The sequence below is a fragment of the Streptomyces sp. NPDC007901 genome (assembly GCF_042959465.1).
Classification (GTDB): Bacteria; Actinomycetota; Actinomycetes; order Streptomycetales; family Streptomycetaceae; genus Streptomyces.
In genome coordinates this window covers 811,199-868,517 of record NZ_JBIBKW010000003.1, presented here as the reverse complement: position 1 = coordinate 868,517, position 57,319 = coordinate 811,199, and the positions used below count along the sequence as shown (strand labels likewise).

General features: G+C 71.8%; 46 protein-coding genes, 1 tRNA gene and 3 pseudogenes (2 of these 50 cut by a window edge). 17 read left to right on the top strand and 33 right to left on the bottom strand.

Annotated elements, in window-relative coordinates:
* Together ACFZDK_RS14195 and ACFZDK_RS14190 are read right to left on the bottom strand one after the other, a co-directional pair.
* Positions 1–1,866, bottom strand: the 5' portion of a protein-coding gene (locus ACFZDK_RS14195) for a BTAD domain-containing putative transcriptional regulator (RefSeq protein WP_390972532.1). The gene continues 1,275 nt to the left of window position 1, outside the view; 1,866 of the gene's 3,141 nt are visible here — the first part of the coding sequence; the start codon lies at positions 1,864–1,866; its stop codon lies beyond the left edge, outside the window.
* A gap of 403 nt (positions 1,867–2,269) precedes the next feature.
* Complete coding sequence (locus ACFZDK_RS14190) at positions 2,270–3,163, bottom strand: glycosyltransferase (RefSeq protein ID WP_390972356.1); 894 nt, start codon at positions 3,161–3,163, stop codon at positions 2,270–2,272.
* Between the two features lie 294 nt (positions 3,164–3,457).
* Here ACFZDK_RS14190 and ACFZDK_RS14185 point away from each other — a divergent pair, with 294 nt between their 5' ends.
* The gene (locus ACFZDK_RS14185; RefSeq protein WP_390972354.1) at positions 3,458–3,874 is read left to right on the top strand and encodes a hypothetical protein; all 417 of its coding nucleotides are present in this window, start codon (positions 3,458–3,460) and stop codon (positions 3,872–3,874) included.
* On the opposite strand, the gene ACFZDK_RS14180 is transcribed toward ACFZDK_RS14185, so the two are convergent.
* Both ACFZDK_RS14180 and ACFZDK_RS14175 read right to left on the bottom strand, forming a co-directional pair.
* Positions 3,858–4,868, bottom strand: coding sequence for a LuxR C-terminal-related transcriptional regulator (locus ACFZDK_RS14180; RefSeq protein ID WP_390972352.1), 1,011 nt, complete (start codon positions 4,866–4,868; stop codon positions 3,858–3,860). The two genes, ACFZDK_RS14185 and ACFZDK_RS14180, sit on opposite strands and share 17 nt — an antisense overlap.
* A gap of 65 nt (positions 4,869–4,933) precedes the next feature.
* Positions 4,934–5,308, bottom strand: a pseudogene (locus ACFZDK_RS14175) (ABC transporter substrate-binding protein); the annotation flags it as partial.
* 94 nt (positions 5,309–5,402) lie between these two features.
* Between ACFZDK_RS14175 and ACFZDK_RS14170 the strand changes: the two are divergent.
* A pseudogene (locus tag ACFZDK_RS14170) lies at positions 5,403–5,945 on the top strand (integrase); the annotation flags it as partial.
* Positions 5,946–5,987: 42 nt separating this feature from the next.
* Here the strand turns inward: ACFZDK_RS14170 and ACFZDK_RS14165 are convergent.
* From ACFZDK_RS14165 to bldG, 11 genes are all read right to left on the bottom strand, one after another.
* Positions 5,988–6,064: transfer RNA gene (locus ACFZDK_RS14165), tRNA-Thr, on the bottom strand.
* Positions 6,065–6,170: 106 nt separating this feature from the next.
* Positions 6,171–7,721, bottom strand: coding sequence for an alpha/beta fold hydrolase (locus ACFZDK_RS14160; RefSeq protein WP_390972351.1), 1,551 nt, complete (start codon positions 7,719–7,721; stop codon positions 6,171–6,173).
* 179 nt (positions 7,722–7,900) lie between these two features.
* Positions 7,901–9,106 (bottom strand): DNA polymerase III subunit delta', encoded by a 1,206-nt coding sequence (locus ACFZDK_RS14155; protein ID WP_390972349.1) that lies wholly within the window; start codon positions 9,104–9,106, stop codon positions 7,901–7,903.
* A 244-nt stretch (positions 9,107–9,350) separates the two neighbouring features.
* Positions 9,351–12,629, bottom strand: a complete 3,279-nt coding sequence (gene tmk / locus ACFZDK_RS14150) for a dTMP kinase (protein WP_390972347.1) — start codon at positions 12,627–12,629, stop codon at positions 9,351–9,353.
* Between the two features lie 159 nt (positions 12,630–12,788).
* Positions 12,789–15,617 carry a type I DNA topoisomerase gene (topA, locus tag ACFZDK_RS14145; RefSeq protein ID WP_390972345.1) on the bottom strand — a complete coding sequence of 943 codons (2,829 nt, stop codon included), beginning with the start codon at positions 15,615–15,617 and terminating at the stop codon, positions 12,789–12,791.
* A gap of 255 nt (positions 15,618–15,872) precedes the next feature.
* A complete protein-coding gene (locus ACFZDK_RS14140) occupies positions 15,873–16,070 on the bottom strand; it encodes a hypothetical protein (RefSeq protein ID WP_390972344.1) in 198 nt (65 codons plus the stop codon).
* A gap of 250 nt (positions 16,071–16,320) precedes the next feature.
* The gene (locus ACFZDK_RS14135) at positions 16,321–17,850 is read right to left on the bottom strand and encodes a methyltransferase (protein WP_390972343.1); all 1,530 of its coding nucleotides are present in this window, start codon (positions 17,848–17,850) and stop codon (positions 16,321–16,323) included.
* Positions 17,851–17,903: 53 nt separating this feature from the next.
* Positions 17,904–18,518, bottom strand: coding sequence for a small secreted protein (locus ACFZDK_RS14130; RefSeq protein ID WP_390972341.1), 615 nt, complete (start codon positions 18,516–18,518; stop codon positions 17,904–17,906).
* 270 nt (positions 18,519–18,788) lie between these two features.
* A complete protein-coding gene (locus ACFZDK_RS14125; protein WP_390972340.1) occupies positions 18,789–21,194 on the bottom strand; it encodes a sodium-translocating pyrophosphatase in 2,406 nt (801 codons plus the stop codon).
* Between the two features lie 356 nt (positions 21,195–21,550).
* Complete coding sequence (locus ACFZDK_RS14120) at positions 21,551–21,985, bottom strand: ATP-binding protein (RefSeq protein WP_390972339.1); 435 nt, start codon at positions 21,983–21,985, stop codon at positions 21,551–21,553.
* A gap of 226 nt (positions 21,986–22,211) precedes the next feature.
* Positions 22,212–22,553 carry an anti-sigma factor antagonist BldG gene (gene bldG, locus ACFZDK_RS14115; RefSeq protein WP_010986038.1) on the bottom strand — a complete coding sequence of 114 codons (342 nt, stop codon included), beginning with the start codon at positions 22,551–22,553 and terminating at the stop codon, positions 22,212–22,214.
* Between the two features lie 82 nt (positions 22,554–22,635).
* Here bldG and ACFZDK_RS14110 point away from each other — a divergent pair, with 82 nt between their 5' ends.
* Positions 22,636–25,086, top strand: a complete 2,451-nt coding sequence (locus tag ACFZDK_RS14110) for a DEAD/DEAH box helicase (protein ID WP_390972337.1) — start codon at positions 22,636–22,638, stop codon at positions 25,084–25,086.
* Positions 25,087–25,147: 61 nt separating this feature from the next.
* Here the strand turns inward: ACFZDK_RS14110 and ACFZDK_RS14105 are convergent, their stop codons facing one another.
* From ACFZDK_RS14105 to ssd, 7 genes are all read right to left on the bottom strand, one after another.
* Positions 25,148–25,528 carry an Rv3654c family TadE-like protein gene (locus ACFZDK_RS14105; protein WP_390972335.1) on the bottom strand — a complete coding sequence of 127 codons (381 nt, stop codon included), beginning with the start codon at positions 25,526–25,528 and terminating at the stop codon, positions 25,148–25,150.
* Positions 25,525–25,839, bottom strand: coding sequence for a TadE family type IV pilus minor pilin (locus tag ACFZDK_RS14100; RefSeq protein WP_390972334.1), 315 nt, complete (start codon positions 25,837–25,839; stop codon positions 25,525–25,527). Before ACFZDK_RS14100 ends, ACFZDK_RS14105 begins: the two co-directional genes overlap by 4 nt.
* 28 nt (positions 25,840–25,867) lie before the next feature.
* Positions 25,868–26,056, bottom strand: coding sequence for a DUF4244 domain-containing protein (locus ACFZDK_RS14095; RefSeq protein ID WP_390972333.1), 189 nt, complete (start codon positions 26,054–26,056; stop codon positions 25,868–25,870).
* A gap of 59 nt (positions 26,057–26,115) precedes the next feature.
* Positions 26,116–26,919, bottom strand: coding sequence for a type II secretion system F family protein (locus ACFZDK_RS14090; RefSeq protein ID WP_390972331.1), 804 nt, complete (start codon positions 26,917–26,919; stop codon positions 26,116–26,118).
* Entirely contained in the window at positions 26,916–27,782 is an 867-nt protein-coding gene (locus ACFZDK_RS14085) for a type II secretion system F family protein (RefSeq protein WP_390972329.1), read from the bottom strand. The genes ACFZDK_RS14090 and ACFZDK_RS14085 overlap by 4 nt, the downstream gene beginning before the upstream one ends.
* Before the next feature lie 90 nt (positions 27,783–27,872).
* The gene (locus ACFZDK_RS14080) at positions 27,873–29,054 is read right to left on the bottom strand and encodes a TadA family conjugal transfer-associated ATPase (RefSeq protein ID WP_390972327.1); all 1,182 of its coding nucleotides are present in this window, start codon (positions 29,052–29,054) and stop codon (positions 27,873–27,875) included.
* Positions 29,051–30,148 carry a septum site-determining protein Ssd gene (gene ssd / locus ACFZDK_RS14075; RefSeq protein ID WP_390972326.1) on the bottom strand — a complete coding sequence of 366 codons (1,098 nt, stop codon included), beginning with the start codon at positions 30,146–30,148 and terminating at the stop codon, positions 29,051–29,053. The genes ACFZDK_RS14080 and ssd overlap by 4 nt, the downstream gene beginning before the upstream one ends.
* A 583-nt stretch (positions 30,149–30,731) precedes the next feature.
* Here ssd and ACFZDK_RS14070 point away from each other — a divergent pair.
* A complete protein-coding gene (locus tag ACFZDK_RS14070; protein WP_390972324.1) occupies positions 30,732–31,556 on the top strand; it encodes an HAD-IB family hydrolase in 825 nt (274 codons plus the stop codon).
* A 383-nt stretch (positions 31,557–31,939) separates the two neighbouring features.
* Here ACFZDK_RS14070 and ACFZDK_RS14065 read toward each other — a convergent pair whose 3' ends face one another.
* Positions 31,940–32,764 carry an oxidoreductase gene (locus ACFZDK_RS14065; protein ID WP_390972323.1) on the bottom strand — a complete coding sequence of 275 codons (825 nt, stop codon included), beginning with the start codon at positions 32,762–32,764 and terminating at the stop codon, positions 31,940–31,942.
* Between the two features lie 100 nt (positions 32,765–32,864).
* On the opposite strand from ACFZDK_RS14065, the gene ACFZDK_RS14060 reads away from it, so the two are divergent.
* Entirely contained in the window at positions 32,865–33,845 is a 981-nt protein-coding gene (locus ACFZDK_RS14060) for an ATP-binding protein (RefSeq protein WP_390972321.1), read from the top strand.
* Between the two features lie 22 nt (positions 33,846–33,867).
* Here the strand turns inward: ACFZDK_RS14060 and ACFZDK_RS14055 are convergent, their stop codons facing one another.
* Positions 33,868–35,133, bottom strand: a complete 1,266-nt coding sequence (locus ACFZDK_RS14055; protein WP_390972320.1) for a hypothetical protein — start codon at positions 35,131–35,133, stop codon at positions 33,868–33,870.
* 336 nt (positions 35,134–35,469) lie between these two features.
* Between ACFZDK_RS14055 and ACFZDK_RS14050 the strand changes: the two genes are divergently transcribed.
* From ACFZDK_RS14050 to ACFZDK_RS14025, 6 genes and pseudogenes are all read left to right on the top strand, one after another.
* Positions 35,470–37,893, top strand: coding sequence for a SulP family inorganic anion transporter (locus ACFZDK_RS14050; RefSeq protein WP_390972319.1), 2,424 nt, complete (start codon positions 35,470–35,472; stop codon positions 37,891–37,893).
* Between the two features lie 131 nt (positions 37,894–38,024).
* On the top strand, positions 38,025–39,983 hold the full coding sequence (gene acs / locus ACFZDK_RS14045) for an acetate--CoA ligase (RefSeq protein WP_390972317.1): 1,959 nt from the start codon (positions 38,025–38,027) through the stop codon (positions 39,981–39,983).
* A gap of 202 nt (positions 39,984–40,185) precedes the next feature.
* A pseudogene (gene nhaA, locus ACFZDK_RS14040) lies at positions 40,186–41,648 on the top strand (Na+/H+ antiporter NhaA).
* Between the two features lie 51 nt (positions 41,649–41,699).
* Complete coding sequence (locus tag ACFZDK_RS14035) at positions 41,700–42,185, top strand: phage holin family protein (protein WP_355712542.1); 486 nt, start codon at positions 41,700–41,702, stop codon at positions 42,183–42,185.
* Positions 42,182–43,102, top strand: a complete 921-nt coding sequence (locus ACFZDK_RS14030; protein ID WP_390972315.1) for an alpha/beta fold hydrolase — start codon at positions 42,182–42,184, stop codon at positions 43,100–43,102. The genes ACFZDK_RS14035 and ACFZDK_RS14030 overlap by 4 nt, the downstream gene beginning before the upstream one ends.
* Before the next feature lie 127 nt (positions 43,103–43,229).
* Positions 43,230–43,409, top strand: coding sequence for a hypothetical protein (locus tag ACFZDK_RS14025; RefSeq protein WP_355712546.1), 180 nt, complete (start codon positions 43,230–43,232; stop codon positions 43,407–43,409).
* 36 nt (positions 43,410–43,445) lie between these two features.
* On the opposite strand, the gene ACFZDK_RS14020 is transcribed toward ACFZDK_RS14025, so the two are convergent.
* From ACFZDK_RS14020 to nth, 3 genes are all read right to left on the bottom strand, one after another.
* Positions 43,446–44,645, bottom strand: coding sequence for a MarP family serine protease (locus ACFZDK_RS14020; protein ID WP_390972530.1), 1,200 nt, complete (start codon positions 44,643–44,645; stop codon positions 43,446–43,448).
* Positions 44,646–44,658: 13 nt separating this feature from the next.
* Positions 44,659–45,366: an NUDIX domain-containing protein gene (locus ACFZDK_RS14015; protein WP_390972313.1), complete on the bottom strand. Its 708-nt coding sequence runs from the start codon at positions 45,364–45,366 to the stop codon at positions 44,659–44,661.
* A gap of 82 nt (positions 45,367–45,448) precedes the next feature.
* Positions 45,449–46,399, bottom strand: a complete 951-nt coding sequence (gene nth / locus ACFZDK_RS14010) for an endonuclease III (RefSeq protein ID WP_390972311.1) — start codon at positions 46,397–46,399, stop codon at positions 45,449–45,451.
* Positions 46,400–46,674: 275 nt separating this feature from the next.
* Between nth and ACFZDK_RS14005 the strand changes: the two genes are divergently transcribed.
* Positions 46,675–47,349, top strand: coding sequence for a Crp/Fnr family transcriptional regulator (locus ACFZDK_RS14005; RefSeq protein ID WP_018547939.1), 675 nt, complete (start codon positions 46,675–46,677; stop codon positions 47,347–47,349).
* 93 nt (positions 47,350–47,442) lie between these two features.
* Positions 47,443–48,273 (top strand): nucleotidyltransferase, encoded by an 831-nt coding sequence (locus tag ACFZDK_RS14000; protein ID WP_390972309.1) that lies wholly within the window; start codon positions 47,443–47,445, stop codon positions 48,271–48,273.
* Here ACFZDK_RS14000 and ACFZDK_RS13995 read toward each other — a convergent pair.
* From ACFZDK_RS13995 to ACFZDK_RS13980, 4 genes are all read right to left on the bottom strand, one after another.
* Positions 48,270–49,100 (bottom strand): MBL fold metallo-hydrolase, encoded by an 831-nt coding sequence (locus ACFZDK_RS13995; RefSeq protein ID WP_390972308.1) that lies wholly within the window; start codon positions 49,098–49,100, stop codon positions 48,270–48,272. The genes ACFZDK_RS14000 and ACFZDK_RS13995 overlap by 4 nt on opposite strands.
* Positions 49,097–49,975, bottom strand: coding sequence for an NUDIX hydrolase (locus ACFZDK_RS13990; RefSeq protein ID WP_390972306.1), 879 nt, complete (start codon positions 49,973–49,975; stop codon positions 49,097–49,099). Before ACFZDK_RS13990 ends, ACFZDK_RS13995 begins: the two co-directional genes overlap by 4 nt.
* 86 nt (positions 49,976–50,061) lie before the next feature.
* The gene (locus ACFZDK_RS13985; protein ID WP_390972305.1) at positions 50,062–50,526 is read right to left on the bottom strand and encodes an Atu1372/SO_1960 family protein; all 465 of its coding nucleotides are present in this window, start codon (positions 50,524–50,526) and stop codon (positions 50,062–50,064) included.
* Positions 50,526–50,681: a DUF4177 domain-containing protein gene (locus ACFZDK_RS13980; RefSeq protein ID WP_355712560.1), complete on the bottom strand. Its 156-nt coding sequence runs from the start codon at positions 50,679–50,681 to the stop codon at positions 50,526–50,528. The genes ACFZDK_RS13985 and ACFZDK_RS13980 overlap by 1 nt, the downstream gene beginning before the upstream one ends.
* A gap of 107 nt (positions 50,682–50,788) precedes the next feature.
* Here ACFZDK_RS13980 and ACFZDK_RS13975 point away from each other — a divergent pair, with 107 nt between their 5' ends.
* Positions 50,789–51,766, top strand: a complete 978-nt coding sequence (locus ACFZDK_RS13975) for an ArsA-related P-loop ATPase (protein ID WP_390972303.1) — start codon at positions 50,789–50,791, stop codon at positions 51,764–51,766.
* Positions 51,763–53,190 carry an ArsA-related P-loop ATPase gene (locus tag ACFZDK_RS13970; protein ID WP_390972301.1) on the top strand — a complete coding sequence of 476 codons (1,428 nt, stop codon included), beginning with the start codon at positions 51,763–51,765 and terminating at the stop codon, positions 53,188–53,190. Before ACFZDK_RS13975 ends, ACFZDK_RS13970 begins: the two co-directional genes overlap by 4 nt.
* A 29-nt stretch (positions 53,191–53,219) precedes the next feature.
* Here ACFZDK_RS13970 and wblA read toward each other — a convergent pair whose 3' ends face one another.
* Positions 53,220–53,558, bottom strand: coding sequence for a transcriptional regulator WblA (gene wblA, locus ACFZDK_RS13965; protein WP_063777071.1), 339 nt, complete (start codon positions 53,556–53,558; stop codon positions 53,220–53,222).
* Positions 53,559–54,096: 538 nt separating this feature from the next.
* Between wblA and ACFZDK_RS13960 the strand changes: the two genes are divergently transcribed.
* The gene (locus tag ACFZDK_RS13960; RefSeq protein ID WP_390972300.1) at positions 54,097–56,382 is read left to right on the top strand and encodes a transglycosylase domain-containing protein; all 2,286 of its coding nucleotides are present in this window, start codon (positions 54,097–54,099) and stop codon (positions 56,380–56,382) included.
* A 115-nt stretch (positions 56,383–56,497) separates the two neighbouring features.
* On the opposite strand, the gene ACFZDK_RS13955 is transcribed toward ACFZDK_RS13960, so the two are convergent.
* Complete coding sequence (locus tag ACFZDK_RS13955; RefSeq protein WP_390972299.1) at positions 56,498–56,965, bottom strand: GatB/YqeY domain-containing protein; 468 nt, start codon at positions 56,963–56,965, stop codon at positions 56,498–56,500.
* A gap of 139 nt (positions 56,966–57,104) precedes the next feature.
* Here ACFZDK_RS13955 and ACFZDK_RS13950 point away from each other — a divergent pair, with 139 nt between their 5' ends.
* Positions 57,105–57,319, top strand: partial view of a metallophosphoesterase gene (locus ACFZDK_RS13950; RefSeq protein WP_355712574.1) — the 5' portion only. Its footprint extends 712 nt past the window's final position; 215 of the gene's 927 nt are visible here — the first part of the coding sequence; it begins with the start codon at positions 57,105–57,107; the stop codon falls past the right edge of the window.

The window sequence follows — 57,319 nt, the reverse complement described above, 5'->3', positions numbered from 1 at the left end:
CGGGTCCGTGCCGGCGAGCCGGGCGATCAGCGGGGCACCGTAGGTGGGCAGTTCCAGGGCGCCGAGGTGGCGCAGGGCGTCGGCGGCGTCGCGGTCGGGTGCGCGGCCGGCGGCGGCGAGGGCGTCATGGGCGACGGCGAGGGAGCGCCGGACGCTCAGGTCGTCGTATTCGAGGTGGTGCAGCCTGCCCTCGGTGGCGGCCAGTTGCCCGGCCAGCATCTCGGGAGTGAGGGCGCGGCGGGCGGCCAGCCGGGCGGCGACCACGCGCAGGGCGAGCGGAAGCCGGCCGGTGAGGCCGACGAGCGGGTGACCGGCGTCGATCCCCTCCCGTCCGCTGACCGCGCGCAGCAGCGCCGCGCTGTCCTCGCCGGTCAGCGGCCCGAGCGGCAGGCGGCGGGCGCCGTCGAGGGCGGTGAGCGGGGACCGGCTGGTGACGATCACCGCGCAGCCGGGGCCGCCCGGGAGCAGCGGCCGTACCTGGGCGGCGGACGCGGCGTCGTCGAGCAGCAGCAGGGTGCGGGTCGGGGCGAGCAGCGAGCGCAGCAACGCGGCAGCGGCGTCCGGGTGTTCGGGGATGTGCCGGGGGTCGGCGCCGAGGTCCCGCAGCAGCGCGGCGAGCGCCTGGGCGGGGGCGAGCGGAGGCACGCCGGGGGTGGCGCCGTGCAGGTTGACGTAGAGCTGCCCGTCGGGGAAACGTTCACGCAGCTGATGGGCGACCTGCAGGGCGAGCGCGCTCTTGCCGACCCCGGCCATACCGCTGACGACGGCCACGGCGGGGACGGGGGCGGCGGCAGCAGCCGGGGTGAGGGCGCGGCTCAGTTCCTCACGGACGGCGGCGCGGCCGGTGAAGTGGGCCGGCGGTGGCGGGAGTTGGGCGGGGCGGGGGGTGGGGGACCCGCCGCGCGTAGAACCGGGGCCGACGGGCCGGTCCGCGGCCGGGGTGGACTCCGCGGGGACATCGGCGCCTTCGACTTCCGGCCGACGCCCGGTCGAAGCGCCCCGAAGGGGTGCGGGGAACTGCGCGCCCAGCCCCGACGCACCCGCACCCGCCCCGCCCTCCGCACGCACCGCTTCGTCCGACGCTCCCTCCCCCATCGCGTCGCCCACCGCGCCGCTCCCCCGCAGCACCTCCACATGGGCCTCGCGCACCGCCGCCCCCGGCTCGATGCCCAGCTCCTCCCGCAGCCGGTCGCGCAGATCGCGGTGGACCGCGAGGGCCTCGGCCTGCCGACCCGTGCGGTGCAGGGCGAGCATCAGCTGGCGGTGGTAGGCCTCACGGAACGGGTACTCCGCGACGAGCGCCGCCAACTCCGGTACGACACCGCCCGGTCGGGGCCCGCCGAGGGCGAGCTCCGCGTCGTAGCGCCACTCCAGCAGGGACAGCCGGGCCTCCTCCAGGCGCTGGACGAAGGCGAGGCCGCCGAAGTCGGCGGGCAGGCCGCCGAGCGGAACACCGCGCCAGAGCGCGAGCGCCCCGGCGCAGGCGCGCAGCACCGGCGCCCACTCCCGTCGCCCGTGCGCCGCGCGTGCCTCCGTCACCCGGGCGTCGAAGACGTCGACGTCCAGCTCGCCGTCGTCGACGCGCAGCAGGTACCCGGGCGGGACGGCCCGCAGCCGCTCCGGGTCGTCGAGGAGCCGGCGCAGCCGGGTGACGTGGTTGTGCAGCGAGGCCTGCGCGGACACCGGGGGTGCGCCGCCCCACAGCGCGTCCTTGAGCGAGTCGACGGAGACCACCCGCCCGGCCTCCAGGAGCAGCGCGGCCAGCAGCGCGCGCACCTTGGGGCTGCCGATGGGCCGGGCCTCGCCCCCGGCGGGATACAGCACCGGAGGTCCCAGCAGTCCGAACCGCAGCTCGTACCGCCGCATCGCTCCGCCCATCGCCTTCCCGCACGGCGGGGGTGCCCGCCGGTCCCTGGTTCCTGGCGGGATCCCATCCGTCGGGGACGAGTTCCCGCCATCTTCTCTGTGCCGGTCGGAGCCGGAATCCGCTGGGTTTCCGGCCTGCCCCCCGAGCCGTACGGCGGCTTCACGCCAACCGGTCGGCGGCCTCCGGGGGAACCACTGGCCACATGTTAGCGATCCGTTGGCGAGCCTTGATGTGATCTTCGCATCGGACCAGGCCCGACGGCGCGCGCATCAGTCGCGTAACTCGGGGGAGTGTCGCCGCAGGCCTGGATCCGGGGACGCGAGAGGGTTCCGGTCGGCGGAGGTGAACGACCGGAACCCTCGTCCCGTTTCCGGAACCGTCCCTCAGATCCGGAACCGTCCCTCAGATGACGGGCGGACGCCCGAGCCGGGTGAGCCGCCACACCGTGCGCCAGCGCATGGGCCGGCGCTCGCCGGCCGGTTCGCGCATCCCCTCCACGAAGCCCCCGAACCAGGCGCGCAGCCCGCCCGTCGACCGGGTGCGCAGCAGGGTGATGAGTGTCCACACGGCCAGATGGACCGGGATCAGCGGCAGCGGCAGCCGGCGGCGGGTCAGCCAGACCCGGTTGCGGGCGGTCACCCGGAAGTAGACGGCGTGCCGTGCGGGCGAGGTCCGGGGGTGCCGCAGGAGCAGCTCGGGCGCGTAGAGGATCTTCCAGCCGGCGTCGGCGGCCCGCCAGGCGAGGTCGGTCTCCTCGTGCGCGAAGAAGAACTCGGCCGGCCAGTCGCCGGTCTCGGCGAGCATGGACATGCGCAGGGCGTGGCCGCCGCCGAGGAACCCGGTGACGTAACCCCCGCGCATCGGGTCGGCGTTGCCGACGCGCGGCACGTGCCGCTGCTGGGTCTCGCCGTGCTCGTCCGCGATGCGGAAGCCGACGATGCCGAGGCGCGGGTCGGCGGCGAACAGGGCGCGGACCTGGCGGAGCACCTCGACGTCGACGAGTACCCCGTCGTCGTCCAGTTCGACGACGACGTCCACGTCGCCGTGCTCGCGCAGCGCGGCGAGGGCGACATTGCGGCCGCCGGGGCAGCCGAGGTTGTCCTCGACCTCGACGGTGGTGACCTCGCCGGGCAGATCGAGACGGCCGGCGAACTCGGGCAGCCGGCAGCCGTTGCCGACGATCACGATGCGGGCGGGGGCGAGGTCCTGCTTCGCGACGGACCTGAGCAGGGCGTCGACTTCGTCGGGCCGGTTCCCCATGGTCACCACGGCGACCGCGATCCTCGGCTGCGCCATGCCCCTCACCCCATCCCGGCCGGTGGCGGTGCCACGCCCTGACCGCGCGACACTCACGGTTAACCAAGATGTTGCCTCAAAGGGGGTCGTAGTCCTGGCTTCGGTTTAGTTTGCGGCCCTTTTACAGCGATTTTCCCTGCGGGGGACGAACTCCGGACCTGATCGCGCGTTGACGCCCGCCCGCACCCCGGGGTTTTCCCCTGGGCGCTCTCTGAGGTCCGGGCCGCACGCCGTCCCTAGTGTCCGGAACGTCCGGCGGGGACCACCGGCCGCCAACGGGAGGGACACCTCGTCATGGGACCGAACGACGCGCAGATCGTCCGCATCTTCAGCCGCGAGGAGAAGGGCAGGATCGCCGACGTCACGCTGGATCCCGGCAGCGACGCCGTGGTCGTGCTGGAGGCGGAGGCGGGCTTCATCCTGTTCGACGGGCACGGGGACTACCTCGTGACCCTCGTCGTCAGGGACCTCAGCGACGGCACTCTCATCCCCGCGACCGTGCCGGGGGTGGCCACGCCCCACAAGGTGGCGGGCCGTTTCGCCGACGCGACCTGGTCCGACCTCGCGGCCTCGTTCAAGTTCGTGGTCACCGGGACCGAACTGGCCAAGCGCAAGGGCCACCTGATCCAGGCGTACGGCTCCGTGGTCTACGGCCACCAGCACCCCGGCGCCACCCTCGCCGAGAGCCCCCTGTTCATGATCCAGCCCTGAAGTGGGCGACAAGACCGACGCGAGAACTGATGCCCAGCTTCGCGTAGGCGTGGCTGAGGTGGTACTCGACGGTCTTGACGCTCAGGATCAGCTCGCGCGCGATCCGGCGGTTGGTCAGCCCGGTCGCCGCGAGCTGAGCCACGGCGTGCTCCTGGGGGGTGAGGCCGTCCGGCGTCCGCACCTCGCCCTCGCCGCCGGGGCGGACACCGCAGGCGACGAGCTCCCGGTCGCAGGCCTTCACGAAGGGCACGGCACCCAGCTCCACCAGCACCGCCCGGGCCACGGCCAGGTGCTCCCGGGCGGCAGCCCGCCGTCCGGCCCGGCGCAGCCAGGCGCCGAAGTCGCTCTCCGCGCGGGCCCGGTGGAAGGGCAGCCCGGCCCGGCCGGCATGCTCGACGGCCGTCTCGTACGCCTCCTCCGCGGCCTTCGCCTCGTGCCGGGCGGCGTGCAGATTGCCGCGCACCCGGCCGGCCGCCGCCAGGTCGGAGGACCGCCGGCGCTCGAACGCCGCGTTCTCGTACGGCTCCAGCACGGCCTCGGCCTCCTCCAGGCGGCCCTCGGTGACGAGCGCGTCGGCCAGCAGGTCGCGCCAGGCGAGCACGCCCGGCTGGTTCACCGAGTGGTCGCGGTCGCAGGCGAGCAGCGGCCGTAACGCGGCGACGACCTCGGCGGGCCGGCCGCGCACCGTCGCCACGGCGGCCCGGGCCCGCGCCGCGTAACAGTGCGCCGCGTCCGTGGGATCGGTACGGTCCGGGACGGCGGCCGCGCTGTCCGCGTGCGCCGCGGCCCGGTCGTACTCGCCCCGGGCGGCGAGTACGAAGGCCGCCGCGGAGTGCGGGAACGACGTCAGCCAGATCTGATGTCCGTCGGCGGCGATCGAGGCCGCGCACTCCAGGTGGGTGACCGCCTCGTCCCACCGCCCCAGCCGCAGCTCGGCCTCCCCGACCAGGCACAGCGCGAACGCCCGCAGCGGCACCGGCCCCTGCCGCAGCACCTCGGCCGCCGCCTCGAACTCCTCGTGCGCCAGGGGCGGCGCAGGAGCAGCCCGCGCAGGGCGGACCGGTCGTCGTCACCGAGCCGGCTGAGCCCCTGGGCGGCGAACCGGACGGCGTCGTACGCCTCGGCCGCCCAGGGACCGGGTGCCTGTCCGTGGCGGGCCCGGAACGCCGCGGCGAACGCCTTGGTACGGGGGTCCACGCTCGCGTCGGTGTAGCCCGCACCGATCCGCCGGTCCTCGCCGACGGCGAGAAAGGACGCGCCGAGGACGTGCTCCCCCGCGATACGGGCGCCCTCATGGCCCGCGTCCCGCAGCGCGCGGGCACAGGCGGCGGCGCGCTCGGGCAGCACCCCGCCGAACAGGACGGCGTCCCGGGGCCGGGCGGCGATACGGCGGGCGGCCGCGGTGAAGTCCGCGTCGGCTGCGACCTCCTCCACCGCGGTCTCGCTGTCGAGCTTGCTGCGGACCGCGGCGAAATGGACCGTGGTCAGGCTCTCCGCCTCGGTGGCCAGGTCGTGCACGACCACCGTGCGGGCGGGTCTGCGCGGATGCCCGAAGCCGTGCGTAAAGGGCTGCGCGAAGCACGCCAGCGTCTGCCCCGCCCGGAAAGACGGCGGACTGGTCTTCACCCGCCCCAAGACGAAGAAGAGCCAGAACCCCGTCCCCATCCCTCCCCCGTTCATCCGGTACCTGGTCCAGCACAAAGCCCAGCAAGACGAGATGCGGGCGGCGGCCGGGGAGCTGTGGGAGGAACACCGCCTCGTCTTCTCACGGCCCGACGGACGCCCCCTCGACCCGCACCAGGACTGGGAGGAGTTCAAGGACCTGCTCGAGGAAGCCGGGATCGATGACCGGCGCCTGTACGACGGCAGCCGGCACACCCGGATCAGCCAGACCCGCCGCTACGTCAAGGGCCGATCGCACCCGTCGAAGGACGCGATGCGCCGCATGGGGGAGCACCTCATGCCCCGCCCGGCCGGCGCGGATCCCGCGCCGGAACCCCCAACTGAGACCAGGACTGAGACCGTCGGCAGCCGCGCGGCACGTGCTCAGCGCCGCCGTCGCATCCGCTGAACGCGAAAACCCAGCTCAGACACCGTCTGAGCTGGGTTTCGATGGAGCCGCCTTCGGGATTCGAACCCGAGACCTACGCATTACGAGTGCGTTGCTCTGGCCATCTGAGCTAAGGCGGCGCGTCGTCCGCACTATGGTGCGATCAGCGACGTCGGTAAGTCTACACAGTTTCCGGGGGTGCTCCGTACACGCCCCGGAGCGGTGGCTCCGGGGCGGGCCGCAGGGCTATGAGCAGCGCTTTCCGTCTGCCGGCGGGGTGCCCTTGAGGAGGTAGGTGTCGATCGCCGAGTCGATGCAGGCGCTGCCCCGGCCGTACGCGGTGTGGCCGTCACCGACGTAGGTGAGGAGGCGGGCCGAGGAGAGCTGGCCGGCGAGGGACTGGGCCCAGCGGTAGGGGGTCGCCGGGTCGCGGGTGGTGCCGACCACGACGATCGGGGCAGCGCCCTTCGCCTCGATGCGGTGCGGTGTCCCCGTCGCCCGCACCGGCCAGTACGTGCAGTTCAGCGAGGCCCACGCCAGGTTGGGGCCGAACACCGGGGACGCCTTCTCGAACTCGGGCAGGGCGTTCTCGACCTGCCCGGGACCGTTGAAGGCGGGCGGCAGGTCCAGGCAGTTCACGGCGGCGTTGGCGAACATCAGGTTGGAGTAGCGCCCGTCCGGGTCGCGTTCGTAGTAGCTGTCGGAGAGGGCGAGCAGGCCCGCGCCGTCGTTCTCCTTCGTCGCCGCGTGCAGCGCGTCGCGCAGCTGCTCCCACTCCGCCTGGTCGTACATCGCCGCGATCACGCCGGTCGTGGCGAGGGACTCGGTGAGTTTGCGGCCGTCCGGGTCGCCGGTCGGGATGGGGTGCGCGTCGAGCTTCTTGAAGAAGGTGCCGAGGTTGTCGGCGATCTGCGTCGGGGTGCTTCCCTTGTCGCCGAGCGGGCAGTCGGTGCGTTTCGCGCAGTCCTCGGCGAAGGACTGGAACGCCGTCTCGAAGCCCGCGGTCTGCTGCAGGTTCAGCTCACGCGCGCTGAGGGAGGGGTCCAGCGCGCCGTCGAGGACCATACGGCCGACCCGGTCCGGGAACAGGCCCGCGTAGGTCGCGCCGAGGAACGTGCCGTACGACGCCCCCACGTAGTTCAGCTTCGGGTCGCCGAGCACCGCCCGCAGGATGTCCATGTCCCGCGCCGAGTCGGCGGTGGAGACATGGCGCAGCAACCGCGCCGAGTGCGTCCCGCAGGCCTCCGCGAACTTCTTGTACTGGGCGACCAGCTGGTCCGTCTCCCGCTGGTCGTCGGGGGTCATGTCGGTCTCGGTGAACGTGTCCATCCGCGGTCCGTCGAGGCACTCGACGGGCTCGCTGCGGGCGACCCCGCGCGGGTCCACCGCGACCATGTCGTAGCGCGCCCGCACCTCGGCGGGGTAGCCGATGCCGGCGTACTGCTGGAGGTAGTCCACCGCGGAGCCGCCCGGGCCACCCGGGTTGACCAGCAACGAACCGAGCGGCTTGGCCTTGCCGGTGGCCTTCTTGCGGGCGACCGCGAGCCGGACGTCACCCGCGCCCGGCTTCGCGTAGTCCAGCGGCGCCTTCATCGTCGCGCACTGGAAGCCGGGGACACCGCAGCTGCGCCAGGCGAGCTTCTGGTCGTAGTACGGGGCCAGGGTGGACGGCGTCGAGCGGGGCAGCGCGGCCAGCTGGGCGACGCCGGCGGAGGCCGACGCCGACGTCGACCCGCTGTCCGGGGAGGAGCACGCCGAGCCGAGCAGGGCGGCGGCCGAGAGCAGGGCGGCCGCCATGGTCCGAGTACGGGTCCGGCCCCGGGTCTGGGGCCGATTCCCGGCCTGGGTCCGATTCCGGGCCTGGCGGGGGATTCGCCTGATGTGCATCAATCGAGCGTAACGCTGAGAGATGATCTACGAGCCGTGCGTGAGGTCTGTGGCTCGTACGGGTGACCCCGGTCAACCGAAGCCCGACCTCAGCCCGCTCTGAGCGCCATCGTCATCGCCTCCACCGCCAGCAGCGGCGCCACATTGCGGTCGAGGGCGTCCCGGCAGGCGGCGATGGCCTCGATGCGACGCAGCGTGGACTCGGGCGAGCCGGCCCGGGCCAGCCGTTCCAGGGCGTCCTCGGCGTCGCCGTTGGCGATCGCGACCCTGGAGCCCAGCTGGAGGGCGAGGACATCGCGGTAGAAGCCGGTCAGGTCGGTGAGGGCGACGTCGAGGCTGTCCCGCTGGGTCCTGGTCCGGCGGCGCTTCTGCATGTCCTCCAGGTCCTTCATCACGCCCGCCGTGCCCCGCGGCAGCCGCCCGCCCTGGGCCGCGCCGAGCGCCGCCTTCAGCTCCTCCGTCTCCTTGCCGTCCATCTCCTCGGCGAGCTGCTTGGCGTCCTCCGCCGCCGCGTCCACCAGCTCCTGGGCCGCCTTCAGACAGGCCCCGACCTCGTCCAGCCGCAGCGGCAGCTTCAGTACGGCGGCCCGGCGCTCGCGGGCGGCCGGGTCGGTGGCCAGCCGGCGGGCCCGGTCGACGTGCCCCTGGGTGGCGCGGGCGGCCGCCTCGGCCACCTGGGGCTCGATGCCCTCCCGCCGGACGAGCATGTCGGCGACCGCCGCCACCGAGGGCGTGCTCAGGTTCAGGTGGCGGCAGCGGGAGCGGATCGTGGGCAGCACGTCCTCCAGCGAGGGGGCGCAGAGCAGCCAGACCGTGCGGGGGGCGGGCTCCTCGACGGCCTTGAGGACGGCGTTGGCCGACTTCTCGTTCAGCCGCTCGGCGTCCTCGACGAGGATGATCTGCCAGCGGCCGGTCGCCGGGGACGTGTACGACTTGCGGACCGTGTCGCGCATGTCCTTGACCAGGATCTCGGCGCCGACGGCGGCGACGGTCGTGACATCCGCGTGGGTACCGATCAGTGCCGTGTGGCAGCCGTCGCAGAAGCCGCAGCCGGGGACCCCGCCGAGGGCCCGGTCGGGGCTCACGCACTGGAGGGCGGCGGCGAAGGCCCGCGCCGTCTGGTTGCGGCCGGCGCCGGGCGGGCCGGTGAACAGCCAGGCATGGGTCATCTTCGACGACTCCGGCGGCGGCTGGTCGGCCGCGGCGGCGGTGACCAGGGCGTCGGCGTCCCGGGCGGCGGCGACGAGCGCCTCGCTCACCCGCTCCTGCCCGACGAGGTCGTCCCATACGGTCATGGGGTCACGCCGCCTTTCCGTCCAAGGTCCGATGTCCGAAGGTCCGGAGGTCCGATGTCCGAAGGTCCCGGTCCGGATCCGGACCTTGGATCCGGACCCGGACCTTGGATCTGGATCCGGTCCCGGTCCGGCTTCCATTGTGCGGGCGTCCACTGACAACGCGGTCCACGCCCGTCGCAACCGCGCGGGGGCGGCACCGGCCGGAACCCCGGCCCGCACCGCCCCCGCGCCCCGTGCGGAAACCTCAGCCGCGCCGCCCGCGGCCCCGGCGGCCCCGGCCGTCGTCGTGCTCCTGCTCGTCGTACGTCCCCAGCAGTTCGTCCGCCAGCGACGGCAGGTCGTCCAGCGGGGTCTCCTCGGCCCAGTCGGAGCGGCGGCGCCGGCGCGGGGCCGAGCCCTCGGCCTCGACCTGCGGCAGCTCGCGGGTACGGCCCTCGGAGCCGTCGGGGTTCCCACCGTCCTGCCCGTCCCGCTCGTCCCGGAAGAAGCCGGTCGGCATCCGGTCCGCCGGAGTGCCGGTGGAGGCGGTGGGCGGGGTGGAGTCGTCGCGCACGGAAGGCAGTACGGCGGTCTCGTCGGCGGCACCGGACGGCACCGGCGGCAGTACGGCCGTCTCGTCGGCCGCGCCCACGGCGGGCAGCACCGCGGTCTCGTCGGCCGCCCCCGCCGGCGGCACCGGCGGCTGCGGCAGCTGCGCCGTCACCTCGGACTCGGACTCCGGCTCGGGCTGCTGGGCCGCGGGGGCGCGTTCGTCGCGTACCGGACGCAGCACCGTCGTCTCGTCGGTCGCGCGCGTCCGTGCCGCGGGAGGCTCGTCGTCGGGCCGCACCACCGGCGTCGGCATGGTCGTGGCTTCCGGGGTGACACCGGGCGCCGTCGGCTGGGGTGCGGCCGACTCCCGGGCGGCCGTGTCGGCCGCGGCCGCCGCCTCCGAGGCCGCACGCCGTGCCTGCTCGGCCTTGAGCAGGGCCTCCTCGGCCTTGCGCTGCTTCTCCAGGCGCCGTTCCTCGGCCTCGGCGCGCAGCCGGGCCTCCTCCTCGGCATGCTTGCGGCGCTGCTCCTCCTCGGCCTTGCGGCGGGCCTCGGCCTCCGCGCGGGCCTTCTCCTCGGCGAGCAGCCGGGCCTGTTCCTCCTCGGCCCGCCTACGCGCCTCCTCGGCCCGCTGCCGGGCCTCCTCCGCCTGCCGTTCGGCCTCGCGGCGCTGCGCCTCCTCCAGCTCGCGGCGCTTGCGCTCCTCCTCCTCGGCGCGCAGCTTGGCGAGCTGCTCCTGGCGCTCCCGCTCCAGGCGCTCCTCCTCGGCCTTGCGCGCGGCCTCTTCCTCGGCCTTGCGGCGGGCCTCCTCCTCGGCCTTCTTGCGGGCCTCCTCGGCGGCCTTGATCTCGGCCTCGGACAGCGGCAGCACGGTGTCGAGGCGGGCCCGGATGACCGTGGTCACCGCCTCGGGCTCCTGGCCGGCGTCCACCACCAGGTAGCGGCCGGGGTCGGCGGCGGCCAGCGTCAGGAATCCGGCCCGCACGCGCGCGTGGAACTCGGCGGGCTCGGACTCCAGCCGGTCGGGGGCCTCGGTGAACCGCTCCCGGGCGGTCTCCGGCACCACGTCCAGCAGGACGGTCAGATGCGGGACCAGCCCGTCGGTGGCCCAGCGGTTGATGCGGGCGACCTCGGTCGGGGACAGGTCGCGGCCCGCGCCCTGGTAGGCGACGGAGGAGTCGATGTAGCGGTCGGAGATGACGATCGCGCCGCGCTCGAGGGCGGGCCGTACGACGGTGTCCACGTGCTCCGCGCGGTCGGCGGCGTACAGCAGCGCCTCCGCGCGGTGCGACAGACCGGCGGACGAGACGTCCAGGAGGATCGAGCGCAGCCGCTTGCCGACCGGGGTGGCGCCCGGCTCGCGGGTGAGCACGACCTCGTGGCCCTTGGCGCGGATCCACTCGGCGAGGGCCTCGGCCTGGGTGGACTTGCCGGCGCCGTCGCCGCCCTCCAGGGCGATGAAGAAACCGTTGCCCGCGGGGGCCTGGGCGGGGTCGTCGCCGCCGAGCAGCGCGTCCCGCAGGTCGTGGCGGAGCGGTACGCCCGCGCGGTCGTCGAGCTTGGCCAGCACCAGCACGGCCACCGGCAGCAGCAGCGCGCCGACCAGCATCAGCGTGAACGCGGCCCCGCCGTGCGCGAACACGAACTTGCCGTTCTCCAGCCGGTGCGGGCCGATGAGCGCGGCTACCAGGGGGGCGACGAGCGCGCCGAGCGCTATGGCGACCCGGACCACCGCGTGCAGGTGCTCGGTGGTGCGCGCCCGGCGGAAGTCCTCGGTCTCCTGGTCGAGCAGGGTGTGCCCGGTGTTGGCGGCCACGCCCGCGCCGATGCCGGCCAGCGTGACGATCAGCAGCACGGTGGTGACGTCCGGGACCAGACCGGCGGCCAGCAGCGCGATGCCGGTGAAGGCGATGGCCAGCGACAGCAGCCGGCGGCGCGAGAGCGTCGGCAGCAGCGCGGGCGCCGTCCGGATGCCGACGGCGACGCCGCCGGTCAGGGCGAGCACCAGCAGGCCGTACAGGACCGGGCCGCCGCCCAGGTCCCGCGCGTGCAGCACGGAGACGGCGACGGCGGCGGAGACCGCCCCGGCGACGGCGGCACAGGCCAGCACCAGCAGCGGGATGACGCCGGTGCGGCCGGTGTCGGTGCCCGTGCCGGTCCTGGGGCGGCGCAGGCCCTCCAGCGGCGACCGCGCGCGGGGAGTGCGGGTGCCGGGCACCTCCAGGTAGACCAGCACCGAGAGGGACCCGGCGAACAGGCCCGCCGCCACGTACGCCGCCAGGGCCGCCTGATGCTGGGCGAACCACGCGAGGCCCGTGCCCAGCAGGTTGTTGACCAGCGACGCGGCGACCAGCGCGGCGGCCGCGAGCGGGATCGCCAGGAACGTCGTCCGCAGCGAGAGGCGGCGCAGCGCGTCCAGGTGGTCGGGCAGCGGTCGTACCGTCGCACCCTCCGGGGGCGGGGCGGGCAGCAGCGCGGGGGCCGCGCTCTCCCGGCAGACCGTCCAGAGGCGCTCGGCGATGCCGACGACGAAGGCCGTCGCCAGGAGGATCGCCGGGGCGTTCTGCGGGGTCCAGTCGATCCACAGGGGTGCGACGAGCAGCAGGAGGGCGCGCAGGCCGTCGGCGCCGACCATGGTCCAGCGGCGGTCGAGCGGTCCGTCCTGCGCGGTGAGCGCGGTCAGCGGGCCCAGCAGGACCGCGCCGAAGAGCAGGGTGGCCAGAATGCGCACCCCGAAGACGATCGCCACCGCGAACGCCAGGCCGCGGTAGCCGCCGCCGAAGGAGCCCTGGGCGACGGCCGCCTGGAGCGTGAGCACGACCAGCACGAGAAGTGCCAGTGCGTCGCCGACACCGCTGACCAGCTGGGCGCTCCACAAGCGCCTCAGTTCGGGTCGGCGCAGCAGCGCGCGGACGGCGCGCTCGCGGGAATCCGCTACCAGCGCGTCGTCGGGTTCTGTCCGGGGGGCCGTTGGCTGCTCGGCTCGCGTCATGCTTTCAGCCTATCGGCAGCCGCCGACAGCCCGCCGCGAGCGTCCACAGGTACACACACCCCGACACCAAGTTGATGCCGGGGCGTGCGCAATGCGAAGCCGATGTGAGGACCTGAGGGTGGCTCAGGCGCCCTGGAGCGGGCGGCCCGGAGCGGCGGCTCAGTCCTCCGCGGTCGTCTGGGAAGCCGCCGTCTTCTTCGCGGCCGTCTTCTTCGCGGCCGTCGTCGTCTTCTTGGCGACGGTCTTCTTGGCCGCGGTCTTCTTCGCCGGTGCGGCCTTCTTGGCGGTCGCCGTCTTCTTGGCGGGCGCCTTCTTCGCCGTCTTCTTGGCGGGGCCCTTCGCCCGCTTCTCGGCAAGCAGCTCGTAGCCGCGCTCGGGAGTGATCGTCTCGACGCTGTCGCCGGAGCGCAGGGTCGCGTTGGTCTCCCCGTCGGTGACGTACGCCCCGAAGCGGCCGTCCTTCACCACGACCGGCTTCTCGCTGACCGGGTCGGTGCCCAGCTCCTTCAGCGGCGGCTTGGCGGCGGCCCGGCCCCGCTGCTTGGGCTGCGCGTAGATCGCCAGCGCCTCTTCGAGGGTGATCGTGAAGAGCTGGTCCTCGGAGGTGAGCGAACGCGAGTCCGTGCCCTTCTTCAGGTACGGCCCGTAGCGCCCGTTCTGCGCGGTGATCTCCTGCCCCTCGGCATCGGCGCCGACGACGCGCGGCAGCGACATCAGCTGGAGCGCGTCCGCCAGGGTGACGGTGTCCAGGGACATGGACTTGAAGAGCGAGGCCGTGCGCGGCTTGACCGCGTTCTTGCCGGTCTTCGGGGTGCCCTCGGGGAGCACCTCGGTGACGTACGGGCCGTAGCGGCCGTCCCGGGCGATGATCTGGTGGCCCGTCGCGGGGTCGGCGCCCAGCTCGAAGTCGCCGCTCGGCTTGGCGAGCAGCTCCTCCGCGAGCTCGACGGACAGCTCGTCGGGTGCCAGGTCCTCCGGCACGTCCGCGCGCTGGTGGCCCTCGGAGTCCTTCTCGCCGCGCTCGACGTACGGCCCGTAGCGGCCGACGCGGAGCACGATGTCGTTGCCCACCGGGAACGACGACACCTCGCGGGCGTCGATCGCGCCCAGGTCGGTCACCAGTTCCTTGAGGCCGCCGAGGTGGTCCCCGTCGCCGTTGCCGGCGTCGGCCGCGCCACCGGTGCCCTCGCTGCCTTCACCGAAGTAGAAGCGCTTCAGCCACGGCACGGCCTTGGCCTGGCCGGCGGCGATGCGGTCGAGGTCGTCCTCCATGCGGGCGGTGAAGTCGTAGTCGACCAGCCGGCCGAAGTGCTTCTCCAGGAGGTTGACCACGGCGAAGGACAGGAAGGAGGGCACCAGGGCCGTCCCCTTCTTGAACACGTAGCCGCGGTCGAGGATCGTGCCGATGATCGACGCGTATGTCGACGGGCGGCCGATCTCGCGCTCTTCCAGCTCCTTGACCAGCGAGGCCTCGGTGTAGCGGGCCGGCGGCTTGGTGGAGTGGCCGTCGACCGTGATCTCCTCGGCGGACAGCGCGTCGCCCTCGGCGACCTGGGGCAGCCGGCGCTCGCGGTCGTCCAGCTCGGCGTTCGGGTCGTCGGCGCCCTCGACGTAGGCCTTGAGGAAGCCGTGGAAGGTGATCGTCTTGCCGGAGGCGCTGAACTCGACGTCCCGGCCGTCGGCGGCGGTGCCGGCGATCTTCACGGTGACGCTGTTGCCGGTCGCGTCCTTCATCTGGGAGGCGACGGTCCGCTTCCAGATCAGCTCGTAGAGCTTGAACTGGTCGCCGGTCAGCCCGGTCTCCGCCGGGGTGCGGAAACGATCACCCGACGGGCGGATCGCCTCGTGCGCCTCCTGGGCGTTCTTGACCTTCGCGGCGTACGTACGCGGCTGGGGCGGCAGGTAGTCGGCGCCGTACAGCTGCGTGACCTGGGCGCGGGCGGCCGCGATCGCGGTGTCGCTCAGCGTCGTGGAGTCCGTACGCATGTAGGTGATGTAGCCGTTCTCGTACAGCTTCTGGGCCACCTGCATGGTGGCCTTCGCGCCGAAGCCGAGCTTGCGGCTCGCCTCCTGCTGCAGCGTCGTCGTACGGAACGGGGCGTACGGCGAGCGGCGGTACGGCTTGGACTCGACCGAGCGGACAGCGAACCGCGTGTTCTCCAGGGCGGCGGCCAGGGCGCGGGCGTTCGCCTCGTCGAGGTGGAGGGTGTTCGCGCTCTTGAGCTGCCCCAGGGAGTCGAAGTCACGCCCCTGGGCGACGCGCCTGCCGTCGACGGCCTGCAGCCGGGCGACCAGGGACGACGGGTCCGACGAGTCGCCCGCGCGGCCGGTCGCGAAGGTGCCGGTCAGGTCCCAGTAGTCGGCGGTGCGGAACGCGATGCGCTCGCGTTCCCGCTCGACCACGAGCCGGGTCGCGACGGACTGGACACGGCCGGCCGACAGGCGCGGCATGACCTTCTTCCACAGGACCGGCGAGACCTCGTAGCCGTAGAGGCGGTCGAGGATGCGGCGGGTCTCCTGGGCGTCGACGAGCTTCTGGTTGAGCTGGCGCGGGTTGGCGACGGCGGCCTGGATCGCGGACTTGGTGATCTCGTGGAAGACCATCCGCTTGACCGGGACCTTGGGCTTGAGCACCTCCTGGAGGTGCCAGGCGATGGCCTCGCCCTCGCGGTCCTCATCGGTGGCGAGGTAGAGCTCGTCGGAGTCCTTCAGCAGGTCCTTGAGCTTCTTGACCTGGGCCCGCTTGTCCGCGTTGACCACATAGATCGGTTCGAAGTCGTGCTCGACGTCCACGCCGAGGCGCCGGACCTCGCCGGTGTACTTCTCGGGCACCTCCGCGGCGCCGTTGGGAAGGTCGCGGATGTGCCCGACGCTCGCTTCGACGACGTATCCGGGGCCCAGATAGCCCTTGATCGTCTTCGCCTTGGCAGGCGACTCGACGATGACGAGTCGGCGGCCGCCCTGTGCGGTCTCGCTGGTCGGGGACAACTTCGCTCTTCTCTCCGGTCGACGCTGGGGCCTCCCCAGGCCTTGCTCCCGGGGTCGTGGCACGGGCAGGGATGCCCGCTCACTTGGTGACGCTGCGGAGTGTGACGGTACATCCCGCCCCCGTGTCAAACGGGAAAAGCTCACAACGGCCACTCGAACGGTAACCCGACTCCCGCCATTCCTGCCGCCCGGAGTCCCCGGTCACTCTTCCGGCCCTGCCCGGAGCGTGATGCTCCGATTACCGGAACCGCACCCTCACAGGCGGGTCAGGCAGTACGCCCCAAGGCCCAGCGAGATCACCGCGGCAAGGCTCGTGAGGGTCGCCGATGCGATCTGACTCACACCCTGGGCGACGGGTTCGCCACGCCGGACCCGAATGCCGGTCCACACCAGCAGTGCAGCTCCGAACAGGGCGAACACCGCCCCCGCGAAGATCGCCGGTCCGTTCTCCATGGGCCGTGCGCCCCTTCCCTGCCGTCCGTGACTGCCCAGCGCCGGGAGACTGGCACGCACGGGCGGCGGCAGGACGGCGGGCGGGCGAACTCGAGGTGAACGAGCCACCCCAAGATGCTCGAACATTCGATCGACGGACTACGGGGCGAACCTCCCGGCCACATTTTTCCGGCCTTTTTCTTCTTCCGGCGTGTCCCACGGGCCCCCGGACCCTTCCCGGCCCCCTCCTGAACCCCTCCCGGACGCCCCGTCAGCCCGCCGGCTCCAGGAACCCCTGTTCCACCAGCAGCCGGATCTGCGCGGGCGTGCGGTCGCGCAGCGACACCGGGTCCTCGCCCATCAGCTGGGCGATGGCGTCGAGAATCCGCCCCGCGCTCAGCGAGCCGTCGCACACCCCGGCGAACCCGGCGCCCACCGTGTCCACCTTGGTCGCGCGGCGCATCCCGCGGTGCTGACGCAGCACCACGTGCTCCGGGTCCTCGGCGCCAGGCAGTCCGACCTGCTCCTGGACCACCTCGACGGCGAGCCGGAAGTGTCCTTCGAGGAGATCCGCGTCGTCGTGGTCACGGAGGTAGTCGAGCCGGTCGAAGTGCGCGCGGATCGTCTCACCGAGCGGCTGTTCGATCGGATGCGGCCACTCCTCGGCGGTGACCGACGGCACGGCGGCTCCCGTCTTGCGCAGCGTGATCCAGCCGAACCCCACCCCCTTCACCTTGCGCGCCTCGAACTCGTCGAGCCACGCGTCGTACCGCGCCTGGTACTCGGCCGGGTCCCCGCGGTGGTCGCCGGAGTCCCTGAGCCACAGCTCGGCGTACTGGTTGACGTCCTGCACCTCGCGCTGCACGATCCACGCGTCGCAGCCGCGCGGCACCCACGACCTGACGCTGTCCTGCCAGTCCTCCCCCGCGACGTGCTGCCAGTTGGCGAGGAACTGCGCGAACCCGCCCTCGTTCAGCCGTTCCCCGGCCTGTTGAACGAGCGAGCGGCACAGATCGTCCCCGCTCATCCCGCCGTCCCGGTAGGTGAGTCGGGCACCGGGAGAGATCACGAACGGCGGGTTGGAGACGATCAGGTCGTACGTCTCCCCGTCCTTCACCGGCTCGAAGAGCGAGCCCTCGCGCAGGTCGGCGGCCGGGGCTCCGGAGAGCGCCAGCGTGAGCGCCGTGATGTGCAGCGCGCGCGGGTTGAGATCGGTCGCCGTCACGCGTGTGGCGTGCTGGGCGGCGTGCAGCGCCTGGATCCCGGAGCCGGTGCCGAGGTCGAGGGCGGCCGAAACAGGCGTGCGGACGGTGATGCCGGCGAGCGTGGTGGACGCGCCGCCGACCCCGAGCACGACACCCTCGTGGCGCTGCCCGATGCCCCCGGCGCCGCCCACGGCGCATCCGAGGTCGGACACGATGAACCAGTCCTCGCCGTCGGGCCCGCCGTACGGCCGTACGTCCACGGTGGCCGCGACCTCGTCGCCGCCGACGCGGGTCAGCCAGCCGCTGTCCACCAGGTCGGCCACGGGCAGCACGTCGGCCACGCGCGCGTGCGGCACGGGCTGCTGCAGCAGGAAGAGCCGGACGAGCGTCTCCAGCGGTGTGTCCCCGCGGGTCGCCCGGAGCGCGGGCACCGTCTCGCTGCGGGCCAGCGCCGCGTACGCGGGGGCGCCGAGCAGTTCGAGCAGCCCGTCGGCGGTGAAGGAGGCGCCCAGCAGGGCGGTGCGCAGCCGGGCGGCGACGTCGGGGCGGTCGGAGGCGGGCAAGATGGCGAGGCCGGAGTCAGTCACGCCCTCCATTGTGGCCCGCGGCCGCCTTCGGACGCGGGCTCGGCCCACCGCCGCCGGGGCCGTCAGCTCGTGGTCGAGGAGGCCGACGCCGTCGCGGAGACCTTCTTGCAGCTGGCCTGCTCGGCGATCGCGTCCTTGACCTCGCCCTGCTCCAGGGCCTGCAGCGCCGCGGTGCCGCTCTTGTTCTGCGTCTCCAGGTCCGCCATCTGGGAGGCGACGTCGTGCAGACCGGTGGCGAACTTCGCCTGGTCCTTGGTGTCCAGCGCGTCGACCTTCTTCTTCAGGCCGGCGTAGGACGCGGAGAGGCTGTTGAGGTTCTTGACGACGTCCTGCTGGCGCTTGGCGCCGTCGTCGACCCCGGGGGGCGCGCCGGCGCCGTTGATGGCGGTGGCGAGCGCCTTGTAGCCGTCGGACATGTCCTGGAAGGCCTGGGAGTCGGTCTTCTGGATGGTCGCGGGCGAACTCGTGGTGTCCGAGGCCGTCTGCGCGATCGCCTCGTTGGCCGACTTGATCTTCGCGTCCTGCGCCGGCACCGCGTCGCACACGGTCTTGGCCCAGGCGATCAGCTTGGGGTCGGTGCCCTTGTTTTCGCTGCACCCGGACAGCGCCACTATCAGTACCGCACCGCCGGACAGTGCGGCCGCGAGCTTCTTGTTCACCGGATCGGTCCCTTCCATGGCTCTCGGCACCCGGAATCTACACGGCGGACGGACAGGACCCTCATGGAGAGCACCCGAAAAGTATGCTTTCAGGTCGATTCGCACCGGAGAGAGAAGGCTCACGACGAGACGACGCGCACACCCGGAGCGGGAGTGCACGACGGCGTACGAGATCCAGGTGAGCTCCCCGGAGCGCGAAACGGGCGGACGGCGTGTCAACACACGCCGTCCGCCCGCTCGTTGACCGGTCCCTCTCGCGAGAGCCCCGGGTGGGCGCCGTAAGACCGCCTACGAAACCACCGCGGGATCGGCCGACTTGGCCACGCGTTCGGCACTCTCGTCGTCGTCGACGGCGATGCCGCGCCGCTTGGATACGTACACCGCGCCGACGATCACGATCAGCGCGAGGACCGCGATCGTGATCCGGACACCGATGCTCTTGTCACTGCCGTACGAGAACTTGATCACGGCGGGTGCGATGAGCAGCGACACCAGGTTCATGACCTTGAGCAGCGGGTTGATCGCGGGACCCGCGGTGTCCTTGAAGGGGTCGCCGACCGTGTCGCCGATGACCGTGGCCGCGTGGGCCTCGCTGCCCTTGCCGCCGTGGTGGCCGTCCTCGACGAGCTTCTTGGCGTTGTCCCAGGCGCCACCGGAGTTGGCGAGGAACACCGCCATCAGGGTGCCCGCGCCGATCGCGCCCGCGAGATACGAGCCGAGCGCGCCGACGCCGAGCGTGAACCCGACGAAGATGGGCGCCATCACGGCGAGCAGTCCCGGCGTGGCCAGCTCGCGCAGGGCGTCCTTGGTGCAGATGTCGACGACCTTGCCGTACTCGGGCTGCTCCGTGTAGTCCATGATCCCGGGGTGCTCGCGGAACTGCCGCCGCACCTCGTAGACCACCGAACCCGCCGAACGCGACACGGCGTTGATGGCGAGTCCGGAGAAGAGGAAGACGACCGCCGCGCCGGCGATGAGCCCGACGAGGTTGTTCGGCTGCGAGATGTCCATCGACAGGGTCAACGGCGCACCCGTACCGGTCAGCTTCACGCCCACGTCGTGCACGTTCGTGGTGATCGCGTCCCGGTACGACCCGAAGAGCGCCGACGCCGCGAGGACGGCGGTGGCGATCGCGATGCCCTTGGTGATGGCCTTGGTGGTGTTGCCGACGGCGTCCAGGTTGGTGAGCACCTGTGCGCCCGCGCCCTGGACGTCGCCGGACATCTCGGCGATGCCCTGGGCGTTGTCGGAGACCGGACCGAAGGTGTCCATCGCGACGATCACACCGACCGTGGTGAGCAGGCCGGTGCCGGCCAGCGCCACCGCGAACAGCGCCAGCATGATCGACGTGCCGCCCAGCAGGAACGCCCCGTAGACGCTCAGGCCGATCAACAGGGCGGTGTAGACGGCCGATTCGAGGCCGAGCGAGATGCCGGCGAGGACCACGGTGGCCGGGCCGGTCAGCGAGGTCTTGCCGATGTCCATGACCGGACGCCGGTTGGTCTCGGTGAAGTAGCCGGTCAGCTGCTGGATGACGGCCGCCAGCAGGATGCCGATGGCGACCGCGACGAGCGCGAGGATCCGCGGGTCGCCGTCCTTGCTCCGGATGGCCGCGTCGGTGATGCCGTCGAGGTCGGCGTACTTCCCGGGCAGGTAGACGAAGACCGCGATCGCGACCAGCACCAGCGAGATCACCGCGGAGATGAAGAAGCCGCGGTTGATGGCGGTCATGCCGCTGCGGTCGCTGCGGCGCGGGGCGACCGCGAAGATGCCGATCATCGCGGTGATCACGCCGATCGCCGGGACAAGCAGCGGGAAGGCGAGTCCGGAGTCGCCGAAGGCCACCTTGCCGAGGATCAGCGCGGCGACCAGGGTCACGGCGTACGACTCGAAGAGGTCGGCCGCCATGCCCGCGCAGTCGCCGACGTTGTCGCCCACGTTGTCGGCGATGGTCGCGGCATTGCGCGGGTCGTCCTCCGGAATGCCCTGCTCGACCTTGCCGACCAGGTCGGCGCCGACGTCGGCGGCCTTGGTGAAGATGCCGCCGCCGACACGCATGAACATCGCGATGAGGGCGGCCCCGAGACCGAAGCCTTCGAGCACCTTCGGCGCGTCGGCCGCGTACACCAGCACCACACAGGAGGCGCCGAGCAGGCCGAGCCCCACCGTGAACATGCCGACGACGCCGCCCGTACGGAAAGCGATCTTCATCGCTTTGTGCGAGACGGCGGTGAGATCCTTTTCCGGTTCGCCTTCCGCCGGAGTGGCTTCGCGAGCCGCCGCGGCGACCCGCACATTGCTGCGTACGGCGAGCCACATGCCGATATAACCGGTGGTCGCCGAGAAGGCCGCGCCGATCAGGAAGAAGATCGATCGGCCGGCGCGCTGATTCCAGTCGTCCGCGGGCAGCATCAGGAGCAGGAAGAACACCACGACGGCGAATGCGCCGAGAGTGCGCAACTGCCGGCCCAGATAGGCGTTCGCGCCTTCCTGGACCGCCGCCGCGATCTTCTTCATGCTGTCGGTGCCCTCGCCCGCCGCGAGCACCTGGCGCACCAGGATCCAGGCGACCACGAGCGCGGCCAGCGCCACGACGGCGATCACCGCCACCAGGACCCGGTTGCCGTCGGTCAGGACCGCGGCCGCGAGAGTTGTGGGGTGGCCCAACTGTTGAGGGGTAGAAAGCCCCGCCATTCGTCCTCCTTGACGCTTGGGCTGAGCTCAAGATAGTGGACGGATTCTAGGTACCCCGGAGTGATCTCAACAGGGGACGGTAAACGGAATTGGCCTTCTCGTGCTCTTCAGCAAATGATCGGGGCCATGCCACCGAACCCGAAAGTGGTAACGCCCCAAAAGCATTGACGATCACCATTGGCGCAATCGACGCTTGATCAAATTATCGGGCGATCGACCGGGGCCATTGATCGTGAATTCTTTCACGAATTCGGCGACCGGATGACATCCGGCGGAAAATAACAAGAAGGGCCCTGCTCAGCAGGGCCCTTCTGTCTTGATCAGGTGTCTGGATCGGAGTCTTGATCCAGCGACGCTCAGGCGAGCGTGACCCCTTGCGGGGTGGTCGGCCAGGTCATGCGGATCAACCCGCCGTGCTCCCCGGCGGTGACCTCCACGTCGTCGACGAGGCCGCTGATGACCGCGAGGCCCATCTCGTCCTCCTCGGCCTCCACGTCCGCGTCCGCCGCGCCGCCGGGTGCCCGGTCGCCCGGAGCGAAGCGGGGTGCTTCGTCGCCGACCTCGATGGAGAACTGTTTCTCCTCCTCGATCAGCGCCACCCGCACCGGCTCGGTGATGCCGGCGCTCTGGTGCAGACCCACGGCACGGGAGCAGGCCTCGCCGACGGCCAGCCGGACCTCGTCCAGGACGGCCTCGTCCACCCCGGCCCTGCGAGCCACCGCCGCCGCCACCAGTCGGGCGGTGCGGACGTGCTCGGGCAGCGCGCTGAAGCGGAGTTCAACGGTGGCCATACGTCCCCCTCGGAACTACGGGCGTGCGATGGGGGGCCGGGCCGCCGAAGAACCCGGACCCCCGATGAATTGCGTCCGCCACGGGCACTGCGTCCCGTGGACGGCTGCCGGCACGGGCACGCGGGCCCGAGCGGGCGGGGGCGGCACGGGCGTACGGGCCCGTGCCGAGAGCCGGCCGGACGGCGCGGACCGATCGGCGGTCCGGGTGACGTCGGCCGGCCCCGGGTCAGTCGGTGGCCGCCACCGCTTCCTCGACCGAGGTGTGGATCGGGAACACCTTGGTGAGGCCGGTGATACGGAAGATCTTCAGAATGCGCTCCTGGTTGCACACCAGGCGCAGCGAACCCTCATGGGCACGCACCCGCTTCAGGCCGCCGACCAGCACGCCGAGCCCGGTGGAGTCGAGGAAGTCCACGCCCTCCATGTCGACGACGAGGTGGAAATTCCCGTCGTTCACCAGCTCCACCAGCTGTTCGCGCAACTTGGGCGCGGTATATACGTCGATTTCGCCACCGACCTCGACGACCGTACGATCGCCGACTGTACGGGTCGACAGGGACAGGTCCACGGATCCTCCAGCACCTTGCTATCGAGCGGTCGCCCCTCGGGACACCTCGGCTTGCGGCCCCCGGGGCGATTCGCCAGCCGCGATGGCATTCAATCACTTACCGGCAGGCGTGCACGACGCCTTGGCCCCATTGTCCGTCACTCCAGTGACACACTCGGTCCCGATGGCCATAAATCACCGATCCGATCGACCCTCGGTTCCGGCCGCGTCCGGGTTCTCTCCGGGCACGGTCCTGGACCGGCTCGCCTCCGGGCCGAGCCGGGCTTCGCGCATCACTCATACGGAGCACTTGCCCCCGCGCGCGGGTCGGCATGCCGTCTGGCCTGACCGGATTCGTTCGGAGGTCGTGGCGGCCGTGCAGGACTGCGGGATCGACCACCCCTGGGAACACCAGGCGCTGGCCGCCGAGCACGCCCTGGACGGCGACTCGGTGGTGGTCGCCACCGGCACCGCCTCCGGCAAGTCCCTGGCCTATCTGGTACCGGTCCTCTCCACCCTCCTGGACGGCTCCGAGGCCGCCAACGGCCGTGGCGCCACCGCCCTCTACCTGGCGCCCACCAAGGCCCTCGCGGCCGACCAGTGCCGTTCCGTGAAGGAACTTTCACAACCGCTGGGCCACGCGGTGCGTCCCGCGGTCTACGACGGCGACACCCCGTACGAGGAACGGGAGTGGATCCGCCAGTACGCCAACTACGTGCTCACCAACCCGGACATGCTGCACCGCGGGATCCTCCCCGGGCACCCGCGCTGGTCCTCCTTCCTGAAGTCGCTGAAGTACGTCGTCGTCGACGAATGCCACACCTACCGGGGCGTCTTCGGCTCGCACGTCGCCCAGGTGCTGCGCCGGCTGCGCCGCCTGTGCGCCCGCTACGGCGCCTCCCCGGTCTTCCTGCTGGCCTCCGCGACCGCCGCCGAGCCGGCCGTCGCCGCCCGCCGCCTCACCGGCCTGCCGGTCGTGGAGATCGCCGACGACGCCTCCCCGCGCGGCGAACTGGTCTTCGCCCTCTGGGAGCCGCCGCTGACCGAGCTGCACGGCGAGAAGGGCGCCCCGGTCCGCCGTACCGCCACCGCCGAGACCGCCGACCTGCTCACCGACCTCGCCGTGCAGGGGGTGCGCTCGGTCGCCTTCGTGCGCTCCCGGCGCGGCGCGGAGCTGATCTCCGTCATCACCCAGGAACGGCTGGCCGAGGTCGACCGTTCGCTCGCCCGGCGTGTCGCGGCCTACCGCGGGGGCTACCTCCCCGAGGAGCGGCGCGCCCTGGAGCAGGCGCTGCACTCCGGGGAACTCCTCGGACTTGCCGCCACGACGGCCCTGGAGCTGGGTGTGGACGTCTCCGGGCTGGACGCCGTACTGATCGCCGGGTACCCGGGTACGAGGGCCTCTGTGTGGCAGCAGGCGGGTCGCGCGGGCCGCTCCGGCCAGGGTGCCCTCGCCGTGCTGGTCGCCCGGGACGACCCGCTGGACACCTTCCTCGTCCATCATCCCGAGGCCCTGTTCGACCAACCGGTGGAATCGACCGTCCTCGACCCCGACAACCCGTACGTCCTCGCCCCGCACCTGTGCGCCGCGGCGGCCGAGATCCCGCTCACCGACGACGACCTGGACCTCTTCGGCCCCGCCTGCGCGGAGCTGCTGCCGCAGCTGGAGGCCGCGAAGCTGCTGCGCCGCCGCACCAAGGCCTGGCACTGGACCCGGCGGGAGCGGGCCGCCGAGCTGACCGACATCCGCGGCGAGGGCGGCCGTCCGGTCCAGGTCGTCGAGGCGGGCACCGGGCGCCTGCTCGGCACGGTGGACGCGAGCGCCGCCCACTCCACCGTCCACGAGGGCGCGGTCCACCTCCACCAGGGCCGCACCTACCTCGTACGCTCCCTCGACCTGGAGGACTCGGTCGCCCTGGTCGAACAGGCCGATCCGCCGTACTCCACGGTCGCCCGCGACACGACCGCGATCTCCGTCCTGGAGACCGACACCGAGATCCCCTGGGGCGACGGACGCCTCTGCTACGGCTCCGTCGAGGTCACCAACCAGGTGGTCTCCTTCCTCCGCCGCCGGCTCATCACCGGCGAGGTCCTCGGCGAGTCGAAACTCGACCTCCCTCCGCGTACGTTGCGCACCCGCGCGGTGTGGTGGACGGTCACCGAGGACCAGCTCGACGAGGCCCGGATCAACCCGGAGATCCTCGGCGGCGCCCTTCACGCCGCCGAACACGCCTCCATCGGCCTGCTCCCGCTCTTCGCGACCTGCGACCGCTGGGACATCGGCGGTGTCTCCGTCCCGCTGCACCCCGACACGCTCCTGCCGACCGTCTTCGTCTACGACGGCCACCCGGGCGGCGCGGGCTTCGCGGAGCGCGCCTTCCACACGGCCCGCACCTGGCTCACCGCGACGCGTGAGGCGATCGCCGCGTGCGAGTGCGAGGCCGGGTGCCCGTCGTGCATCCAGTCGCCCAAGTGCGGCAACGGGAACGAGCCCTTGCACAAGCGGGGGGCCGTGCGGTTGCTCACGGTGCTGTTGAAGGGGGCGCCGGGGTAGCTGGGTGCATCAGCGCGGGTGCGTGGGGGCTGGTCGCGCCCACGCGGCGGAGCCGCACATGTCACAGCCCCGCGCCCCTGCGGGGCGCGTTGCAGGCGTCGTTCGTCGAGAGGGTCGCCGGGCCTGCTCTGGCCCGGACCTCTGCCGTGAACAGCCCTTCTCCCGAGGCCACCGTCACATCCGAGACATCCCCGACGAGCACGCACCGCGTCAACCGGGTGCCCTGCGCCCGGGCCACGCCGTCGGCCTTGGAGCAGGCCGTTTCCTGACCGACGGCCCAGTGGTCCGCCGCCGCGAGCGCGGCCATGTCGGCGCCACCGGCCGCGCGATGCCGGACCGCGACGGCCTGCGCGAGCCCGAGCACGACCCCGAACACCACGCAGAGAACGGCGATGGCCCCGACGCTCCAGACAGTGGCGGAGCCTTGATCACGCCCCCTCACGGCCCCTCCACCAACGTCACCGCCGACTCCCTGACCTCGAACGGCAACGCGCCCAGCACCGGTGGCCTCGCCACCACCGTCACCCGCACCACGTCACCCTCCCGGCCCACCGTCACCGTCGCCCCCTCCGGCGCCGCCTCCTTCGTCACCGCGATCACCGCGTCCCCGGCGTCCTGCCGCGCGGCGGCCCGCGCCCCGGTGCGGGCGGCGTCCACGCAGCGGATCTGGGCGGCCATCACCAGCAGCCCCCACACCAGCGCCATCGTGAACGCCACCAGCACCGGCAGCACCACGGCCGCCTCCGCCGTCACGAACCCACGGTCCGCCCCGCGCCCCCGCTCACATCCGCGCACTGAGGGCTCGTTTCACGATGTCCTGCAGCTCCGCACTGACCTGACCGCTGGTCACGACCGCGTAGAGGACCGCCGCGAACCCGACCGCGGCGATGATCCCCATCGCGTACTCGGACGTGACCATGCCCGCGTCCCTGCACAGCAGCTTCCGCATCTTCTCGACCTTCTGGTACATCTCTGCTCCTTCGACTCCGTCGACATCAGTTCCTGTTGACGACTCCGCTGTCGCCCCTGTCATCCACCGCCCCCTCGCATCACCCCGCCGGCCAGCCCGATCACCACGGGCAGCACGCCCACCGCGATGAAGGCGGGGAGGGAGCACAGCCCGACCGGCGCGGAGATCAGCACCGCCGCTCTGCGCGCCCGCGCGGTCGCGTTCCGGGTCCACTCCGCGCGGGCGTCCGAGGCGAGCCGGGCGACCGGGGCGGCGGCCGGGAGCCCGGACTCGTCGGCGCGCTCCAGCAGCCGGGCCAGGGCCGCGGCGCCGGGAAGCGCCGCCAACCGCCGCCAGGCATCGGCCGGTTCGCCGCCCAGCCGTACCTCGGCCGCGCCCCGCGCGAGCCCCGCCCCGACCGGTCCGCCCAGGGCTTCTCCGACGGCCTGGGCTGCGACCACCGGACCGGCCCCGGCCGCGATGCAGGCCGCCAGGAGGTCGGAGGCGAGCGGGAGTTGGCGTGCCGCCTCGGCCGCCTCCGCCTGCGCCGCCCGGGCCCCGTCACCCTCCCTGCTCCGCCACTGCCACAGCCCCACCGCGACCGCCAGCCCCAGCAGCACTCCGAAGGCCCCGCCGACCAGCACCCAGCCGCCGCACACCGCCCCGACGCCCGGCAGCCACCTGCGGACAGCGCCCCGGACGTCGGACCGCCGTACCGCCATGCCCTCGGACCGCCTCACGGCCAGGTCCAGGGCCAGCAGTTCGGCCACCCTGCGCCGGGCGCGGCGCCCGCGCCGCGCCCTCTCCAGCCGCCACGCCGACCAGCCCAGCGCCGGCAGCACCGCGATTGTCACCCCCAGCCTGTGGACAACCTCCGCGCTCACGCCGCCTCAGCTCCCCGCACGATCCGGGCCGCCCACCACATCCCGGCGCCCTCGAACACCGCGCCCACGGCCAGGCAGCCCAGCCCGGCCCCGGTGTGCAGCAGCACCCGCAGCGGGTCGGCGCCCATGGCCGAGCCGAGCAGCAGACCGAGGACGGGCAGCGCGGCGAGCAGCACCGCGGTGGCCCGGGCGCCCGACAACTGGGCGCGCAGATCGGCGCGTTGGTCCCGCTCGGCACGGAGCGCCGCGTCCAGGCGGTCCAGGCCGGCGGCCAGCCCCGCGCCCTGGTCGACGGCCACCCGCCAGCAGGCCGCGAGCCCCAGCAGGCCGTCGGCGCCCGGCTGCCGTGCCGCCGCCGCGAGCGCGCCCGGCACGTCCCCGCCGAAGCGGGCCGCCGCGACCACGGCCGCCCGGGCCTCGCCGAGCCCGCCGGAGTCCCGCGCGGCCCGCAGCAGCGCCTCACCCGGCTGCCGTCCCGCGCGCACCTCACCGGCGAGCGCCCCGCAGAGCGCGATCACCGCGTCGGCGCGCGCCTCCCGGTCCCGCCGCTCCTGACGGGCCAGCCGCGCCCGGCGCAGCACCGGCACCCCGGCCGCCCCCGCGAGCAGCGGGATCGCCGAGGCGGCGAGGAGGGCGAGTGCGGCGCCGACGGCCAGGGCCCACCACTCGCCCCGCCAACGGCCGCGCAGCCGCCGCAGCTCCCCGACCGTCTGCTGCCAGGAGGGCGGTCCGGTGGCCACCACCCCACCCCCCGCGAGCAGCAGCCGGGCCCGCCGCACCTCGCGCTGCCGCTCGGCCAGCAGCCACGCCATGACCCCACCGCACACCACGGCCGCACCGATCGTCGTCTCGATCTCACCCATCACATACGCCCCTTCCAACTCACTGATCACTCGCACCACTTCAGGACAGATCACTCGGCCACTTCGGACTCGCCGGTAGATCAGACGGCCTCACAGATCCCCCACGTCACCTCGCAGCAGCTCCCGCAGCCGCTCCCACCCCCGCTCCCGCGCGAACGCCTCCGCGCCCCAGCGCAGCGCGGGTACCGTCCGCACCAGCCCCGAGGGATCCCGTTCCAGCACATGCACCTCGGCGATCCGCCGTCGGCCCGCGCGGTCGCGCACGAGGTGCAGCACCACCGAAAGCGCGGCCGCCAACTGGCTGTGCAGCGCGGCACGGTCGAGTCCGGCGGCGGTGCCGAGGGCCTCCAGGCGGGCCGGTACGTCCGCGGCCGCGTTGGCGTGGACCGTGCCGCAGCCGCCCTCGTGGCCGGTGTTGAGGGCGGCGAGCAGATGGACGACCTCGGGTCCGCGCACCTCGCCGACGACCAGCCGGTCGGGGCGCATCCGCAGCGCCTGCCGGACCAGGTCCTCCAGGGTGACCAGGCCGGCGCCCTCCTGGTTGGCGGGTCTGGTCTCCAGCCGTACGACATGCGGGTGTTCAGGCCTGAGCTCCGCCGAGTCCTCGGCCAGCACGATCCGCTCCCCCGGTCCGACCAGGCCGAGCAGGGCGCTCAGCAGGGTCGTCTTGCCGGTGCCGGTGCCGCCGCTGACCAGGAAGGAGAGTCTGGCGGCCAGCAGGGCCCGCAGGATCCGGTCGCCGCCGGGCGGTACGGTCCCGGCCGCCACGAGTTCATCGAGCGTGAAGGCCCGGGGCCGTGCCACCCGCAGGGACAGACAGGTGCAGCCGACCGCCACCGGGGGCAGGACCGCGTGCAGCCGGGTGCCGTCGGGCAGCCGGGCGTCCGCCCAGGGCCGCGCGTCGTCCAGGCGCCGGCCGGCCACCGCGGCCAGCCGCTGCGCGAGGCGTCGTACCGCCGCCGCGTCCGGGAAGGCGACCCGCGTCAGTTCCAGGCCGCCGCCGCGGTCCACCCAGACCCGGTCCGGGGCGGTGACCAGCACGTCGGTGACCATGGGGTCGGTGAGCAGGGGCTCCAGCGGGCCGCTGCCGACCAGTTCGGAGCGCAACCGCTCGGCCGCGCCGAGGACTTCGGCGTCGCCGAGCACCCGGCCCTGTTCGCGCAGCGCCTGCGCCACGCGCGCGGGCGTCGGTTCGGCGCCGCTCTCGGCGAGCCAGCGCCGTACCCCCTCGAGCAGGGCCGGGCCGTCGGCGCCCGCCGTACCGGGCCTCATACGCCGCCTGCCTCGACCAGCGTCCGCTCCCAGAAGTCCTTGCAGAAGCGGGCCAGCGGTCCGCGTGCGGCGGAGCCGGGTGGTTTGCGGTGCGGGCGGGACAGGCCCGGTTCGACGGGCACCTCGCCGGCCAGGGGAAGGCCGAGCAGCCGGGCCACCTCGCGGTCGTCCAGTCCGGGCGCGTACGGCCCCCGTACCGCCACCCGCAGATCGCGGACGACCATGCCGACGGTGGCCGCCACCCGGCCGGCGGCCGCGATCGCGCGGAGTTCGGCGGGGACCACCAGGACGGCGAGGTCGAGCTGGGTGAGGATCTCGGCGACCTCGTCGTCCAGGCGGCGCGGCAGGTCGACGACGACCGTGCCGCCGCGCCGGCGGGCGGCCGCGAGCACCGCGCGGACGGCGGGCGGCGGGATCGCCACGCTGTCGCCGCGGTCCCAGCTGAGGATCCGCAGCGAGTGCAGTTCGGGCAGCGACTCCTCCAGGGCTCCGCTGCCGAGCCGGCCGCGCGAGGCGGCGAAGGCGGGCCAGCGCAGTCCCTCGGCGGTCTCGCAGCCGAGGAGTACGTCGAGTCCGCCACCCAGCGGATCCGCGTCCACGAGCAGGGTGCGCAGTCCCTCCCGCGCGGAGGTGACGGCGAGCGCGCAGGCCAGCGTGGAGGCGCCGGCCCCGCCCCGGCCGCCGATGACCCCGACGGTGAGCGCCGGGCGGCCCACGCCCTCGACGACGTCGGCGATCCGGTCCACGAGCCACTGTTCGCCGTCGGGCAGCATCAGGACGTGGTCCGCGCCGATCTCCACGGCCCGTTTCCAGACGTCGGGGTCGTCCTGGTCCTGGCCGACGAGCACCACCCCGCGTCGGCGCGCGGCCCCGCGGACCCGCCGCGCGGCGTCGTCGCCGACCAGGACGAGCGGGGCGGACTCCCAGCCGCCGCCGCGTTCCGGTACCCCGTGGTGGACCTCGGGTCGGGCGCCGGCCGCCGCGCACAGGCGCAACAGGTCGTCGAGGAGTTCGGCGTCCTCGGTGACGATCATCGGGCGTCCGGGCCGTCCTGATGGGGCGGACGGCGGTTCGTGGGTGACAGTTCCGGCCACGTGAGCTTCCCCCTTGGCTGCGTTCTCGCGCGCGGCCCCTGCGGCCCCGCGATTCCCAAACGTGTGAAGAACCGGCAAGCGGCCTCCATATGCACGGCCGACAGAAACCGGCCATTGGCGCCCGGCAATCGGAACCGGCCATGAACTCGCCGCCGCCGGAGCGCGCAGGAATCACGGTGCAGCGAACCCGGAAAACGTGTGGATCTTGGTCCAAAACTGTGGACAACTCGATGGTTGTGAATATCGCTGTCACCCATACCGGTGAGGCCCGTTCCAGGGTCTGTGCGACTTCCACAGCGCAGCGCCACGGCTACCCAGCGTGACGGATCATGGGTATGCGAGAGGGACGGCCGAAGCCGCCCGACCGGGGCCCGACGGCCCGCGAGAGGGGAGGAAAACCCACCCGGACATGCGACGACCCCCACCGGGGGGGAGAGTGGGGGTCGTCTTCACGGCCGACTCGGGGGGGGAGGAGCCGGGCCGCGTTAGCACGGTCGCGAACGATCCGTGACTTCCATGGTGTACCCGAGAGCCCTCTCAGGCAAACCCACGCGCCCCACCTTACGCCGAATGGTGGGCGCCTATGCTCGGGGTCGTGGAAAACCACTCCTTGCCCCGCACAGCAGCCTTCTTTGACCTGGACAAGACGGTCATTGCGAAGTCGAGCACGCTCACGTTCAGCAAGTCGTTCTACCAAGGCGGTCTGATCAACCGCAGGGCGGCGCTGCGCAACGCGTACTCCCAGTTCGTGTTCCTGGTCGGCGGTATGGACCACGACCAGATGGAGCGCACGCGCGCGTACCTTTCCTCCCTCGTCCGTGGCTGGAATGTCCAGCAGGTTAAGGAGATCGTCGCCGAGACCCTGCACGACCTGATCGACCCGATCATCTACGACGAGGCCGCCTCCCTCATCGAGGAGCACCACAAGGCCGGCCGGGACGTCGTCATCGTGTCCACCTCGGGCGCCGAGGTGGTCGAGCCGATCGGTGAACTCCTGGGCGCCGACCGGGTGGTGGCCACCCGCATGGTCGTCGGCGACGACGGCTGCTACACGGGCGAGGTGGAGTACTACGCGTACGGCCCGACGAAGGCCGAGGCCGTACGCGAGCTGGCCGCCTCCGAGGGGTACGACCTCGACCGCTGCCACGCCTACAGCGACTCGGCGACGGACCTGCCGATGCTCCAGGCCGTCGGGCATCCGCACGCCGTGAACCCGGACCGGACGCTGCGCCGCGAGGCCCTCGCGCGCGGCTGGCCGATTCTGGACTTCAACCGTCCGGTACGGCTCAAGCAGCGGATCTCCGCGCCCCCGCGTCCGGCCCTGGTCGCCGCGGCCGCCATAGGGGCGGCGGCCGCCACCGCGGGCCTGGTCTGGTACGCGAGCCGGCGCCGGAACTCGGTCGCCTGAACCGGCCGTCCGGCACCCCCTGTGACCCGTTCGGCCTAACGGCGCCCTTTTAGTGCGTCTTTGAACCTAAAAGTAAAGAACTGCAGGCAGGGGTTCCGCTTGCCCGGGGCTTGCAGTACAAAGGGGTTAGCGGCCCGCGAGACCTAAGGACATCCGAGAGGATCACCTTTAAAACGCATTCGGCCCCACGGACCCAGCATGAACACCGAGCACCCACGCGACGTCGACCCGTCGATTACGGGCCAGCCGCACCAGGTGACGGGCAAAGCACCCGACCTGATGGGCAACATATCGAGGACGCTTGGTAACCCGGTGAACATGCCAGCGGCGGTACGACTTCTCGTACCGCCGCAACCCTTTTCCGAAGTCTTCCCGCGCCGGTTTCAGGCCGCTCCGCGCTGCAGCGCCTCGCACACCGCCGTCGACTCGCGCACACCCAGCTCGACCGCCCGGCCGCAGTGCGCGATCCAGGCCGCCATGCCCTCCGGAGTGCCGGAGACATAACCGTCGAGAGCCGCCAGGTAGGAGGCGCGGCCCAGCTCGGCGTGGCCGACCTCGGCGGGGCAGATCGCCTTGGGGTCGAGACCGCTGCCGATCAGCACGATCCGCTCGGCAGCCCGCGCGACCGGTCCGTTGTACGAGGTGAAGGGGCGCAGCGCGAGCAGCTCGCCGTGCACCACGGCGGCCGTCACCAGCGCGGGAGCCTGCGTCCCCGCGATGATCAGCTCGGCGAGCCCTTCGAGGCGGCCCGACACCTCGGCCGCGTCCGGCAGCGGCAGCTCGATCAGCGGCTCGTCGACGCTCTCGCCGGCCTGCCGCGGGCGGCCGACCTCGTCGCCGTCGGTCGCGGCCGCCACCAGGTGCAGCCGAGCCAGGACCCGCAGCGGCGACTGCCGCCAGACGGAGAGCAGTTGACCCGCCTCCGCGGTGAGCCGCAGGGCCGCGCCGACCACGCGCGCGTCGTCGTCGACGCCGAAGTCGGAACGCCGGCGGACCTCCTCCAGCGCCCAGTCGGCACCGGAGAGCGCCGCACTGCCCCGGGCGCCGCGCAACGCGGCCTCGGAGGTGACGGCGTTGCTGCGGCGGCGCATGACCCGGTGGCCGTAGACCCGGTCCACGGCCTTGCGCACGGACTCCACGGACTCGGCCACCGAGGGCAGCGAGCCCAGCGCCGCGAGCGGATCGGCGGTCGCACCTGTCGTACTCATGAGTACGACCCTACGCACCCCACCCTCCCCCTCCACGAAGGAGTGGTCTTCCTCACTCCATCTGACACATACAGCTATCACGCGACTACCCTTCGTGAACATGAAAATTGCTTTCGTCGGAAAGGGCGGCAGCGGCAAGACCACGCTCTCCTCCCTGTTCATCCGCCATCTCGCGGCCGGTGGGGCGCCGGTCGTCGCCGTCGACGCCGACATCAACCAGCACCTGGGCCCCGCGCTCGGCCTCGACGAGGCGGAGTCGGCGGCACTGCCCGCGATGGGCGAGCGGCTCTCCCTCATCAAGGACTACCTGCGGGGCCACAACCCGCGGATCGCCTCCGCCGCGACGATGATCAAGACCACCCCGCCCGGCGAGGGCTCGCGGCTGGTCCGGGTGCGGGAGCCCAACGCGGTGTACGACGCCTGCGCGCGGCCGGTGGAACTCGACGGCGGCGCCGTCCGTTTGATGGTCACCGGGCCCTTCACGGAGGCCGACCTGGGGGTTTCCTGCTACCACTCCAAGACAGGAGCGGTGGAGCTGTTCCTGAACCACCTCGTCGACGGCCCCGACGAGTACGTCGTGGTCGACATGACGGCGGGTTCGGACTCCTTCGCCTCCGGCATGTTCACCCGCTTCGACATCACGTTCCTCGTCGCCGAGCCGACCCGGAAGGGGGTCTCCGTCTACCGCCAGTACAAGGAGTACGCCCGGGACTTCGGCGTCGTGCTGAAGGTGGTCGGCAACAAGGTGCAGGGGCAGGACGACATCGACTTCCTGCGCGCCGAGGTCGGGGACGACCTGCTGGTGACGGTCGGGCACTCGGACTGGGTGCGCGCCATGGAGAAGGGCCGCCCGCCCCGGTTCGAGCTCCTGGAGGACGACAACGCCCGCGCCCTGCGTACCCTCAAGATCGCCACCGACGCGACACACGAGCTGCGGGACTGGGAGCGCTACACCCGGCAGATGGTCCACTTCCATCTGAAGAACGCCCTGTCCTGGGGGAACGAGCGCACCGGGGCCGACCTGGCGGCACAGATCGACCCCGGTTTCGTGCTCGGCGAGGGGGTGGCGGCGCCCGCCTGACGAAGGCGCCGCCCCGGTTCCGCTACTGCTTGACCGCCGGCGCCCCGGGCACCCCCTTCGGGGCCGGGGCGGGGCGGCCGGACAGGAAGGACGCCCAGCCCGGCCGCGGGGCCTCGCCCACGTTCAGGGTGCGCAGCTTCGCCAGGACCTTCGGGTCCTGGGCATCCAGCCAGTCGGCCAGCTGATGGAAGGAGACACAGCGCACCTCGGGCTTGTTGCACACGTCCTGGACGACCTCGTCGATGGCGCGCATGTACGTGCCGCCGTTCCAGGACTCGAAGTGGTTGCCGATGACCATCGGCGCCCGGTTGCCGTTGTAGGCCCGGTTGAAGCCCTGGAGCAGCCCGTCCCGCATCTGGTCGCCCCAGTAGTCGTACATGTCGGGGTCGCCCTGGGTCGAGGCGCCGGACTGGTTGACCATGAAGTTGTAGTCCATGGTCAACTGCTCGTAGGAGTGGCCGGGGAAGGGGACGAGCTGCATCGACAGGTCCCACAGCCCTTCCCTCTTCTTGGGCCAGACCTGGTCGTTGACACCGCTGGTGTCGTAGCGGAAGCCCAACTGGCTCGCCGCCTTCACGAAGTTCTTCTGACCTTCCAGGCAGGGGGTGCGGGCGCCGATGAGCTCCTTGTCGTAGTCGAAGGGCAGCGGGGCGGCGTTCTTCATCCCGGTGTTGGTCTTCCAGGTCTCCACGAACCGCTTTGCCTGGGCGATCTCGCTCTTCCACTCGGCCACCGACCACTCGCCGACACCCCCGTCGGGGCCGCAGAAGTGCCCGTTGAAGTGGGTGCCGATCTCGTTGCCCTCCAGCCAGGCCAGCCGTACCTGCTTGGCCGTGTCGGCGATGCCCTGCTGGTCGTTGAAGCCGATCGCGGAGCTGCCGGGCGAGTGCTGCGGGGGCCGGTAGAGGTCACGTTTCTCCTCGGGCAGCATGTAGACGCCGCTGAGGAAGTACGTCATGGCCGCGTTGTTCTCCTTGGAGACCTTGCGGAAGTGCGAGAACAGCTTCTGGCTGTCCTCGCCCGCGCCGTCCCAGGAGAAGACCACGAACTGCGGAGGCTTCTCACCGGGCTTGAGCCGCTCGGGCTGGGGCTGATGCGGCTGCGCCCCGGTGTAGGCGGTGGAACCGTCGCCGATCAGACGGACCACGCTCTGGGGCGCCGGCGCTCCTTTCTGCGGCCCGGACGCCCCTTCCTCGGAGTTGGTGTCGCTCGCGCAACCGGCCAGCGACGCGGCACAGACCGCGGCGGCGGCCACGGCGCCGACGGCCATCCTCTGGGTGGTGGCCAATCCCACTCACCTTCTTCCTTCTCTCGGCAAACGCCGGGTGCGGCGTTTTCTGGCGATGTGCCGGGTATGTGCCGACAGCGCCGCCAAGGTCGCATAGGACCGAGAGAGGGATTAATACGACAAGCCGATGAACTGCTCACTTCACCCATCGAGGTGAACCAGCGCCCCTTTTGCCAGGAAAATCCATGCCTGACCTTTACTCGCCATTACGATTCGTTTACCGAGCGTTGAATCATCCCGCCGCTGCACGCCGTGCCCCACGGCCGCGACCGAGCCCCCGCCCCGCGAGGGCACCCCCTGATCCGCGACCGCGCCGCCCCGGAGGAGACGGGAAACATGTCATCAGCCTGCGTACCCACCCACCCCGAGAGCCCGGGCCTCGCCCGCGCCGGAGCCGCAAGTCCCCGAAGCACCACGGCAACCGGCCGGCCGAAGAGCCCGCCCGTGCCCCCGCGCCGCCGCCGCTTCCGCGTCGAGAGCGCCGACCTGTCCGCGTCCGTCGCGGTGTTCCTGATCGCCCTGCCGCTCTCCCTCGGCATCGCCCTCGCCACCGGCGCCCCGCTCCAGGCCGGCCTGGTCGCCGCGGCCGTCGGCGGGCTGGTCGCCGGGCGGCTCGGCGGCTGCCCGCTCCAGGTCAGCGGCCCGGCCGCCGGACTCACCGTGGTCACCGCCGACCTGATCCACCGGTACGGCTGGCGGACCACCTGCGGCATCACCGTCCTCGCCGGGCTGGCCCAGCTGGGCCTGGGCTGCCTGCGCGTGGCCCGCACCGCGCTCGCCGTCAGCCCCGCGGTGGTGCACGGCATGCTCGCCGGCATCGGCGTCACCATCGCCGTCGCCCAGTTGCACATCGTGCTCGGCGGCAACCCCCAGAGTTCGGTCCTCGCCAACGTCCGGGCACTGCCCGCCCAGTTGGCCCACCTGCACCCGGCCGCCGCGGCGATGAGCGCGCTGACCCTGGCCCTGCTCCTCGGCTGGCCCCGGATCCCCGGCAGCCCGGGCCGTCGGCTGCGTACGGTCCCGGCCGCCCTGGTCGCCGTCACCGGTGCCACCGCGACCGCCTCGCTCACCGGGCTCACCCTGCCGAGGGTCGACCTGCCGTCCTGGAGCAGCCACGCCCTTGCGGGGCTGCCCGAGGGGCCGGTGCTCGGCATCGCCGCCGCCGTGCTCACCACCACGCTGGTGTGCAGCGTGCAGTCGCTGCTGGGCGCGGTCGCGGTGGACAAGCTGGTCGCCGGCCGCACCGGCCCGCAGTCCCGGGTCGGGCGCTCCGACCTGGACCGCGAGCTGCTCGGTCAGGGCGCGGCCAACATCGTCTCCGGGGCGCTCGGCGGACTGCCGGTCGCGGGGGTCGCGGTGCGCAGTTCGGCGAATGTGAGATCCGGTGCCGTCAGCCGGAACTCCACGATGCTGCACGGCGTTCTCGTAGTAGTCGCCGCGCTGCTGATGGTCCCGCTCCTGGATCTCATCCCGCTCGCCTCGCTCGCCGCCCTGGTGATGGCCGTCGGCATCCAGATGGTGTCCCTGCACCACATCCGCACGGTGACCCGCCACCGCGAAGTGCTGGTGTACGCCGTCACCACACTCGGCGTGGTTCTCCTCGGCGTCCTGGAGGGCGTGGTCCTCGGGGTCGCCGTGGCCGTCGCCCTCGCCCTGCACCGCCTCGCCCGCACCCGCATCACCCATGAAGAGAAGGGAGGAGTCCACTACGTCCACGCAAGAGGACAGCTGACGTTCCTCGCGGTGCCCCGGCTCAGCAGAGTCCTGCATCTCGTACCCCAAGGCGCCCACGCCGTGGTGGAGTTGGACGGTTCGTTCATGGACCACGCGGCGTACGAGTCACTGCAGGACTGGCGCAAGGCCCACACCGCGCAGGGCGGCTCCGCCGAGCTCACCGGCTGCCGCGCGGGCATCCGCTCACCGGAGTACGGCCACCGCCCGGAGCACGGTCCGCGTCCCGAGCACCGTGCGGGCCACGGCCACCGTGCGGGCCTGGTCAGATCGGGCCTCTCCCGATGGGCCGGCGGCAGACCGGCCGACGGGACACCGGCCGACGGCAGACCGGTCGACTCCGGGCATGAACTCGCCCGTGGGGTCAGCGCGTTCCAACGTGAGACCGCGCCCCTGGTGCGGGACGAGCTGGCCCGGCTGGCGCGCGAGGGACAGCGGCCTTCGCAGCTCTTCCTCACCTGCGCCGACTCCCGGCTCGTCACCTCGATGATCACCTCCAGTGGACCGGGTGACCTGTTCGTGGTCCGCAACGTCGGCAATCTGGTCCCTCTTCCGGGTGAGGAGAACGGCGACGACTCGGTGGCGGCCGCGATCGAGTACGCGGTGGACGTGCTGAAGGTGCGGTCCATCACGGTGTGCGGGCACTCCGGGTGCGGGGCGATGCAGGCGCTGCTGACCTCGGGGTCCGGGGAGGAGGGGACGACCCCGCTCGGGCGGTGGCTGCGGCACGCCGCGCCGAGCCTGGCGCGGCTGGCCGACGACAGCCGTCCCTGGGGCCGGCTTGCCGGGCGGGCTCCGGCGGACGAGGTGGAGCAGCTCTGCCTGACCAATGTGGTCCAGCAGTTGGAGCATCTGCGGGCACACGACTCGGTGGCCCGGGCGCTGGCCGCGGGGGCGCTGGAGCTGCACGGGATGTACTTCCACGTGGGCGAGGCGCAGGCGTATCTGCTGGGCCGGGCCGAGGCGGACGAGGAAGGAGCGGTGTTCGAGGGGGTGCCGGGCGCGGAGGAGTTGCGCAGCCCGGCCTGAGAAGGGGTCACGGGCCCGCCGGGAACCGACAGGTCTAAACCAATATTCCGACGGCCCTTGTCACCGGACCCCTGGGTCTGATGAGCTGTGTGGTCTGGGACACAACGGACACCCTTCGAAAGGGAGATGTCGTGAGCAACGAAAGCCTGGCCAACCTCTTGAGGGAGGAGCGACGCTTCGCGCCGCCCGCCGACCTGGCCGAGAACGCCAACGTCGGGGCCGAGGCGTACGAAGAGGCCAAGGCTGACAGGCTCGGCTTCTGGGCCGCGCAGGCCCGTCGGCTGACCTGGGCCAAGGAGCCGACGGAGACGCTGGACTGGTCGAACCCGCCGTTCGCCAAGTGGTTCAAGGACGGCGAGCTCAATGTCGCGTACAACTGCGTGGACCGGCACGTGGAGGCCGGGAACGGCGACCGGGTCGCCATCCACTTCGAGGGCGAGCCCGGCGACAGCCGTGCGATCACCTACGCCGAGCTGAAGGACGAGGTCTCCAAGGCGGCCAACGCGCTGCTGGAACTCGGGGTCCAGCAGGGCGACCGGGTCGCGATCTACATGCCGATGATCCCGGAGACGGCGGTCGCGATGCTCGCCTGCGCCCGGATCGGCGCCGCGCACTCCGTGGTCTTCGGCGGTTTCTCGGCGGACGCGCTGGCCACTCGTATCCAGGACGCGGACGCCAAGGTCGTCATCACCTCCGACGGCGGCTACCGGCGCGGCAAGCCGTCCGCGCTCAAGCCGGCCGTGGACGAGGCGATCGGCAAGGTGGACAACGTCGAGCACGTGCTGGTCGTACGGCGCACCGGACAGGAGGTGGCCTGGGACGGCACGCGGGACGTGTGGTGGCACGAGATCGTCGAGCGGCAGTCGGCCGAGCACACGCCCGAGGCATTCGACGCCGAGCACCCGCTGTTCATCCTGTACACGTCCGGGACGACGGGTAAGCCGAAGGGCATCCTGCACACCTCCGGCGGCTACCTCACCCAGGCGTCGTACACCCACTGGGCGGTGTTCGACCTCAAGCCGGAGACGGACGTGTACTGGTGCACGGCCGACGTCGGCTGGGTGACCGGCCACTCCTACATCGTGTACGGGCCGCTGGCCAACGGCGCGACGCAGGTGATGTACGAGGGCACCCCGGACACCCCGCACCAGGGCCGGTTCTGGGAGATCGTGCAGAAGTACGGGGTGACGATCCTGTACACGGCGCCCACCGCGATCCGGACGTTCATGAAGTGGGGCGACGACATCCCCGCCAAGTTCGACCTGAGCAGCCTGCGGGTGCTCGGTTCGGTGGGCGAGCCGATCAACCCCGAGGCGTGGATCTGGTACCGCAAGCACATCGGCGCCGACCGGACGCCGATCGTGGACACCTGGTGGCAGACCGAGACCGGCGCGATGATGATCTCCCCGCTGCCGGGCGTCACCGCGACCAAGCCCGGTTCGGCGCAGACCCCGCTGCCCGGCATCTCGGCGACCGTCGTCGACGACGAGGCGAACGAGGTGCCCGACGGCGGAGGCGGCTACCTGGTGCTCACCGAGCCGTGGCCGTCGATGCTGCGCACCATCTGGGGCGACGACCAGCGGTTCCTGGACACGTACTGGTCCCGTTTCGAGGGCAAGTACTTCGCCGGCGACGGCGCGAAGAAGGACGATGACGGCGACATCTGGCTGCTCGGCCGGGTGGACGACGTCATGCTCGTCTCCGGGCACAACATCTCCACCACCGAGGTGGAGTCGGCGCTCGTCTCCCACCCGTCGGTCGCCGAGGCGGCCGTGGTCGGTGCGGCGGACGAGACGACCGGGCAGGCGATCGTCGCCTTCGTGATCCTGCGCGGCACGGCGAACGCCGAGGACGAGGGCCTGGTCAACGAGTTGCGCAACCATGTCGGCGCCACTCTCGGCCCGATCGCCAAGCCCAAGCGGGTGCTGCCGGTGGCGGAGCTGCCGAAGACCCGCTCCGGCAAGATCATGCGCCGGCTGCTGCGCGATGTCGCCGAGAACCGCCAGCTCGGTGACGTCACGACACTGACGGACTCCACGGTCATGGACCTCATCCAGGCGAAGCTCCCGGCAGCGCCCAGCGAGGACTGACCCGGAGGAGCACGGCCCGAGAACGGCCCGAGGGGCGCCCGGCGCGAAACGCGCCGGGCGCCCCTTTTGCGCCTACCGTGAATCCCACCTGGCACTCCCGGCCACACCTTAGGTAAACTAAGCAAAGTAGCGTGATCCTCAGGGTGTGCCGGGAAGTCTGGTCGGCAAGTAGCTCCGTCCTGCCCACCGACCGGAGGTCCCCGTGTCCGCGCCCCGCACCACCCCCGCCCGCAAGGTCCTCGGGCGGCTCTCGCTGCCCGAGCGGACCTTCGTCGCGGACGCGCTGCGGACAGAGACCGTCGGCGGCGTACTGCTGCTGGTCGCCGCGATCGCCGCCCTGGTCTGGGCGAACATCCCCGCGCTGCGGCACAGCTACGAGAGCGTCGGCCACTTCCACTTCGGCCCCGAGGCCCTCGGCCTGAACCTCTCCGTCACCCACTGGGCCGCGGACGGGCTGCTCGCGATCTTCTTCTTCGTCGCAGGCATCGAGCTCAAACGGGAGCTGGTGGCCGGCGATCTCAAGGACCCCAGGGCCGCGGTCCTGCCCGTCGTCGCCGCCCTGTGCGGAATGGCCGTACCGGCGCTCGTCTACACCCTCACCACCCTCACCGGTGGCGGCTCCACCCACGGCTGGGCGGTGCCCACCGCCACCGACATCGCCTTCGCACTGGCCGTGCTCGCGGTCATCGGGACGTCCCTGCCCAGCGCCCTGCGCGCCTTCCTGCTCACCCTCGCGGTCGTCGACGACCTGTTCGCGATCCTGATCATCGCGATCTTCTTCACCGAGCGGATCGACTTCGCGGCGCTCGGCGGCGCCGTCCTCGGCCTCGCCGTCTTCTGGCTGCTGCTGCGCAAGGGCGTGCGCGGCTGGTACGTGTACGTCCCGCTCGCGGTCGTCGTCTGGGCGCTGATGTACAACAGCGGGGTGCACGCGACCATCGCCGGTGTCGCCATGGGCCTGATGCTGCGCTGCACCACTCGCGAGGGTGAGGAGCACTCCCCCGGCGAGCACCTGGAGCATCTGGTGCGCCCGCTGTCCGCGGGGCTGGCCGTGCCCCTGTTCGCGCTCTTCAGCGCCGGTGTGGCGGTGTCCGGAGGGGCGCTCGCGGACGTCTTCACCAAGCCCGAGACGCTCGGGGTCGTCCTCGGGCTGGTCGTCGGCAAGACGGTCGGGATATTCGGCGGGACCTGGCTGACCGTCCGCTTCACCCGGGCCTCGCTCAGCGAGGACCTCGCCTGGGCCGACGTTTTCGCGGTCGCCTCGCTCGCCGGCATCGGCTTCACCGTGTCGCTGCTCATCGGCGAACTGGCCTTCGCGGGTAACACCGTGCTCACGGACGAGGTCAAGGCCGCCGTCCTCACCGGATCGCTCATCGCGGCCCTGTGCGCCACCGTGCTGCTGAAGATACGCAACGCCCGCTACCGCGGGCTGGTCGAGGCCGAGGAACGGGACGACGACCTCGACGGCATCCCGGACGTCTACGAGCAGGACGACCCGGCGTACCACCTGCGGATGGCGGAGATATACGACCGCAAGGCCGCCGAGCACCGCCGTATCGCCGCCGAGAAGGCGGCCCGGCAGGCCACCGGATAGGGCCCGGCAGGCACGACGCGCCTGCCGAAGTGCCGGGCGGGGCAGGCAAGCAGGGCGGCCGTCCGGCATGATCTGACGAGACGGTACAAAAGACGATGACAAGTACGCAGAGGGAGACCGCGATGAGCGCACCCGACGGCAGCCCGGTCGGTGCCGAACGCAGCATCGGCCAGTTGTTCGCCTCGGCGACCGCCGAGATGTCGGCGCTGGTGCACGACGAGATCGCGCTGGCCAAGGCCCAGCTGAAGCAGGACGTCAAGCGGGGCGCGACCAGCGGTGGCGCGTTCACGGTGGCGGCCGTGCTGCTGCTGTTCTCCCTGCCGATGCTCAACTTCGCGCTGGCGTACGGCATTCGGACCTGGAGCCACTGGAACCTCGCGATCTGCTTCCTGCTCTCCTTCGCGGCGAACGTCCTGGTGGCCGTCGTCCTCGCGCTGATCGGCGTGCTGTTCGCGAAGAAGGCCAAGCAGGGCAAGGGCCCGCAGAAGGTGGCCGCGTCGATGAAGGAGACGGCGGGCGTCCTGCAGAACGCCAAGCCGCATCCGCGTCCGGAACTGCCCCGGGATGACGTGCCGGCCATCGAGGCTGTGGCACGCTCGACCTCATGACGGATCCCGCCCCCTCGGCCGTACGGCTGGAGGGCCCCTGGACGCACCGGGACGTCGCCGCGAACGGCGCCCGGTTCCACATCACCGAGCTCGGCGACGGCCCGCTGGTCATGCTGGTGCACGGCTTCCCCCAGTTCTGGTGGACCTGGCGGCACCAGCTGGTCGCGCTGGCCGACGCGGGCTTCCGGGCCGTCGCCATGGACCTGCGCGGCGTCGGCGGCAGCGACCGCACCCCGCGCGGCTACGACCCGGCCAACCTCGCGCTCGACATCACCGGCGTGATCCGCTCCCTCGGCGAGCCGGACGCCGCGCTGGTCGGCCACGACCTGGGCGGCTATCTGGCGTGGACGGCCGCCGCCATGCGTCCCAAGCTGGTACGACGCCTCGCGGTCGTGTCCATGCCGCACCCGCGGCGCTGGCGCGCGGCGATGCTGCGGGACCGCCGGCAGTCCGCCGCCGCCTCCTACATCTGGGGCTTCCAACGGCCCTGGATCCCGGAGCGCCAGCTCATCGCCGACGACGGCGCGCTGGTCGGCCGGCTGATCCGGGACTGGTCCGGGCCGCGGCTGCCGGAGGACAAGACCGTGGAGACGTACCAGCGGGCGATGTGCATCCCCTCCACCGCGCACTGCTCGATCGAGCCGTACCGCTGGCTGGTGCGCTCGCTGGCGCGCCCCGACGGCATCCAGTTCAACCGGCGGATGAAGCGGCCGGTGCGCGTCCCGACGCTGCATCTGCACGGCTCCCTGGACCCGGTGGCCCGCACCCGCAGCGCGGCCGGCTCCGGCGAGTACGTCGAAGCGCCGTACCGCTGGCGGCTGTTCGACGGTCTCGGGCACTTCCCGCACGAGGAGGACCCGGTCGCGTTCTCCACCGAACTGGTCAACTGGCTCAAAGACCCCGAACCCGATCGGTGACCGCGCCGATGCGCCCGGTATCCGGAGCTGCACACCTGTTCTACGAACGGCCACATGCCCCGCGCATAGGCCGATTGAGGGGCGTGGGGGAGGTTATCGACCTTGGGGCAGGGGCAGACGTCGGGGTATGGGCTGGACGCACGACTACAGTGACGCACCCCGCAACCGCCGTACGACAGGCGGTCTGAACTCCCATCGAGGAGCCTCCCCGCAGCTGCCGGGCACGGACCTCAGGGTGGGGATTCCGCGCATCCTGCGCCGCCGGGCCCGCTGGGTCTCGGTCCGCCTGCGCCACACCCGCGGCTGACCCCCTCACAGGGCCCCGCGGATCTCCGCGGGGGCTCTAGAGGGCGCAGCTGTCGGTGCCCACCTGCTGACTCGCGGTACGGCCCCGGGCGATGTCCGGCTGGATCTCGTCGGCCGTGAGGGCGTAGCCGGTGTCGGCGTCGTCCAGCGACTTCGCGAAGACGACCCCGTACACCTTGCCCTCGGGGGTGAGCAGCGGGCCGCCGGAGTTGCCCTGGCGGACGGTGGCGTACAGCGAGTAGACGTCACGGCGGACGGTGCCGCGGTGGTAGATGTCCGGGCCGTTGGCCGTGATCCGGCCGCGCACCCGGGCGGCACGGACGTCGTACGAGCCGTTCTCCGGGAACCCGGCGACGATCGCGTCGTTGTTGGTGTCCGCGTCCGCGGCGGAGAACTTCAGCGCCTTCGCCCGCAGGTTGGGCACGTCCAGTACGGCGATGTCGCGCTGCCAGTCGTAGAGGACGACCTTGGCGTCGTACTTGCGGCCCTCGCCACCGATCTGGATGGTGGGCTCGTCGACGCCGCCGACCACGTGCGCGTTGGTCATGACGCGGCGGTCGGCGAAGACGAAGCCGGTGCCCTCCAGGATCTTGCCGCAGCTCTGCGCGGTGCCGGTCACCTTGACGATGGACTGCTTGGCCGTGGTGGTGACCGCGCTGTTCGCGAGGGCCGGGTCGGGCGGTGAGACGTCGGTGATCGGTTCGTTGACGAAGGGGCTGAAGACCTGCGGGAAGCCGTTCTGGGCGAGAACCGCGGAGAAGTCCGCGAACCAGGTGTCGGCCTGGTTGGGCAGGGCTCTGGACACCCCGAGCAGCACCTTGGAGTTGCGGACCTCCTTGCCGAGCGTCGGCAGGGTGGTGCCCGCGAGGGCGGAGCCGATCAGCCAGGCCACCAGCAGCATCGCGAGGACGTTGACCAGCGCGCCGCCGGTGGCGTCCAGGGCGCGGGCGGGGGACCAGGTGATGTACCGGCGGAGCTTGTTGCCCAGGTGCGTGGTGAGGGCCTGGCCGACCGAGGCGCAGACGATGACGACGACCACGGCGACGACCGCCGCGGTCGTGCCCACCTCGGAGTTGTCGGTCACCGCGTCCCAGATGACGGGCAGGGCGTAGACGGCGACGAGTCCGCCGCCCAGGAAGCCGATCACCGACAGGATGCCGACGACGAACCCCTGGCGGTAGCCGACGATCGCGAACCACACAGCGGCGACCAGCAACAGGATGTCCAGCACATTCACGGTGGACACCCTGTCATGACCGCCAGTCGAGCGGGACCAGCTTCTCGCGGTCCCAAGAGCGCTCCCATCCCGCGTAGTGCAGCAACCGGTCGATCACCCCGGCCGTGAACCCCCACACCAAGGTCGATTCGACCAGGAATGCCGGACCTCGGTGGCCGGCCGGGTGCACCGCGGTGGCCCGGTTGGCCGGATTCGTGAGATCCGCCACGGGGACCGTGAAGACCCGCGCCGTCTCGTTCGGATCGACCACCCCCACCGGGGTCGGCTCACGCCACCAGCCCAGCACCGGGGTGACGACGAAGCTGCTGACCGGGATGTACAGCTTGGGCAGCACCCCGAACAGCTGGACCCCGGCCGGGTCGAGCCCGGTCTCCTCCTCGGCCTCGCGGAGAGCGGCCCGCAGCGGCCCGTCGGCCTTCGGGTCGCCGTCCTCGGGGTCGAGGGCGCCACCGGGGAAGGAGGGCTGCCCGGCGTGCGAGCGCAGCGAGCCGGCCCGTTCCATCAGCAGCAGCTCGGGGCCGGCCGCGCCCTCCCCGAAAAGGATCAGCACGGCCGACTGCCGCCCCGCGCCGTTCTCCGGCGGCAGGAAGCGGCTCAGCTGGAGCGGCTTGACCGTCTCGGCGGCCCGCACCACCGGATCCAGCCAGCCCGGGAGGCCCTTCTTGCTGAGCGCCGCGCCAGCGCGCGCCCCGTCGGTATGCGCCTTGCCGGTGTGTGTCATGGCATCCCCCGTCGTCCTGCCCGGTCCAACGCCCGGGCGCCCCTTGATCGTTCCGTCACTCGACCCCCAGAAGGTCCCTAGGTCATTTCCCCTGTACGCCGCCCAGCGGCGGGGCCGGCCTGCCACCCGCGTCCAGATAGGCCTGCGGGGGCTTGAGTCGCTGACCCGGGAAGCCGCCCTTCTCGTACTTCAGCAGCTTCTTGGCCTTCTCCGGGTCGGTCTCGCCCTCGCCGTAGGCCGGGCAGAGCGGGGCGATGGGGCAGACCCCGCAGGCGGGCTTGCGGGCGTGGCACATCCGGCGGCCGTGCCAGATCACGTGGTGCGAGAGGTCGGTCCAGTCGCTCTTGGGGAAGAGCGCTCCCACGGCCGCCTCGATCTTGTCGGGCTCGGTCTCCTCGGTCCACCGCCACCGCCGGACCAGGCGCTGGAAGTGGGTGTCCACGGTGATCCCGGGGCGCCCGAAGGCGTTGCCGAGCACCACGAACGCGGTCTTGCGGCCGACGCCGGGCAGCTTGACCAGGTCCTCGAGCCGGCCCGGCACCTCACCGCCGAACTGCTCCACCAGCCCCTTGGAGAGCCCTGTCACCGACTTGGTCTTGGCCCGGAAGAACCCGCACGGCCGCAGGATCTCCTCGACCTCCTCCGGGTTGGCGGCGGACAGGTCCTCGGGGGTGGGGTACTTCGCGAACAGCGTCGGGGTGGTCTGGTTGACGCGCAGGTCGGTGGTCTGGGCGGACAGCACCGTGGCGACCAGCAGCTGGAAGGGGTTCTCGAAGTCCAGCTCGGGGTGGGCGTACGGGTACACCTCGCCGAGCTCGCGGTCGATCCGGCGGGCCCGCCGGACGAGAGCGGTGCGCGACTCCGGCTTCCAGACGGCTTTCGGCTTCTCGGCGGCGGCCTTCTTGGCCACGGCCTTCTTCGCGACGGTCTTCTTCTCGACGGTCTTCCCGGCCGCGGCCTTCTTCACGGCTTTCGCCGCTTTGGTCGCCTTTTTCAGCTCGCCGGGGGCGGCATCGGACCCTTGTTCGCCCATAGCGGAATCACGACGTACAACCACCCGCTCAGCCCCCTTGGCCTGTGCTCTCACCGGCGATTTGGACACCCGGCCAGCCTAAAGCCCGGCACCGACATCCGCCCCGGACCCGGAAGATCAGCCCCCGATTGGACCCCTGCCGCTTACCTCGGGACACCTGTGCGGCATCCTTGTGACAGATCACACTGTTTGGACCGTCCGGCAAAATGGGGAGCACGGTCCCCTGGTACGACGGGGAGCAAGATCCCCTGAGCAGGTCGACAAGGAGAGAACTCGTGGACGACGTTCTGCGGCGCAACCCGCTCTTCGCGGCGCTCGATGACGAGCAGTCCGCGGAGCTGCGTGCCTCCATGAGTGAGGTGACCCTCGCGCGTGGTGACTCTCTGTTCCACGAGGGCGACCCGGGCGACCGGCTCTATGTCGTCACCGAGGGCAAGGTCAAGCTCCACCGCACCTCCCCCGACGGCCGCGAGAACATGCTCGCCGTCGTCGGCCCCGGCGAGCTGATCGGCGAGCTGTCGCTGTTCGACCCGGGCCCGCGGACGGCGACCGCCACCGCGCTGACCGAGGTCAAGCTGCTGGGCCTCGGCCACGGCGACCTCCAGCCCTGGCTGAACGCCCGCCCGGAGGTGGCCACCGCCCTGCTGCGCGCGGTCGCCCGCCGGCTGCGCAAGACCAACGACGCCATGTCCGACCTGGTCTTCTCCGATGTGCCGGGCCGTGTCGCGCGCGCCCTGCTGGACCTCTCCCGCCGCTTCGGCGTGCAGTCCGAGGAGGGCATCCACGTCGTCCACGACCTCACGCAGGAGGAGCTGGCCCAGCTGGTCGGCGCGTCCCGCGAGACCGTGAACAAGGCACTGGCGGACTTCGCCCAGCGCGGCTGGCTGCGCCTGGAGGCGCGGGCCGTGATCCTGCTGGACGTCGAGCGGCTGGCCAAGCGCTCGCGCTGACACCAGCACCAGCACCAGACCGTACGGCTCAGGGTTCCGCCTCCGACGAGACGGAACCCTGAGCCGTGTCCGGATCTTTGACACAGTTGCCCCATGGCTGAACCCGCTCCCTCCAGAGGGCTCGACTCCCTGGGCTTCATCGAGCGCGAGGGCGCGCACGCGCGCGTGCCGGACATCTTCCGTCCCGTCGTCGCCGCCGCCCGTGACCGGCTCCTGGACACCTTCGGGGCGCGGCTGGACAGCGCCTACCTCTACGGATCGATCCCGCGCGGCACCGCGCGCGTGGGGCGCAGCGACCTGGATCTGGTGGCGGTGCTGCGCGCCGAGCCGGCCGACGCCGACCGGGAGGCGGCCCGGGCCCTCGGGGAGGCCGTCGACAAGGAGTTCCCGCAGATCGACGGGGTCGGGACGCTGCTGTACTCGCGGGCACGTGTGCTGAGCGAGCTGGAGCGGTACGACATCGGCTGGTTCGTGGCCTGCCAGTGCACCCCGCTGCTCGGCGAGGACCTCGCCGAGTTCCTGCCCCGCTACCGCCCCGACTCCCTGCTCGCCCGCGAGACCAACGGCGACCTGGCCCGGTTCCTGCCGCGCTGGCGGGACCGGATCGCGGCCGCCGAGGACACCGAGGAGGCCCTGCGGCCCCTGGTGCGCTTCATGTCACGGCATCTCGTCCGCACCGGCTTCACCCTCGTCATGCCGCGCTGGAACGGCTGGACCAGCGATCTGCGGGAGATGGCCGAGGCGTTCGCCGGCTACTACCCGGAGCGCGCCGAACAGCTGCGCCGCGCGGCCGAGTCGGGCTACGAGCCGGTCGGCGACCGTGCCGTCCTGCGGTCGTACGTCGACGACCTCGGCCCCTGGCTCGCCGACGAGTACGCGCGCGTGCACGGCGTGAAAGCCCCGAGGCCCTCCGAGGAGGCCTAGATCAGCCCGTGCTCGCCGAGGTACTCCAGCTGGGCTCGCACGGAGAGTTCCGCCGCCGGCCACAGGGAGCGGTCCACGTCGGCGTAGACATGGGCGACGACGTCGGCGGGGTCGCGGTGGCCGTTCTCGACGGCCGTCTCGACCTGGGCGAGCCGGTGGGCGCGGTGGGCCAGGTAGAACTCGACGGCGCCCTGGGCGTCCTCCAGGACGGGACCGTGGCCCGGCAGGACGGTGTGGACGCCGTCGTCGACCGTCAGCGAGCGCAGCCGTCGCAGCGAGTCCAGGTAGTCGCCCAGACGGCCGTCCGGATGGGCCACGACCGTCGTACCGCGGCCCAGGATGGTGTCGCCGGTCAGGACCGCGCGGTCGGCCGGGAGGTGGAAGCAGAGCGAGTCGGCGGTGTGGCCGGGGGTGGGCACGACCCGGAGCTCCAGGCCGCCGGCCGTGATCACGTCACCGGCCGCCAGGCCCTCGTCGCCCAGCCGCAGCGCCGGGTCGAGGGCGCGCACGCGCGTACCGGTCAGTTCCGCGAAGCGGACGGCGCCCTCGGCGTGGTCGGGGTGGCCGTGGGTGAGGAGGGTGAGCGCGACGCGCCGGCCCGCCTTCTCCGCCGTGTCGATGACCGCGCGGAGGTGGTCGTCGTCCTGCGGGCCCGGGTCGATCACCACGGCCAGGTCGGAGTCCGGCTCGGCGACGATCCAGGTGTTGGTGCCGTCCAGAGTCATCGCGGAGGCGTTGGGAGCCAGCACGTTGACCGCCCGCGCGGTGGCGGGACCCGAGAGGACTCCGCCACGGGGCTGGCCGGGAAGGGCTGCTGCCTCGGTCATGCGGGGCCTCCTGCGCTGGGCGCGGTCGGTATGTGCTTGGTGAACTCGTCGTGCCCCGGCCAGGTCAGGACGATCTCGCCGGCCTCCAGACGGGCGCGGGCCAGCACGGGGGTCATGTCCCGCGCGGGCGCCGCCGCGAGCGTCTCGGCGGCGGTGGCGTACGGCGTCAGCTGGCGCAGGGTCGCGATGGTGGGCGGCATCATCAGCAGCTCGCCCTTGTCGTACCCGGCGGCGGCCTCGGAGGGGCGGATCCACACCGTGCGGTCGGCCTCCGTGGAGGCGTTGCGGGTGCGCTGGCCCTCGGGCAGGGCGGCGACGAAGAACCAGGTGTCGTAGCGGCGGGTCTCGAACTCCGGGGTGATCCAGCGCGTCCAGGCGCCCAGCAGGTCCGAGCGCAGCACCAGGCCCCGGCGGTCCAGGAACTCCGCGAAGGACAGGTCACGGGCGACCAGGGCGGCGCGGTCGGCCTCCCAGTCGTCCCCGGTGGTGTCCCCGACCACCGCGTCGGCGGCCGGGCCCGCGAGGAGCACGCCCGCCTCCTCGTACGTCTCCCGCACGGCCGCGCAGACGATCGCCTGGGCGCCCGCCGCGTCGACGCCGAGCCGCTCGGCCCACCACGCGCGCGTGGGGCCCGCCCAGCGGATCTGGTGGTCGTCGTCGCGCGGGTCGACACCGCCGCCCGGATACGCGTACGCGCCTCCGGCGAAGGCCATGGAGGCGCGTCTGCGCAGCATGTGGACGACGGAGCCGTCCGGGGTGTCCTTCAGGAGCAGCACGGTCGCCGCGCGCCTCGGGGCCACCGGCACCAGCGTGCCCTCCGCGTGCGCGCGGATCCGGTCCGGCCACTCGGGGGGATACCACTGTCCATCGGCCACTACCGGAGGCTATCCCCTGGGGAGCGAATGTTCGAGAGGGGCTCCGGAGGCGACGGCCACAGCCGCCACGGTCACAGCCGCTGCGGCTACGGCAGCAGCTCGACCTGGACCTCGACCTCGACCGGCGCGTCCAGCGGGAGCACCGCGACGCCCACCGCGCTGCGCGCGTGCACGCCCTTGTCGCCGAGGACCTCGCCGAGCAGTTCGCTGGCGCCGTTGATCACGCCGGGCTGGCCGGTGAAGTCGCTCGCGGAGGCCACGAAGCCGACGACCTTCACCACGCGCGCGACGCGGTCCAGGTCACCGGCGACGGACTTCACGGCGGCCAGGGCGTTCAGCGCGCAGGTGCGGGCGAGCTCCTTGGCCTCCTCCGCGGTGACCTCGGCGCCGACCTTGCCGGTGACCGGGAGCTTGCCGTCCACCATCGGCAGCTGGCCGGAGGTGTAGACGTACACGCCCGACCGCACGGCCGGCTGGTAGGCGGCGAGCGGCGGGACCACCGCCGGCAGGGACAGACCGAGTTCGGCCAGCCTGGCCTCGACCGCGCCCACTACTCCTTCACCCGCTTCAGGTAGGCGACGAGCTGCTCGGGGTTGGGCCCGGGCACGACCTGGACGAGCTCCCAGCCGTCCTGACCCCAGTTGTCCAGAATCTGCTTCGTGGCATGCACGAGCAGCGGTACGGTCACGTATTCCCACTTGGTCATGTGGCCGACTTTATCCGGTGTGACGCACGGGACAGTCGTGCGACCGGGAGCGCGGTTATCCACAGCCTCCTGCGTGAGTGTCCGGCCGACTGGTTAGTCTCGAAGACGTGAGCAGGCTCCAGGTCGTCAGCGGCAAGGGCGGGACCGGAAAGACGACGGTCGCCGCCGCACTCGCGCTGGCCCTCGCGACCGAGGGGAAGCGGACGCTTCTCGTGGAGGTCGAGGGCCGGCAGGGCATCGCCCAGCTCTTCGAGACGGAGGCGTTGCCCTACGAGGAGCGGAAGATCGCCGTCGCGCCGGGCGGCGGCGAGGTCTTCGCCCTCGCCATCGATCCCGAACTGGCCCTTCTGGACTATCTCCAGATGTTCTACAAGCTCGGCGGGGCCGGCCGGGCACTGAAGAAGCTCGGCGCGATCGACTTCGCCACCACCGTCGCGCCCGGCCTGAGGGACGTACTCCTCACCGGCAAGGCGTGCGAGGCGGTGCGCAGGAAGGACAAGGCCGGCCGGTTCGTGTACGACTACGTCGTCATGGACGCGCCGCCGACCGGCCGCATCACCCGCTTCCTGAACGTCAACGACGAGGTGGCCGGGCTGGCGAAGATCGGCCCGATACACAACCAGGCGCAGGCCGTGATGCGGGTGCTCAAGTCCAAGGAGACGGCTGTGCACCTGGTCACCCTGCTGGAGGAGATGCCGGTCCAGGAGACCGCCGACGGCATCGCCGAACTGCGGGCCGCGCGGCTGCCGGTGGGCCGGGTCATCGTGAACATGGTCCGGCCGGAGGTGTTGGACGCGGCCGATCTGGAACTCGTGCGGACCGTGCCGCGCACCGCCGTCGCACAGGCGCTGTCGGCCGCGGGCCTCGGCGGGGCGCGGCGCGGCGGCAAGGCCGAGCAGCTGGTGAACCCGCTGGTGCGGCAGGCCGCCGAGTACGCCGAGCGGTACGCGCTGGAGCACGAGCAGCGCGCGGTCCTCGCCGAGCTGGACCTGCCGCGGCACGAACTGCCGCTGCTCGCCGAGGGGATGGACCTGGCGGGCCTGTACGAACTCGCGACCGAGCTGCGGGAACAGGGGATGTCATGACTCCGGATCCGGACCCGGCACAGGGGCCGACGCGGGAACCGGCACAGGAACCGGCGCAGGACGGCACGCGGCGGCTGGCCCACGCGCCGGCGCTCGACGTCGATCCGCTGCTCGACGACCCGGCGACCCGGATCGTGGTGTGCTGCGGCTCGGGCGGGGTCGGGAAGACCACCACCGCGGCGGCGCTGGGCCTGCGGGCGGCCGAGCGCGGCCGCAAGGTGGTGGTGCTCACCATCGACCCGGCCAGGCGGCTGGCGCAGTCCATGGGCATCGACTCGCTCGACAACGTGCCGCGCAAGGTGAAGGGCACCGACGGCACCGGCGAACTGCACGCCATGATGCTCGACATGAAACGCACCTTCGACGAGGTCGTCGAGGCGCACGCGGACGCGGAGCGGGCCGCCGCCATCCTGGCCAACCCCTTCTACCAGTCGCTCTCGGCGGGCTTCGCGGGCACGCAGGAGTACATGGCGATGGAGAAGCTGGGCCAGCTGCGGGCCCGGGACGAGTGGGACCTGATCGTGGTCGACACGCCGCCCTCCCGTTCGGCGCTGGACTTTCTCGATGCGCCGAAACGCCTCGGCTCCTTCCTGGACGGCAAGCTGATCCGGCTGCTCACCGCCCCGGCCAAGCTGGGCGGCCGCGCGGGCATGGCCTTCCTGAACGTCGGCATGTCGATGATGACCGGCACCCTGGGCAAGCTGCTCGGCGGGCAACTGCTGAAGGACGTCCAGACGTTCGTGGCCGCGATGGACACGACGTTCGGCGGGTTCCGCACGCGCGCGGACGCGACGTACAAGCTGCTTCAGGCGCCCGGTACAGCGTTCCTGGTGGTGGCGGCTCCCGAGCGGGACGCGCTGCGGGAGGCCGCGTACTTCGTGGAGCGGCTGGCCGCCGAGGACATGCCGCTGGTCGGGCTGGTCCTCAACCGTGTCCACGGCAGCGACGCCGACCGGCTGTCGGCCGAGCGGGCGCTCGCCGCCGCGGAAAATCTTGAAGAGCCCCGCATTGTCGATCAGGGTGGCGGGAAAGCTGGACTTCGTAACTCTCCCGACACGTACGGCAGTTCTGAATCACCCGCGCCCGCGCCGTCCGAGTCCCGGCCCGACGAATCCCCCTCGTCAGGGCAGGCGGACAAGACTGACGAATCCCCCTCGTCAGACGAACCGGACTCATCTGCAGACCCGGACTCGTCAGAAGACTCGGACCGCACCGTCGACCAGCTCACCGCAGGCCTGCTGAGGCTGCACGCCGAGCGCATGCAGGTGCTCTCCCGCGAGCAGCGCACACGTGACCGCTTCACCGCGCGCCACCCCGAGGTGGCCGTGGTGGAGGTGGCCGCGTTGCCCGGCGATGTACATGACCTCGCGGGACTGCGGGACATCGGTGACCGGCTCGCGGCCGGCCGGCCGGAGCTGCCCTAGACCTGTGCGGTCCAGCTGACCTGTGCGGTCTAGCTCACGGCCGCGTAGTTCTCGTATACCTCGTCGTTGTCGAGGGGGACGATCCCGGTCCCCCGCTCGTACTCCGAGCGCGCTGTCTCCAGGAGCCGACGCCAGGAGGTCACGGTGGGCCGCCTGCGCAGCAGTGCGCGGCGCTCCCGCTCCGTCATGCCTCCCCACACGCCGAACTCGACGCGATTGTCCAGCGCATCGGCCAGGCATTCCGTGCGTACCGGACATCCGGTGCACACCGCCTTGGCCCTGTTCTGCGCTGCTCCTTGAACGAACAGTTCATCCGGATCGGTAGTGCGGCAGGCAGCCTGCGCACTCCAGTCGGTTACCCAGCCCATACCGGCGCCGTCCTCTCCCGAATCGAGGCTCCCCCACGGCGGCAGCGGCATATTCACCGCCGCCAGTTGAGGACGTTACGGAAGGTGGGCACAGCGCAACACCCCCTTCGGGCCCAATCTTGAATGGCCCGAACGGACTATGGGTAAGCGGCAGATCACCCGCGGGAGTGAGCTGGCGACATGCGTGATCATCCCGGCAAACCGGTACAGCTGTGGTGCGCCACAACGGACGCCCGGTGACACAGGAGGCGGATTCGGACACGCCATCAACACATCACCCGAAAAAAAGTGGTCGGGTTCCGAAACGATTCGGGGTCGCCGGACGTATTGATACGTGGCCGCACTGCTGTGACAGTTGAGAGCAGCTTAGGCCAAGGCCTGTACGCGTGTCCGGCGAATGGCAAGGTAGACCGTTCATGCCGCCGTGCCCTGGGACACAGTCCGCGGTGTCGCCCTCTATGTCACGATCCGGCACTTGAACATCCCGAGGGCCACCCGCTCACCCGGAATGCTCATCCCCACGGATTAGGCTGCCCCCATGCCAAAGAAGCGCTCGGGCGGTGGCCTGTCGACCACGCAGCAGGCCGCCAAGTTCCTCGGTGTCAGTGTGCTCGCGGGAGCCGTGATGGCGGGCATCGCGCTGCCCGCGGCCGGCGCCCTGGGCCTCGCGGCCAAGGGTTCGGTCCAGGGCTTCGACGAGATCCCGGCCAACCTGAAGAGCCCGCAGCTCAGTCAGCGGACCACGATCCTCGACAGCAAGGGCAACCAGATCGCCCAGGTCTACTCCCGTGACCGCACGGTGGTGGACCTCAAGGACATCTCGCCGTACATGCAGAAGGCGATCGTCGCGATCGAGGACTCCCGCTACTACCAGCACGGCGCCATCGACCTGAAGGGCGTGCTGCGCGCGCTGAACAAGAACGCGCAGAGCGGCGGGGTCTCCCAGGGCGCGTCCACGCTCACCCAGCAGCTGGTGAAGAACTACTTCATCGAGGAGGCCGGCGACGACCCGACGAAGGTCGCCCAGGCCACCCAGCAGACCCTCGGCCGCAAGGTCAAGGAGCTGAAGTACGCGATCCAGCTGGAGGAGAAGCTCGGCAAGAAGAAGATCCTCGAGAACTACCTGAACATCACCTTCTTCGGCGAGCAGGCCTACGGCATCGAGGCCGCCTCCCAGCGGTACTTCTCCAAGCACGCCAAGGATCTGACCCTGGAGCAGTCCGCCCTGCTGGCCGGCATCGTCCAGTCGCCCAGCCGCTACGACCCGGTCAACGACGAGGCCGAGGCCACCAAGCGGCGCAACGTCGTGCTGGAGCGCATGGCCCAGCTGGGTGACGTCTCCCAGGCGGAGGCGGACAAGGCCAAGGAGAAGCCGCTCGGGCTGAAGATCACCCAACCGAAGAACGGCTGCATCACCGCCGTCAAGGGCGCCGGGTTCTTCTGCAAGTACGTCGAGAACGTCTTCCTCACCGACCCGGTCTTCGGCAAGACCCGCGAGGCGCGCGCCAAGCTCTGGAACCAGGGCGGTCTGACCATCCGTACGACGCTGGACCCGCAGGCCCAGGAGTCGGTGCAGACGTCGGTCAAGGACCACGTCTACAAGTCCGACTCGGTCGCGGCGGCCGCCACCCTCGTGGAGCCCGGCTCCGGCAAGATCCTGGCGATGGGCCAGTCGAAGCCGTACGGCTACAGCAAGAACGAGACCGAGTACAACTTCTCGGTCGACCGGGACTACGGCGGCTCCAACTACGGCTTCCCGACGGGTTCGACGTTCAAGCCGTTCGTGGCCGCGGCCGCGATCGAGGGCGGCAAGTCGGCGACGCAGAAGTACTCGTCGCCGTACAAGATGAACTACCCGAGCCCCGTCCAGCAGTGCGACGGCAAGCAGTGGGTCAACACGACGGGCGAGCAGGTCGAGAACGAGAACGAGTCCGAGGTCGGGCCGTACGCCATGAAGAAGGCCATGGCGAAGTCGATCAACACCTACTTCGTCCAGCTCATCTCCGACATCGGCCTGTGCCCGGTGGTCAAGATGACCGACGCGCTCCACGTCCACCAGGGCGACGGCTCGAAGCTCCCGCAGACCCCGGCCATCGCCCTCGGCGCGATCGGCCTCTCGCCGCTGACCATGGCGAGCGCGTACGCCACCTTCGCGGACCGCGGTATGTACTGCACGCCGGTCGCCATCGAGTCGATCACCCAGAAGGTCGGCAACGAGGAGAAGTCGCTGGCGGTCCCGAAGTCGACCTGCTCGCGTGCGATGAGCGAGAAGACCGCGGACACCATCAACACCCTGCTGCGCGGTGTGATCGACTCCGGTACCGGCCAGCAGGCCGGTCTGGACGACCGGGAGAGCGCCGGCAAGACGGGTACGACGGACTCCCGCAAGAACGCCTGGTTCGTCGGCTACACGCCGAACCTCGCGGGCGCGGTCTGGGTCGGCAGCGCCAAGCAGAACATCGAGATGACCAACATCACCATCGGCGGCGTCTACCACTCCGAGGTCTACGGCGCCGACACTCCCGGCCCGATCTGGAAGGACGCCATGACCGGCGCCCTGGTGGGCAAGGCGGACGAGTCCTTCAACCTCGTCGACATCCCGGACGACGACGACCACGACAAGGGCAACGGCAACGGCAACGGGAACGGCGACAACACGGGCGGCCTGATCGGCGGTCTCATCGGCGACACGAGCGACGGCGGTACGACGGACGGCTCGACGAACGGCGGCACCTCCCCGACCCCGACCTTCTCCTTCCCCGACGGCTTCATCCAGGGGAACGGGAACGGCGGGAACAACGGGAACGGCGGCGGCCGGGGCTGACCTCCGGCGCCTGAGCCGCTCTTCCGGTACGACGGCGGGGCCGCACCTCCTTCTTCGAGGTGCGGCCCCGCCGTCGTACCGTCTGCTCTGCTTCCGGGGCTGTCTCAGCCCTGTCTCAGCCCTGGAGGTGCTTCTTGACCGCGGCGGCGACCCGGCCGCCCTCGGCCAGACCGGCCACCTTCGGGTTCACGATCTTCATCACGGCGCCCATGGCCCGCGGCCCCTCGGCGCCCGCCGCCTTCGCCTCCGCGACGGCCTGGGCGACGACCGCGTCCAGCTCCGCGTCGTCGAGCTGCTTCGGCAGGTACTCGGCGAGGACCGCGCCCTCCGCCTTCTCCCGCTCGGCGCTCTCGGCACGGCCGCCCTGCGCGAAGGCCTCGGCCGCCTCGCGGCGCTTCTTCGCCTCCTTGGCGATCACCTTGAGCACCTCGTCGTCGGAGAGCTCGCGCTTCTGCTTGCCCGCGACCTCCTCGTTGGTGATCGCGGCGAGCGTCATCCGGAGCGTGGACGAGCGGAGCTCGTCGCGGCCCTTGATCGCGACGTTGAGGTCGTCGTGCAGCTTCGACTTGAGCGTGGTGGTCATGACACCGATTGTCGCAGGTGCCGCAAGCCGACCGCCCGACCTTTTTACCCCCGCCCGTTGGACGTCCGTGAGACACCCGTGGGGCGACCGTGGGACAGGGCGGTCCCGGGCCCCGCTCCCGGTCTGACACGATGGTCGTATGCGCGCTCGATACGGAGTACCCCTGGGAATCGCGGCGTTCGGCGCCGCCGGTGTGTTGTACGCGGCCGGCTTCGAGGTCCGTTCGTTCCGCCTGCGCCGGGTGACGGTCCCGGTCCTCCCGCCGGGGATGCGCCCGCTGCGCGTGCTCCAGGTCTCCGACATCCACATGGTCGGCGGTCAGCGCAAGAAGCAGCGCTGGCTGCGGTCGCTGGC

What these genes read in the sequence shown, in the direction of transcription:
- ACFZDK_RS14160 (WP_390972351.1), bottom strand. Translation starts at nt 7,721, where the DNA reads ATGGCGGCCGCCCTGCTCTCGGCCGCCGCCCTGCTCGGCTCGGCGTGC.
- ACFZDK_RS14065 (WP_390972323.1), bottom strand. Translation starts at nt 32,764, where the DNA reads ATGAGTACGACAGGTGCGACCGCCGATCCGCTCGCGGCGCTGGGCTCG.
- ACFZDK_RS14185 (WP_390972354.1), top strand. Translation starts at nt 3,458, where the DNA reads ATGGGACCGAACGACGCGCAGATCGTCCGCATCTTCAGCCGCGAGGAG.
- ACFZDK_RS14035 (WP_355712542.1), top strand. Translation starts at nt 41,700, where the DNA reads ATGAGCGCACCCGACGGCAGCCCGGTCGGTGCCGAACGCAGCATCGGC.
- ACFZDK_RS13955 (WP_390972299.1), bottom strand. Translation starts at nt 56,965, where the DNA reads ATGACCACCACGCTCAAGTCGAAGCTGCACGACGACCTCAACGTCGCG.
- ACFZDK_RS13970 (WP_390972301.1), top strand. Translation starts at nt 51,763, where the DNA reads ATGACTCCGGATCCGGACCCGGCACAGGGGCCGACGCGGGAACCGGCA.
- ACFZDK_RS14080 (WP_390972327.1), bottom strand. Translation starts at nt 29,054, where the DNA reads ATGAGGCCCGGTACGGCGGGCGCCGACGGCCCGGCCCTGCTCGAGGGG.
- ACFZDK_RS14060 (WP_390972321.1), top strand. Translation starts at nt 32,865, where the DNA reads ATGAAAATTGCTTTCGTCGGAAAGGGCGGCAGCGGCAAGACCACGCTC.
- ACFZDK_RS14000 (WP_390972309.1), top strand. Translation starts at nt 47,443, where the DNA reads ATGGCTGAACCCGCTCCCTCCAGAGGGCTCGACTCCCTGGGCTTCATC.
- ACFZDK_RS14015 (WP_390972313.1), bottom strand. Translation starts at nt 45,366, where the DNA reads ATGACACACACCGGCAAGGCGCATACCGACGGGGCGCGCGCTGGCGCG.
- ACFZDK_RS14070 (WP_390972324.1), top strand. Translation starts at nt 30,732, where the DNA reads ATGCTCGGGGTCGTGGAAAACCACTCCTTGCCCCGCACAGCAGCCTTC.
- ACFZDK_RS13980 (WP_355712560.1), bottom strand. Translation starts at nt 50,681, where the DNA reads ATGACCAAGTGGGAATACGTGACCGTACCGCTGCTCGTGCATGCCACG.
- wblA (WP_063777071.1), bottom strand. Translation starts at nt 53,558, where the DNA reads ATGGGCTGGGTAACCGACTGGAGTGCGCAGGCTGCCTGCCGCACTACC.
- ACFZDK_RS14155 (WP_390972349.1), bottom strand. Translation starts at nt 9,106, where the DNA reads ATGACCGTATGGGACGACCTCGTCGGGCAGGAGCGGGTGAGCGAGGCG.
- ACFZDK_RS14125 (WP_390972340.1), bottom strand. Translation starts at nt 21,194, where the DNA reads ATGGCGGGGCTTTCTACCCCTCAACAGTTGGGCCACCCCACAACTCTC.
- ACFZDK_RS14085 (WP_390972329.1), bottom strand. Translation starts at nt 27,782, where the DNA reads ATGGGTGAGATCGAGACGACGATCGGTGCGGCCGTGGTGTGCGGTGGG.
- ACFZDK_RS14140 (WP_390972344.1), bottom strand. Translation starts at nt 16,070, where the DNA reads ATGGAGAACGGACCGGCGATCTTCGCGGGGGCGGTGTTCGCCCTGTTC.
- ACFZDK_RS14050 (WP_390972319.1), top strand. Translation starts at nt 35,470, where the DNA reads ATGTCATCAGCCTGCGTACCCACCCACCCCGAGAGCCCGGGCCTCGCC.
- tmk (WP_390972347.1), bottom strand. Translation starts at nt 12,629, where the DNA reads ATGACGCGAGCCGAGCAGCCAACGGCCCCCCGGACAGAACCCGACGAC.
- ACFZDK_RS14095 (WP_390972333.1), bottom strand. Translation starts at nt 26,056, where the DNA reads ATGTACCAGAAGGTCGAGAAGATGCGGAAGCTGCTGTGCAGGGACGCG.
- ACFZDK_RS14030 (WP_390972315.1), top strand. Translation starts at nt 42,182, where the DNA reads ATGACGGATCCCGCCCCCTCGGCCGTACGGCTGGAGGGCCCCTGGACG.
- ACFZDK_RS14025 (WP_355712546.1), top strand. Translation starts at nt 43,230, where the DNA reads ATGGGCTGGACGCACGACTACAGTGACGCACCCCGCAACCGCCGTACG.
- ACFZDK_RS14130 (WP_390972341.1), bottom strand. Translation starts at nt 18,518, where the DNA reads ATGGAAGGGACCGATCCGGTGAACAAGAAGCTCGCGGCCGCACTGTCC.
- ACFZDK_RS14120 (WP_390972339.1), bottom strand. Translation starts at nt 21,985, where the DNA reads ATGGCCACCGTTGAACTCCGCTTCAGCGCGCTGCCCGAGCACGTCCGC.
- nth (WP_390972311.1), bottom strand. Translation starts at nt 46,399, where the DNA reads ATGGGCGAACAAGGGTCCGATGCCGCCCCCGGCGAGCTGAAAAAGGCG.
- ACFZDK_RS14110 (WP_390972337.1), top strand. Translation starts at nt 22,636, where the DNA reads ATGGCATTCAATCACTTACCGGCAGGCGTGCACGACGCCTTGGCCCCA.
- ACFZDK_RS14190 (WP_390972356.1), bottom strand. Translation starts at nt 3,163, where the DNA reads ATGGCGCAGCCGAGGATCGCGGTCGCCGTGGTGACCATGGGGAACCGG.
- ACFZDK_RS13995 (WP_390972308.1), bottom strand. Translation starts at nt 49,100, where the DNA reads ATGACCGAGGCAGCAGCCCTTCCCGGCCAGCCCCGTGGCGGAGTCCTC.
- ACFZDK_RS14135 (WP_390972343.1), bottom strand. Translation starts at nt 17,850, where the DNA reads ATGGAGGGCGTGACTGACTCCGGCCTCGCCATCTTGCCCGCCTCCGAC.
- ACFZDK_RS13960 (WP_390972300.1), top strand. Translation starts at nt 54,097, where the DNA reads ATGCCAAAGAAGCGCTCGGGCGGTGGCCTGTCGACCACGCAGCAGGCC.